The 57,671-nt window shown below is 61.4% G+C and carries 46 protein-coding genes and 5 tRNA genes (1 of these 51 running past the window's edge); 16 read left to right on the plus strand and 35 right to left on the minus strand.

The genetic code is table 11. The features are described from left to right. From tuf (E4633_RS19395) to E4633_RS19485, 19 genes are all read right to left on the minus strand, one after another. Positions 1-1,019 (minus strand): elongation factor Tu (gene tuf / locus E4633_RS19395; protein ID WP_135872865.1); only part of this gene is annotated, 1,019 nt, incomplete at its 3' end. 35 nt (positions 1,020-1,054) lie between these two features. Beyond that, positions 1,055-3,133, minus strand: a complete 2,079-nt coding sequence (fusA, locus tag E4633_RS19400; RefSeq protein ID WP_135872867.1) for an elongation factor G — start codon at positions 3,131-3,133, stop codon at positions 1,055-1,057. Positions 3,134-3,183: 50 nt separating this feature from the next. Beyond that, positions 3,184-3,654, minus strand: coding sequence for a 30S ribosomal protein S7 (rpsG, locus tag E4633_RS19405; RefSeq protein WP_129128342.1), 471 nt, complete (start codon positions 3,652-3,654; stop codon positions 3,184-3,186). A gap of 53 nt (positions 3,655-3,707) precedes the next feature. Beyond that, positions 3,708-4,079 (minus strand): 30S ribosomal protein S12, encoded by a 372-nt coding sequence (gene rpsL / locus E4633_RS19410; RefSeq protein ID WP_015719175.1) that lies wholly within the window; start codon positions 4,077-4,079, stop codon positions 3,708-3,710. A gap of 159 nt (positions 4,080-4,238) precedes the next feature. After that, positions 4,239-8,384 carry a DNA-directed RNA polymerase subunit beta' gene (gene rpoC / locus E4633_RS19415; RefSeq protein WP_135872869.1) on the minus strand — a complete coding sequence of 1,382 codons (4,146 nt, stop codon included), beginning with the start codon at positions 8,382-8,384 and terminating at the stop codon, positions 4,239-4,241. Positions 8,385-8,492: 108 nt separating this feature from the next. Then, positions 8,493-12,608, minus strand: coding sequence for a DNA-directed RNA polymerase subunit beta (gene rpoB / locus E4633_RS19420; protein ID WP_135872871.1), 4,116 nt, complete (start codon positions 12,606-12,608; stop codon positions 8,493-8,495). Between the two features lie 162 nt (positions 12,609-12,770). Continuing rightward, positions 12,771-13,151: a 50S ribosomal protein L7/L12 gene (rplL, locus tag E4633_RS19425; RefSeq protein WP_135872873.1), complete on the minus strand. Its 381-nt coding sequence runs from the start codon at positions 13,149-13,151 to the stop codon at positions 12,771-12,773. Between the two features lie 60 nt (positions 13,152-13,211). Continuing rightward, positions 13,212-13,733: a 50S ribosomal protein L10 gene (rplJ, locus tag E4633_RS19430; protein ID WP_135872874.1), complete on the minus strand. Its 522-nt coding sequence runs from the start codon at positions 13,731-13,733 to the stop codon at positions 13,212-13,214. A gap of 183 nt (positions 13,734-13,916) precedes the next feature. Beyond that, a complete protein-coding gene (gene rplA, locus E4633_RS19435; RefSeq protein ID WP_135872876.1) occupies positions 13,917-14,618 on the minus strand; it encodes a 50S ribosomal protein L1 in 702 nt (233 codons plus the stop codon). Between the two features lie 22 nt (positions 14,619-14,640). Then, the gene (gene rplK / locus E4633_RS19440) at positions 14,641-15,063 is read right to left on the minus strand and encodes a 50S ribosomal protein L11 (protein WP_129128348.1); all 423 of its coding nucleotides are present in this window, start codon (positions 15,061-15,063) and stop codon (positions 14,641-14,643) included. Positions 15,064-15,126: 63 nt separating this feature from the next. After that, positions 15,127-15,654 (minus strand): transcription termination/antitermination protein NusG, encoded by a 528-nt coding sequence (gene nusG, locus E4633_RS19445; RefSeq protein WP_135872878.1) that lies wholly within the window; start codon positions 15,652-15,654, stop codon positions 15,127-15,129. 12 nt (positions 15,655-15,666) lie between these two features. Further along, the gene (gene secE, locus E4633_RS19450) at positions 15,667-15,852 is read right to left on the minus strand and encodes a preprotein translocase subunit SecE (protein ID WP_135872880.1); all 186 of its coding nucleotides are present in this window, start codon (positions 15,850-15,852) and stop codon (positions 15,667-15,669) included. Positions 15,853-15,885: 33 nt separating this feature from the next. Further along, positions 15,886-15,962, minus strand: a tRNA-Trp gene (locus tag E4633_RS19455). Positions 15,963-16,005: 43 nt separating this feature from the next. Then, a complete protein-coding gene (gene rpmG / locus E4633_RS19460) occupies positions 16,006-16,158 on the minus strand; it encodes a 50S ribosomal protein L33 (RefSeq protein ID WP_135872882.1) in 153 nt (50 codons plus the stop codon). Positions 16,159-16,222: 64 nt separating this feature from the next. Further along, positions 16,223-17,413 (minus strand): elongation factor Tu, encoded by a 1,191-nt coding sequence (gene tuf / locus E4633_RS19465; RefSeq protein ID WP_135872884.1) that lies wholly within the window; start codon positions 17,411-17,413, stop codon positions 16,223-16,225. A 64-nt stretch (positions 17,414-17,477) separates the two neighbouring features. Continuing rightward, a tRNA-Thr gene (locus E4633_RS19470) sits at positions 17,478-17,553 on the minus strand. An 11-nt stretch (positions 17,554-17,564) separates the two neighbouring features. After that, a tRNA-Gly gene (locus E4633_RS19475) sits at positions 17,565-17,641 on the minus strand. Between the two features lie 112 nt (positions 17,642-17,753). Next, positions 17,754-17,838: transfer RNA gene (locus E4633_RS19480), tRNA-Tyr, on the minus strand. A 31-nt stretch (positions 17,839-17,869) separates the two neighbouring features. Continuing rightward, a tRNA-Thr gene (locus E4633_RS19485) sits at positions 17,870-17,945 on the minus strand. A 333-nt stretch (positions 17,946-18,278) separates the two neighbouring features. On the opposite strand from E4633_RS19485, the gene E4633_RS19490 reads away from it, so the two are divergent. Together E4633_RS19490 and E4633_RS19495 are read left to right on the plus strand one after the other, a co-directional pair. Beyond that, the gene (locus E4633_RS19490; protein ID WP_135872886.1) at positions 18,279-18,620 is read left to right on the plus strand and encodes a hypothetical protein; all 342 of its coding nucleotides are present in this window, start codon (positions 18,279-18,281) and stop codon (positions 18,618-18,620) included. Positions 18,621-18,790: 170 nt separating this feature from the next. Continuing rightward, the gene (locus E4633_RS19495; RefSeq protein WP_135872888.1) at positions 18,791-19,078 is read left to right on the plus strand and encodes a DUF2917 domain-containing protein; all 288 of its coding nucleotides are present in this window, start codon (positions 18,791-18,793) and stop codon (positions 19,076-19,078) included. 54 nt (positions 19,079-19,132) lie between these two features. Here the strand turns inward: E4633_RS19495 and E4633_RS19500 are convergent, their stop codons facing one another. From E4633_RS19500 to leuB, 10 genes are all read right to left on the minus strand, one after another. Next, positions 19,133-20,761, minus strand: coding sequence for a methyl-accepting chemotaxis protein (locus E4633_RS19500; RefSeq protein ID WP_135872890.1), 1,629 nt, complete (start codon positions 20,759-20,761; stop codon positions 19,133-19,135). Positions 20,762-20,958: 197 nt separating this feature from the next. Continuing rightward, positions 20,959-21,261: a YciI-like protein gene (locus E4633_RS19505; RefSeq protein ID WP_135872892.1), complete on the minus strand. Its 303-nt coding sequence runs from the start codon at positions 21,259-21,261 to the stop codon at positions 20,959-20,961. A gap of 2 nt (positions 21,262-21,263) precedes the next feature. After that, the gene (locus tag E4633_RS19510; protein ID WP_135872893.1) at positions 21,264-23,099 is read right to left on the minus strand and encodes a YgiQ family radical SAM protein; all 1,836 of its coding nucleotides are present in this window, start codon (positions 23,097-23,099) and stop codon (positions 21,264-21,266) included. A 58-nt stretch (positions 23,100-23,157) separates the two neighbouring features. Continuing rightward, the gene (gene argC, locus E4633_RS19515; RefSeq protein WP_135872898.1) at positions 23,158-24,198 is read right to left on the minus strand and encodes an N-acetyl-gamma-glutamyl-phosphate reductase; all 1,041 of its coding nucleotides are present in this window, start codon (positions 24,196-24,198) and stop codon (positions 23,158-23,160) included. Positions 24,199-24,362: 164 nt separating this feature from the next. After that, on the minus strand, positions 24,363-24,752 hold the full coding sequence (rpsI, locus tag E4633_RS19520) for a 30S ribosomal protein S9 (RefSeq protein ID WP_129128356.1): 390 nt from the start codon (positions 24,750-24,752) through the stop codon (positions 24,363-24,365). Positions 24,753-24,774: 22 nt separating this feature from the next. Then, on the minus strand, positions 24,775-25,203 hold the full coding sequence (gene rplM / locus E4633_RS19525) for a 50S ribosomal protein L13 (protein ID WP_135872901.1): 429 nt from the start codon (positions 25,201-25,203) through the stop codon (positions 24,775-24,777). Between the two features lie 124 nt (positions 25,204-25,327). Next, positions 25,328-26,080 (minus strand): tRNA pseudouridine(38-40) synthase TruA, encoded by a 753-nt coding sequence (gene truA / locus E4633_RS19530; RefSeq protein ID WP_135872903.1) that lies wholly within the window; start codon positions 26,078-26,080, stop codon positions 25,328-25,330. 52 nt (positions 26,081-26,132) lie between these two features. After that, on the minus strand, positions 26,133-27,152 hold the full coding sequence (locus E4633_RS19535) for an aspartate-semialdehyde dehydrogenase (protein ID WP_135872905.1): 1,020 nt from the start codon (positions 27,150-27,152) through the stop codon (positions 26,133-26,135). Between the two features lie 125 nt (positions 27,153-27,277). Further along, positions 27,278-28,375, minus strand: coding sequence for an aspartate-semialdehyde dehydrogenase (gene asd, locus E4633_RS19540; protein WP_135872907.1), 1,098 nt, complete (start codon positions 28,373-28,375; stop codon positions 27,278-27,280). 65 nt (positions 28,376-28,440) lie between these two features. Further along, positions 28,441-29,529, minus strand: a complete 1,089-nt coding sequence (leuB, locus tag E4633_RS19545) for a 3-isopropylmalate dehydrogenase (protein ID WP_135872910.1) — start codon at positions 29,527-29,529, stop codon at positions 28,441-28,443. A gap of 421 nt (positions 29,530-29,950) precedes the next feature. Between leuB and E4633_RS19550 the strand changes: the two genes are divergently transcribed. The 3 genes from E4633_RS19550 to E4633_RS19560 all read left to right on the plus strand — a co-directional run bounded on the left by E4633_RS19550 (position 29,951) and on the right by E4633_RS19560 (position 34,682). Then, positions 29,951-31,207 carry a ChaN family lipoprotein gene (locus E4633_RS19550; protein ID WP_135872911.1) on the plus strand — a complete coding sequence of 419 codons (1,257 nt, stop codon included), beginning with the start codon at positions 29,951-29,953 and terminating at the stop codon, positions 31,205-31,207. Positions 31,208-31,246: 39 nt separating this feature from the next. After that, entirely contained in the window at positions 31,247-32,482 is a 1,236-nt protein-coding gene (gene glgC / locus E4633_RS19555; RefSeq protein WP_135872914.1) for a glucose-1-phosphate adenylyltransferase, read from the plus strand. Positions 32,483-32,543: 61 nt separating this feature from the next. Further along, on the plus strand, positions 32,544-34,682 hold the full coding sequence (locus E4633_RS19560) for a hybrid sensor histidine kinase/response regulator (protein WP_135872917.1): 2,139 nt from the start codon (positions 32,544-32,546) through the stop codon (positions 34,680-34,682). A gap of 22 nt (positions 34,683-34,704) precedes the next feature. Here the strand turns inward: E4633_RS19560 and msrA are convergent, their stop codons facing one another. After that, positions 34,705-35,247, minus strand: a complete 543-nt coding sequence (msrA, locus tag E4633_RS19565) for a peptide-methionine (S)-S-oxide reductase MsrA (protein ID WP_135872918.1) — start codon at positions 35,245-35,247, stop codon at positions 34,705-34,707. Positions 35,248-35,336: 89 nt separating this feature from the next. Next, positions 35,337-37,124 carry a GspE/PulE family protein gene (locus E4633_RS19570; protein WP_135872919.1) on the minus strand — a complete coding sequence of 596 codons (1,788 nt, stop codon included), beginning with the start codon at positions 37,122-37,124 and terminating at the stop codon, positions 35,337-35,339. Positions 37,125-37,278: 154 nt separating this feature from the next. Between E4633_RS19570 and E4633_RS19575 the strand changes: the two genes are divergently transcribed. The 6 genes from E4633_RS19575 to E4633_RS19600 all read left to right on the plus strand — a co-directional run bounded on the left by E4633_RS19575 (position 37,279) and on the right by E4633_RS19600 (position 46,583). After that, positions 37,279-37,611: a phasin family protein gene (locus E4633_RS19575; RefSeq protein ID WP_135872920.1), complete on the plus strand. Its 333-nt coding sequence runs from the start codon at positions 37,279-37,281 to the stop codon at positions 37,609-37,611. Continuing rightward, complete coding sequence (locus tag E4633_RS19580) at positions 37,599-39,284, plus strand: ABC1 kinase family protein (RefSeq protein WP_135872921.1); 1,686 nt, start codon at positions 37,599-37,601, stop codon at positions 39,282-39,284. The genes E4633_RS19575 and E4633_RS19580 overlap by 13 nt, the downstream gene beginning before the upstream one ends. A 192-nt stretch (positions 39,285-39,476) precedes the next feature. Further along, positions 39,477-40,394 (plus strand): UDP-3-O-acyl-N-acetylglucosamine deacetylase, encoded by a 918-nt coding sequence (gene lpxC, locus E4633_RS19585; RefSeq protein WP_135872922.1) that lies wholly within the window; start codon positions 39,477-39,479, stop codon positions 40,392-40,394. Between the two features lie 129 nt (positions 40,395-40,523). Next, the gene (locus E4633_RS19590) at positions 40,524-42,785 is read left to right on the plus strand and encodes a sensor histidine kinase (RefSeq protein WP_135872924.1); all 2,262 of its coding nucleotides are present in this window, start codon (positions 40,524-40,526) and stop codon (positions 42,783-42,785) included. Positions 42,786-42,870: 85 nt separating this feature from the next. Next, a complete protein-coding gene (locus E4633_RS19595; protein WP_135872926.1) occupies positions 42,871-46,053 on the plus strand; it encodes a DUF3971 domain-containing protein in 3,183 nt (1,060 codons plus the stop codon). Positions 46,054-46,166: 113 nt separating this feature from the next. Then, positions 46,167-46,583, plus strand: a complete 417-nt coding sequence (locus E4633_RS19600) for a hypothetical protein (protein ID WP_129128372.1) — start codon at positions 46,167-46,169, stop codon at positions 46,581-46,583. Positions 46,584-46,635: 52 nt separating this feature from the next. Here E4633_RS19600 and E4633_RS19605 read toward each other — a convergent pair whose 3' ends face one another. The 3 genes from E4633_RS19605 to cdaA all read right to left on the minus strand — a co-directional run bounded on the left by E4633_RS19605 (position 46,636) and on the right by cdaA (position 50,714). Further along, a complete protein-coding gene (locus E4633_RS19605; RefSeq protein ID WP_135872928.1) occupies positions 46,636-48,333 on the minus strand; it encodes a B12-binding domain-containing radical SAM protein in 1,698 nt (565 codons plus the stop codon). Between the two features lie 63 nt (positions 48,334-48,396). After that, on the minus strand, positions 48,397-49,416 hold the full coding sequence (locus E4633_RS19610; RefSeq protein ID WP_135872929.1) for a C40 family peptidase: 1,020 nt from the start codon (positions 49,414-49,416) through the stop codon (positions 48,397-48,399). Positions 49,417-49,544: 128 nt separating this feature from the next. Next, complete coding sequence (gene cdaA / locus E4633_RS19615) at positions 49,545-50,714, minus strand: diadenylate cyclase CdaA (protein ID WP_135872931.1); 1,170 nt, start codon at positions 50,712-50,714, stop codon at positions 49,545-49,547. 188 nt (positions 50,715-50,902) lie between these two features. Between cdaA and ubiE the strand changes: the two genes are divergently transcribed. Then, entirely contained in the window at positions 50,903-51,610 is a 708-nt protein-coding gene (ubiE, locus tag E4633_RS19620; RefSeq protein ID WP_135872934.1) for a bifunctional demethylmenaquinone methyltransferase/2-methoxy-6-polyprenyl-1,4-benzoquinol methylase UbiE, read from the plus strand. 70 nt (positions 51,611-51,680) lie between these two features. On the opposite strand, the gene E4633_RS19625 is transcribed toward ubiE, so the two are convergent. After that, positions 51,681-52,256, minus strand: coding sequence for a class I SAM-dependent methyltransferase (locus E4633_RS19625; protein WP_135872936.1), 576 nt, complete (start codon positions 52,254-52,256; stop codon positions 51,681-51,683). 168 nt (positions 52,257-52,424) lie between these two features. Here E4633_RS19625 and E4633_RS19630 point away from each other — a divergent pair, with 168 nt between their 5' ends. The 4 genes from E4633_RS19630 to E4633_RS19645 form a co-directional block, all read left to right on the plus strand. Beyond that, entirely contained in the window at positions 52,425-52,688 is a 264-nt protein-coding gene (locus E4633_RS19630) for a hypothetical protein (protein ID WP_135872938.1), read from the plus strand. Positions 52,689-52,953: 265 nt separating this feature from the next. Next, the gene (locus E4633_RS19635) at positions 52,954-54,315 is read left to right on the plus strand and encodes an OmpP1/FadL family transporter (RefSeq protein ID WP_135872939.1); all 1,362 of its coding nucleotides are present in this window, start codon (positions 52,954-52,956) and stop codon (positions 54,313-54,315) included. A 30-nt stretch (positions 54,316-54,345) separates the two neighbouring features. Next, positions 54,346-56,835, plus strand: coding sequence for a hypothetical protein (locus E4633_RS19640; RefSeq protein ID WP_135872940.1), 2,490 nt, complete (start codon positions 54,346-54,348; stop codon positions 56,833-56,835). 292 nt (positions 56,836-57,127) lie between these two features. Continuing rightward, positions 57,128-57,671: the beginning of a fumarate hydratase gene (locus tag E4633_RS19645; protein ID WP_135872942.1), read on the plus strand. 1,082 nt of this gene lie beyond the right edge of the window; 544 of the gene's 1,626 nt are visible here — the first part of the coding sequence; it begins with the start codon at positions 57,128-57,130; its stop codon lies beyond the right edge, outside the window.

Below are 57,671 nucleotides of genomic sequence, written 5' to 3' on the forward strand. Positions count from 1 at the left end.
ACGTCGGTGGTCCTGAAGTAGAACTGCGGACGGTAGCCGTTGAAGAACGGGGTGTGACGGCCGCCCTCTTCCTTGGAGAGGATGTACGCCTCAGCCTTGAACTTGGTGTGCGGGGTGATGGAGCCCGGCTTGGCAAGAACCTGGCCGCGCTCGATGTCCTCACGCTTCACGCCGCGCAGCAGTGCGCCGATGTTGTCGCCAGCGCGACCTTCGTCGAGCAGTTTGCGGAACATCTCAACACCGGTGACGGTGGTCTTGGTGGTTGCCTTGATGCCGACGACCTCGACTTCTTCGCCAACCTTCACGATGCCGCGCTCGACACGACCGGTTGCAACGGTACCACGACCCGAGATGGAGAACACGTCCTCGACCGGCATGAGGAACGGCTTGTCGATGGCGCGCTGCGGCTCCGGGATGTAGGCGTCGACTGCGTCCATCAGCTTCATGATGGCCTGCTCGCCGAGTTCGCCCTGGTCACCCTCGAGGCCCTTAAGAGCGGAACCCTTGATGATAGGGATATCGTCGCCCGGGAAGTCGTAGGAGGAGAGGAGTTCGCGAACTTCCAGCTCAACCAGCTCGAGGAGTTCCTCGTCGTCCACCATGTCGGCCTTGTTCAGGAACACGACGATGTAGGGGACGCCGACCTGACGCGCGAGCAGGATGTGCTCACGGGTCTGCGGCATCGGGCCGTCAGCTGCGGAAACAACCAGGATCGCGCCGTCCATCTGCGCTGCACCGGTGATCATGTTCTTTACGTAGTCGGCGTGGCCCGGGCAGTCGACGTGAGCGTAGTGACGCTTGTCGGTCTCGTACTCGACGTGTGCGGTAGCGATGGTGATACCACGCTCACGCTCTTCCGGAGCGTTGTCGATCTGGTCGAACGCCTTGAACTCAGCCTGGCCCTTGCCTGCGAGCACCTTGGTGATCGCTGCGGTCAGGGTGGTCTTGCCGTGGTCGACGTGACCGATGGTACCGATGTTTACATGCGGCTTGGTTCTTTCAAATTTAGCTTTTGCCATTTCGGAATCCTCCTCAGTAGGGAAATTGAATTATCTTAGCCTTTGGCCTTCGCTACTATTTCCTCGGCAACCGATTTCGGTACCGGCTCGTAATGATCGAAGGTCATGGAGTAGGTCGCACGACCCTGGGTTGCGGAGCGCAGATCGGTGGAGTAACCGAACATCTGGGCCAGCGGCACCATCGCGGTGACGACCTGTGCGCCTGCGCGCCCTTCCATGCCCATGATGCGGCCGCGGCGGGAGTTCAGGTCGCCGATGACGTCGCCCATGTACTCTTCCGGAACCACGACCTCTACGGACATGATCGGCTCCAGGATGATCGGGGACGCCTTGGCGCAACCCTCTTTGAAGCCCATGGAACCTGCGATCTTGAAGGCCATCTCCGAGGAGTCAACCTCGTGGTAGGAACCGTCGACCAGGGTGACCTTGATGTCGACCACCGGGAAGCCGGCCATGACGCCGTTGTCCAGCGCTTCCTTGATGCCTTTGTCGACCGCCGGGATGTACTCGCGGGGAACGACGCCGCCCTTGATTGCGTCAACGAACTCGTACCCTTTACCGGCCTCCTGCGGCTCGATCTCGAGCCAGACGTGACCGAACTGACCGCGACCGCCGGACTGGCGCACGAACTTCCCTTCCGCCTTGACCTTCTTGGTGATGGTCTCGCGGTAGGCGACCTGCGGCTTGCCGACGCTTGCATCGACCTTGAACTCGCGGAAGAGACGGTCCACGATGATCTCGAGGTGCAGCTCGCCCATGCCGGAGATGATGGTCTGGCCGGTTTCCTCGTCGGTCTTGACGCGGAAGGACGGGTCCTCGGAAGCGAGCTTGCCAAGCGACAGGCCCAGCTTCTCCTGGTCGGCCTTGGTCTTCGGCTCGATGGCGATGGAGATAACCGGCTCGGGGAACTCGATGGACTCGAGGATGACGGCGTTGTTCTCGTCGCACAGGGTGTCGCCGGTGGTGGTGTATTTAAGGCCTACCGCAGCGGCGATGTCGCCGGCGTAGACTTCCTTGATTTCTTCACGCTTGTTGGCGTGCATCTTCAGGATGCGGCCGATCCTCTCGCGCTTGCCCTTGGTGGCGTTGTACACGTAGGAACCGGACTGGATCACACCCGAGTAGACGCGGAAGAAGCAGAGCTGGCCTACGAACGGGTCGGTCATGATCTTGAAGCCCAGAGCCGAGAACGGCTCGGAGTCGGATGCGTGACGCTCGATGGGTGCCTCGGTGTTGGCGTCGACGCCCTGGATAGCCGGGATGTCGGTCGGGGCCGGCATGTAGTCGAGCACGGCGTCGAGCAGGTGCTGCACGCCCTTGTTCTTGAATGCGGAACCGCAGATGACCGGGCAGATCTTGATGTCGAGGGTCGCCTGGCGGATGGCTGCCTTCAGCTCTGCGTTGGAGATCTCCTCGCCGCCCAGGTATTTCTCCATGAGGGCATCATCGTGGGAGGAAACTTCTTCGATCAGGAGCTCGCGGTACTCGTTGGCCTGGTCGACGAGGTCGGCCGGGATGTCGACTACTTCGTACACGGCACCCATGCTCTCGTCGTTGAAAACGATCCCTTTCATCTCGATGAGATCGACGAGACCTTTGTAGTTCTCCTCGCTCCCGATCGGGATCTGCAGGGCGACCGGGTTCGCCTTGAGGCGGTCCTTGATCATGGCGATACCGCGGAAGAAGTCGGCACCGATACGGTCCATCTTGTTGATGAACGCGATACGCGGTACGCGGTACTTGTCCGCCTGACGCCATACGGTCTCGGACTGCGGCTCAACACCACCGACCGAGCAGAAGACGGCAACAGCGCCGTCGAGAACACGCAGGGAACGCTCGACCTCGATGGTGAAGTCGACGTGGCCCGGGGTGTCGATGATGTTGATACGATGGTCCTTCCAGTTGCAGGTGGTTGCTGCGGAGGTGATGGTGATGCCACGCTCCTGCTCCTGCTCCATCCAGTCCATAGTAGCGGCGCCGTCATGGACCTCGCCGATCTTGTGGGAAACACCGGTGTAGTAGAGAATACGCTCCGTGGTGGTGGTCTTCCCTGCATCTATGTGAGCCATGATCCCGATGTTACGGGTCATTTCCAACGAAACCTGACGTGCCACTTACAGTTCCTCCGAGTTGCTTTCTAAGCCTTAAGGGGTGTCGCCGCGAACTACCAGCGATAATGGGCGAAGGCGCGGTTGGCCTCTGCCATCTTGTGGGTATCCTCACGCTTCTTGACCGCGGAACCGCGGTTGTTGTAAGCGTCGAGGATCTCGCCGGCAAGCTTGTCGGTAACGGTCTTCTCGCTGCGGGCATTGGAGTACTTCACCAGCCAACGCATGGCCAGGGACATGCGACGCTCCGGACGAACTTCAACCGGAACCTGGTAGGTGGAACCACCGACCCTGCGGGACTTGACTTCCAGCATCGGCTTGATGTTGTCGAGGCACTTCTTGAGAACCTTGACCGGCTCGTCGCCGGCCTTGCCGGCAGCGATTTCAAGGGCACCGTAGAGGGCTTTCTCGGCGGTGGACTTCTTGCCGTCCAGCATGATTATATTGATCAGCTTGGCAACCACCCTGTCACCGTATTTCGGGTCCGGGAGGATCACCCGCTTTGCTACTTCTCTTCTTCTTGGCATGTCTTAACCTCTCACTTAAAATCGGTTACTTGGGTCTTTTTTGCACCGTTCGGTTACTTGGGCCTTTTCGCACCGTACTTGGAACGGCTCTTCATGCGACCCTTGACGCCGACAGAGTCGAGCGTGCCGCGGACGATGTGGTAACGAACACCCGGAAGGTCCTTGACCCTGCCGCCCCTGATAAGGACAACGGAGTGCTCCTGGAGGTTGTGACCAACACCCGGAATATAGGAGGTCACCTCGACGCCGTTGGTAAGCCTTACCCTCGCTACTTTACGAAGCGCGGAGTTCGGTTTCTTCGGAGTTGTGGTGTAAACCCTGGTGCAAACGCCCCTCTTCTGCGGGCAGCTCCTGAGTGCCGGAGCAGTGGATTTTTCACCCTTTGACTCCCGACCATGACGAATAAGCTGATTAATAGTTGGCATACATTCCTCTCACGCGATTCTTAATCCGCGCACAGACAGACCCCGCGCGCGGAAGCGACGAAAATAGCAACAACGTACGTGCTTGTCAAGTTTTATTTGATAGAAGTGAGACGCCGGCCAGTGAAGCGGGGAACCCGCTCTCACTGGCCGGATACTGGACTAGGCTTCTTCTTCGTAGATCTCTTCATCTTCCGGCTCAACAGGCTCCGGAATGATTACTGGCTCCTCAGCAACCATGCGCAGGTTGCGGTAAAGAGCCAACCCCGTTCCCGCCGGGATTAAGCGGCCCATGATCACGTTTTCTTTCAGACCACGAAGACTGTCGACTTTACCTTCAATGGATGCCTGTGTCAAGACTTTTGTTGTCTCCTGGAAGGAAGCAGCAGAAATAAATGACTCAGTCGAGAGCGACGCCTTGGTTATGCCAAGGAGCAGAGACTCTGCCGTAGCAGGACGCCCGCCTTTATCCATAGCCTTCTCGTTCTCTTCCTCAAAGACCCAACGCTCGATCTGGTCATCGATCAGCAGGTTGGTATCGCCCACATCCTTGACCCTGACGCGACGCAGCATCTGACGTACGATGGTCTCGATGTGCTTGTCGTTGATCTTGACGCCCTGGAGACGGTAGACCTCCTGCACCTCGTCGACCAGGTACTTGGCCAGTTCTTTCTGGCCGAGGACGCGGAGGATGTCGTGCGGGTTGGAGGAGCCGTCCATGAGCGCCTCGCCGGCGCGGACGTGATCCCCTTCGTGGACGCTGATGTGCTTCCCTTTGGGGATGAGGTATTCCTTCGGCTCGCCGACCTCGGGGGTGACGATGACCTTGCGCTTGCCTTTGGCGTCCTTGCCGAAGGCGACCACGCCGTCGATCTCGGTGATGACCGCGAAGTCTTTCGGCTTCCTCGCCTCGAAGAGCTCGGCAACACGCGGCAGACCACCGGTGATGTCCTTGGTCTTGGTCGTCTCGCGCGGGATCTTGGCGATCACGTCACCCGCGTTCACCACGGTGTCCTCAAGGACGTTGATGTTGGAGCCGACCGGCAGGTAGTAACGCGCCATGCTCTCGCCGACCTTGGCGGTCTTGCCGGACTCGTCCTTGATGGTGATGCGCGGACGCTTGTCGGAGTCGCGGGTCTCGATGATGACCTTCCTGGAGAGGCCGGTGACTTCGTCGACCTGCTCCTCCATGGTGACGCCCTCGATGACATCCCCGAACTTGATGCGGCCGGAGATCTCGGTGAGGATCGGCATGGTGTACGGGTCCCACTCGGCGAGCGACTGCCCCTGGGTGACCTTCTCTTCGGGGCTCACCTTGATCTTCGCGCCGTAGACGATGCCGTACTTCTCGCGCTCGCGCCCGGTCTCGTCCACGATGGCCAGCTCACCGTTACGGTTCATGACGATGTGGTGACCTTCGGAGTTGGTTACGTAGTGCAGGTTGATGAACTTCGCGTAGCCCTCGTTCCTCGCATCCATGGAGGTCTGCTCGGCGCGACGGGATGCGGTACCACCGATATGGAAGGTACGCATGGTCAGCTGGGTACCCGGCTCGCCGATGGACTGTGCTGCGATGACGCCGACCGCCTCGCCGCGGTTCACCAGGTGACCGCGTGCCAGGTCGCGGCCGTAGCACTTGGCGCAGATACCGCGACGGCTCTCGCAGGTGAGCACGGAGCGGATCTTGACCTTCTCGAGACCGGCGGCCTCGATCTTCGTGACCAGGGTCTCGTCGATTTCCTGGTTCGCCGCCACCAGCACGTCGCCGGTGACCGGGTCGAGGATGTCGTCCAGGGCGACGCGGCCGAGGATACGGTCGCCGATGTGCTCGATGACCTCACCACCCTCGGTGAGGGAGGAGACGGTCAGGCCGTCGATGGTGCCGCAATCCGACTCGGTGATGATGGCGTCCTGGGCGACGTCGACCAGACGGCGGGTGAGGTAACCGGAGTTCGCCGTCTTGAGCGCGGTATCGGCCAGACCTTTACGTGCACCGTGGGTCGAGATGAAGTACTGGAGCACGGTGAGGCCTTCGCGGAAGTTCGCGGTGATCGGGGTCTCGATGATCTCGCCGGACGGCTTGGCCATGAGTCCCCTCATCCCCGCCAGCTGGCGGATCTGCTGGGCGCTACCCCTTGCACCGGAGTCGGCCATCATGTGGATCGCGTTGAAGGACGGCACCTTCACCTCGTTCCCCTGCGGGTCGATGATGGTATCGCGGGAGAGGTTGTCCAGCATCTCTTTCGCGATGTCCTCGGTCGATTTTGCCCAGATGTCGATGACCTTGTTGTAACGCTCGCCGTCGGTGATGAGACCCTCGGTGTACTGGTTCTGGATCTCCTGCACCTCTTCGGTGGCGCGGTTGATGATGGCCGGCTTCCCTTCCGGGATGACCATGTCGTTGATCGAGATGGAGATACCCGCCTTCGCCGCGTAGCGGAAGCCGATGGACTTCAGCTTGTCGGCGAGGATGACGGTTTCCTTGTTGCCGGCCAGACGGTAGCAGGTGTCGACGAGGTTGGAGAGTTCCTTCTTCGTCATGACCTTGTTGATGGCCGAGAAGGGAACCGCGTCGGGAAGGATCTCGCGCAGCAGCACGCGCCCGACCGTCGTCTCGATGATGGCCGGTTTCTCGTCGCTGACGAGGTTCTTCATCCTTACCTTGATGCGGGCCTGCAGGTGCACCTCGGTCGCGTCCCAGGCGATGGACACCTCATCCGGGGAGGCGAATATCTTCCCGTCGCCCGGCGCGAAGTGCTTCTCGCGTGTCATGTAATAGATCCCGAGAACCATGTCCTGGCTCGGCACGATGATCGGCTTGCCATGCGCCGGGGAAAGGATGTTGTTGGTCGACATCATGAGGACGCGCGCCTCCACCTGGCTCTCAACCGAGAGGGGGAGGTGGACCGCCATCTGGTCACCGTCGAAGTCGGCGTTGAAGGCGGTGCAGACGAGCGGGTGGAGCTGGATCGCCTTGCCCTCGATCAGGACCGGTTCGAAGGCCTGGATGCCGAGACGGTGCAGGGTCGGTGCGCGGTTCAAGAGGACCGGGTGCTCCTTGATGACCTCTTCGAGAACGTCCCAGACCTCCGGTTTCTCCTTCTCCACCATCTTCTTGGCGCTCTTGATGGTGGTGACGAACCCACGCTCCTCGAGCTTGTTGTAGATGAACGGCTTGAAGAGTTCGAGGGCCATCTTCTTCGGCAGACCGCACTGGTGCAGGCGAAGCTCGGGGCCGACGACGATAACGGAACGGCCGGAGTAGTCGACACGCTTACCCAAGAGGTTCTGACGGAAGCGGCCCGACTTGCCCTTCAGCATGTCGGAGAGGGACTTCAGCGGACGCTTGTTGGGGCCTGCGATGGCGCGGCCGCGGCGACCGTTGTCGAACAGCGCGTCGACCGCCTCCTGCAGCATGCGCTTCTCGTTCCTGATGATGACCTCGGGGGCCTGCAGTTCCATCAGGCGCTTCAAGCGGTTGTTGCGGTTGATGACGCGGCGGTACAGGTCGTTCAGGTCGGAGGTAGCGAAGCGGCCGCCGTCCAGGGGAACGAGCGGACGGAGCTCCGGCGGCAGTACCGGGATGCACTCGAGGATCATCCACTCCGGCTTGTTGCCCGAGTTTTTGAAGGCGTCGATGACCTTAAGGCGCTTGGCGGTCTTCTTGCGCTTAGCCTCGCTGGTCGCCTCCTGCATCTCGATGCGGAGCTGCTCGGAGAGCTGGTCGAGGTCCATCGAAGTGAGGCAGGTGCGGATCGCAGCGGCGCCCATGCCGGCCTCGAAGCCGTAGCTGTATTCCTCAAGGGCCTTCTGGTACTGGTCCTCGGAGAACACGGTGCCAAACGGCAGGCCGGTTTCCTTCGGGTCGGTCACCACGTAGGCCTCGAAGTAGAGTACCTTCTCGAGGTCCTTCAGGGTGATGTCCATCAGGTTGCCGATCCTGGACGGCAGAGACTTGAGGAACCAGATGTGCGCCACCGGGGTGGCGAGGTCGATGTGGCCCAGGCGCTCACGACGCACCTTGGACGGGATGACCTCGACGCCGCACTTCTCGCAGACGATGCCACGGTGCTTCATGCGCTTGTACTTGCCGCAGTTGCACTCGTAGTCCTTGGTCGGTCCGAAGATCTTGGCGCAGAAAAGACCGTCGCGCTCCGGCTTGAAGGTGCGGTAGTTGATGGTCTCCGGCTTCTTCACTTCCCCGAAGGAACGCTCGCGGATCTTGTCCGGCGACGAGATCGAGATCTTGATCGACGAGAAGTGGAGCGGATCTTTCGGCTTATCGAAAAAATTGAAAATATCTTCCAAAGTATTTTCCTCCTTAGCGGTAGGAGTTACGTTATCGGTTTCAGGCAGCTTGTCGGACTCTGACCGGTCGGACTAGTCAGACTAGCCGGACCGGTCAGACAGAACAACCTAGTCCTCGTCGCTTTCCAGCAGTTCCACGTCGAGACCCAGGGACTGAAGTTCCTTGATGAGGACGTTGAACGACTCCGGCAGACCCGGCTCAAGGGTGTGCTTCCCTTTGACGATCGCCTCGTACATCCTGGTGCGGCCTGCCACGTCGTCGGACTTGACGGTGAGGAACTCCTGCAGCGCGTACGCGGCGCCGTAGGCCTCCATCGCCCAGACCTCCATCTCCCCGAGTCGCTGACCGCCGAACTGCGCCTTGCCCCCCAGCGGCTGCTGGGTGACCAGCGAGTAGGGACCGATGCTCCTGGCGTGGATCTTGTCGTCGACCAGGTGGTGCAGCTTCAGGAAGTACATGATCCCGACGGTGACCTGGTGCATGAACTTGTCGCCGCTCTTTCCGTCGTAGAGGGTGACCTGACCGGTGGTGCTGAAACCGGCGTGGGTCAGCATCGACTGGATCGACTCCTCGCTCGCCCCTTCGAAGACCGGCGACGACATCGGGATGCCGCGCTTCAAGCGCCTTGCCACGTTGAGGAGTTCTTCACCCTCGAGCGTGTCGAGGAAGCGGTCCATTTCCGGGTTGTCGTACACGCCCTTCAGGAACCTCTTGATCTCGTCGTGCGGGGTGTTCTTCTCGAGGAATTCCTCGATCTTCCAGCCAAGTCCCTTGGCGCCCCAGCCGAGGTGCATCTCGAGGATCTGACCCACGTTCATACGGGACGGAACGCCCAGCGGGTTCAGCACGATCTCGACCGGACGGCCGTCTTCCATGTACGGCATATCCTCTTCCGGAAGGATCCTGGAGACGACGCCCTTGTTACCGTGGCGGCCCGCCATCTTGTCACCCACCTGGAGCTTACGCTTGATGGCGATGTAGACCTTGACCATCTTGATGACGCCCGGCGGCAGGTCGTCGCCGCGACGCAGCTTCTGCACTTTGTCGTCGAAGACGTACTTGATGATGTCGATCTGCTGGTTGAGCGTGGAAAGGGTCTGCGCCACTTTCTCGTCGATGGTGTCGTCGTCGGCGATGGAGATCTCGTCCCAGCGATCCATGGTGAAGGAGTTCAGCATCTCGTCGGTGATGGCCGCCCCTTTCGGGATGAGCACCTTGCCGTCGACGCCCTCGATCTTGACCGCCGCGGTCTTGCCCATGAGAAGCTTCTTTAGCTTGCCGCGGGCGGAGTCGCGGATGATGCGGATCTCGTCCTGCTCGTCCTTACGCAGGCGCTGTTCCTCGGCCTTCTCGATGATCTCGGTACGGGCGTCCTTGTCGGCACCCTTTCTCGAGAAGATCTTGGCGCCGATGACGGTACCCTCGACCCCCGGCGGAACCCTGAGCGAGGTGTCGCGCACGTCGCCCGCCTTCTCGCCGAAGATGGCCCTTAAGAGCTTCTCTTCAGGGGAGAGCTGGGTCTCGCCTTTCGGGGTGATCTTGCCGACCAGGATGTCGCCCGGACGAACCTCGGCGCCGATCCTGATGATGCCCGACTCGTCGAGGTCCTTGAGGGTCTCCTCGCCGAGGTTCGGGATGTCGGAGGTGATCTCCTCCTTGCCGAGCTTCGTGTCGCGGGCCACGGCCTCGAACTCCTCGATGTGGATCGAGGTGTAGCGGTCGTCCTTGACGAGACGCTCCGAGATGAGGATGGAGTCCTCGTAGTTGTAGCCGCCCCACGGCATGAACGCGATGAGCACGTTCTGGCCGAGAGCCAGCTCGCCCATGTCGGTCGAAGGACCGTCGGCGATGATGTCGCCAGCCTTCACGTGGTCGCCAATCTTCACCACCGGCCTCTGGTTGATGCAGGTGTTCTGGTTGGAACGGGCGAACTTGATCAGGTTGTAGATGTCGACACCGGTGCCGGTTGCATCGTACTGGTCCTCGTCGATCTTCACGACGATGCGGGAAGCGTCGACGCTCTCGACGATGCCGTTGTGGCGGGCTACCGAGGAAACCCCGGAGTCCCTTGCCACGACGCGCTCCATGCCGGTCCCGACGAGCGGGGAATCGGCACGCAGAAGCGGTACGGCCTGGCGCTGCATGTTGGAACCCATGAGTGCGCGGTTCGCGTCGTCGTTCTCGAGGAACGGGATCAGCGAGGCCGCGACCGACACGAGCTGCATCGGTGCAACGTCCATGAGCTCAAGCTCGTCGCGACCGACCAGCACGAACTCGCCGGACTTCCTGGCGGAGATGTAATCGGCCATGAAGCGGCCGGTCTCGTCCATCTCGGCGTTGGCCTGGGCGATGGCGTGGCCTTCCTCCTCCAGTGCGGAGAAGAAGCGGACCTCGTCGGTCACCTTGCCTTCCTTGACCACGCGGTACGGCGTCTCGACGAAGCCGTGCTCGTTGATGCGCGCGTAGGTGGACAAGGACGCGATCAGACCGATGTTCGGGCCCTCAGGGGTCTCGATCGGGCAGACGCGGCCGTAGTGAGTCGGGTGTACGTCGCGGACCTCGAAGCCCGCGCGCTCGCGGGTCAAGCCCCCCGGTCCGAGAGCCGAGAGACGACGCTTGTGCGTGACCTCGGAGAGCGGGTTCGTCTGGTCCATGAACTGGGAGAGCTGCGAAGAACCGAAGAACTCTTTCACGACGGCCGAGACCGGCTTGGAGTTGATCAGGTCGTGCGGCATGAGGTTCTCGACTTCCTGGAGACTCATGCGCTCCTTGATGGCGCGCTCCATCCTGACGAGACCGATCCTGTACTGGTTCTCGAGGAGCTCACCCACGGCGCGCACGCGGCGGTTGCCGAGGTGGTCGATGTCGTCGATGTTACCCTTGCCGTTTTTCAGCTCGATCAGGTAACGCACAACCTCGAGGATGTCCTCGCGGGTGAGCGTCATGCAGTCAAGCGGCACGTCCACGCCGAGCTTGTAGTTGAGCTTCAGGCGGCCGACGGCGGAGAGGTCGTAGCGCTCCGCGTTGAAGAACAGGTTCTCGAAGAGAACCAGCGCGCTCTTCAGGGTCGGCGGATCGCCCGGACGCAGGCGGCGGTAGATCTCGATGAGCGCCTCGTCGGTGGAGCCGATCTTGTCGATCAGGATGGTGTCGCGGAAGCTGGAGGTGACATGCAGGTTGTCGATGAAGAGCACCTGGAAAGAGGTAATCCCCTTCTGTACCATCTCCTCGAGCTTCGCCTGGGTGATCTCCTCGTTGCACTCGACCAGGATCTCGCCGGTGGCGGGATCGTAGATGTCGTGGGAAGCGACCTTGCCGACGACTTCCTCCTCGGCGATCGGGATCTCCTTGATGCCGTGCTCGGCCATCTTCCTGAGCGCAGCCTTGGTGAACTTGCGGTTCGCCTTGAGGATCACTTCGGCGGTAGCCGGGTCGACGATGTCCGCGGTCGCCTTCTGGCTGGAGAGGAGTTCCGCGTCCACGAGCTTCGTCATGGCGCCGTTCTCACCGACCTTCACTTCTTCAGACTTGTAGAAGTAGTTGATGAGCGCGTCATTGGAGTAGCCAAGGGCCTTCAGGAGCACGGTGGCCGGCATCTTGCGACGCCTGTCTATGCGAACATAAAGGATGTCTTTATGGTCAAATTCAAAGTCAAGCCACGAACCGCGGTACGGAATCACGCGGGCCGAGTAGAGCACCTTGCCGCTGGAATGCGTCTTACCCTTGTCGTGGTCGTAGAACACGCCGGGGGAGCGATGCAGCTGGCTTACGATAACGCGCTCGGTGCCGTTTATGATAAAGGTCCCGTTGTCGGTCATCAGCGGGATTTCGCCGAAATAAACCTCCTGCTCCTTGATGTCACGGATCGACCTGGTACCGGGATCCTTCGCGACGTCCCAGACAACCAGCCTTACTTTCACCTTCATGGGGGCGGCAAAGGTCATGCCCCTCTGGTGGCACTCCTCCACGTCGTACTTCGGCGCGCCGAGCGAATACGAAACGTACTCAAGCGATGCGGTGTCGCTGAAGTCCCTGATCGGGAAAACGCTGCGGAAAACGGCCTCGAGGCCTGAGTTCTTGCGTGCGTCTACGGGAGTGTCGAGCTGGAGGAATCTCTTGTAGGAGTTTTTCTGGATGTCGATGAGGTTCGGTATGTCGATGATCTTGTGGATCTTGGCGAAGTTCTTGCGCAACAGGGGGTTATTCGCGATTGAATAAGCCATATCTTCTCCTTGTGGTGAACGCCTTGGAAGACCTCCACCCCCTTGAATTTCCTGCTGTTTTGGTCGGGCGGGGCTGCGGGGTGAAGCGGCCTCAAACTAAAATAGAACAGCCAAGGCCGCAAAAAGCGACCTTGGCTTTGGTAAAGATCGGTGCGGAAATGACTACTTGACTTCCACTTCTGCGCCAGCCTCGACCAGCTGCTTCTGTGCGTCGGCAGCCTCATCCTTGGAGATCCCGGTTTTGACCGGCTGCGGTGCGCCGTCGACTAGGTCCTTAGCTTCTTTGAGGCCGAGGGAGGTAAGGCCACGGACGACCTTGATGACGGCGATCTTGTTAGCGCCAGCGCTTTTGAGGATGACGTCGAACTCGGTCTTCTCCTCAGCAGCTTCAGCCGGGCCAGCAGCCGGGCCAGCAGCAGCAACTGCAACCGGAGCGGCTGCGGAAACGCCGAACTTCTCTTCGAGCTCTTTCACGAGGCCGGCAAGTTCGAGGACGGACATGTTCTCAATGAAGCTGATTACTTCTTCTTTGGTGATAGCCATTTCTTTCTCCTCCAGAGAATATTGTTAGATGTTTAAAGCGAAAATTGTTGGAGACTGCGACTAGGCAGCCTTCTGAACCCTGATCTGTTCCAGCGCGCGGACGAAACCGCCCGGGACAGCTGCCAGAACGCGTACGAAGTTGCTTGCCGGTGCCTGCATGCTGCCCAGCATCTTGGCGAGAAGCACTTCGCGGCTCGGCAGATCAGCGAGAGCCTGAATCTCGGCCACGTTGATGGTCTTGCCGGTAAGCACGCCAGCCTTCAGAGTGAACGGGTTTGCGGCTTCCTTGTTGAAGCGCGACAGCACCTTGGCCGCTGCGACGGGATCGTCATAGCAAAGGGCAATGGCGGTCGGACCAGCGTAGTACTGGCTCAGACCTTCCTTGTCGGTCCCTTTGGAAGCGATATCGAGCAGGGTGTTCTTGACGACTTTGTACTCGGCGTTAGCCTTCCTGAGCTCGTTTCTGAGCTCGGTCGCCTGGCCGACGTTCATCCCGCGGAAATCCGCAAGGAATACCGCCTGGGCCCTCAGGAGCTTGTCGTGCATTTCGGTAACAAGTTCTTGTTTGTTTTCCTTATTCAAGCGCCTTCCTCCTTTCTTTTGGTATACGGGTACGGAACCCCGCCAAAGTCAGGAAGTTGCGGAACATGCTTTTTCGCGCAACATCTTGCAAGTCTCGGTTGGCCGCCCAAGGCGATTAAGCACCGACGATACAACTGGCGCACCCACTGTCTTTGACTTTGGCTTTACTGCTGGATACTGCCTTTATTTCAAGATCGCGCTGATGTCAGCGAGATCGATGTTCACGCCCGGGCCCATGGTGGAAGATACGGAGATCTTCTTCATGTAGGTACCCTTGGCGGCAGCCGGCTTGGCCTTCTGAAGGGCTTCCACCAGTGCCGAAACGTTCTGCTTCAGAGTCTCGGCGGTGAAGGACACCTTGCCCACCGGGGCATGGATGATACCGGCCTTCTCGACGCGGAACTCAACCTTACCGGACTTGGACTCCTTCACGGCGCGGGCCACGTCGAAGGTGACGGTGCCGACTTTCGGGTTCGGCATCAGGCCGCGGGGACCGAGGAGCTTACCGATCTTGCCGACCACACCCATCATGTCCGGGGTTGCGATGGCGGTGTCGAAATCGAACCACCCTTCCTGGATCTTGGCGACCAGGTCGTCGGCGCCCACGTAATCGGCACCGGCCTCGCGGGCCTCCTTCTCCTTCTCGCCCTTGGCGAAAACGAGGACGCGTACGTCCTTGCCCAGACCGTTCGGGAGCACTACGGCGCCGCGCACCATCTGGTCGGCGTGACGGGGATCGACGCCCAGCTTCACAACCAGGTCGACGGTTTCGTCGAACTTCGCGTAAGCCGCGCCTTTAACCAGCTCAAGACCCTCGGACAGGGGATAGGTTTTGGTCCTGTCGACCTTGGCGCGAGCCTCTTTAGCTTTCTTTGTCATAGACATTTCTGATAACCCTCTCTTTATCTTAAGCTATTTCAACGCCCATGCTGCGCGCGGTACCTTCGATGGTCCTCATGGCAGCCTCAAGGCTCGCGGCATTGAGGTCAGGCATCTTCTTGGTTGCGATCTCGCGCACCTGCTCCTTGGTCAGCTTGCCAACCTTGGTCTTGTTCGGAACGGCGGAGCCGCTCTGGAGACCGAGAGCTTTCTTGATGAGAACCGGAGCCGGCGGAGTCTTGGTGATGAAGGTGAAGGACCTGTCGGCGTAGACAGTGATGACGACCGGAGTGATGGTCCCTTCGTCTGCCTGGGTCTTCGCGTTGAAAGCCTTGCAGAACTCCATGATGTTGACGCCGTGCTGACCGAGTGCCGGACCGATCGGAGGAGACGGGTTAGCCTTCCCTGCGGGTACCTGCAGCTTTATGTAACCGGTAATTTTTTTCGCCATTTTCCTACTCCTTTATCTTTCCTTCGAACTGCCTGATTCTTCTATCGATAACAGCGGGTAACCCTACTGCTTTTCTACCTGCATGAACTCGAGCTCGACCGGGGTGGCGCGCCCGAAGATGCTTACCATGACCTTGAGTTTCCCCTTGTCCGGCTTCACGTCCTCGACAACACCGGAGAAGTTGAGGAACGGACCGTCGATGACCCTGACCGTCTCGCCCACTTCGAAGAGAACCTTCGGACGGGGCTTCTCGGCCCCCTCTTCCATCCTCTTGGTGATCTTGCCGACTTCTTCGTCCGGGATCGGGAAGGGGTTGTTGCCGCCGACGAAACCGGTGACCTTCGCGGTCTCCTTGACCACGTGCCAGGTGTCGTCGTTCAGCTCCATGTTGACCAGGATGTATCCGGGGAAGAACTTCCTGGACGAAGTCTTCTTCTCCCCCTTCTTCAGCTCGACGACGGTTTCGCACGGGATCAGGATCTCGCCGAAGAACTCCTCCATGCCGAGGTTCTTGATGCGCTCAGCAAGGGTGAGTCGCACCTTGTTCTCGAAGCCGGAGTAAGTATGTACGCCGTACCATTTGTGTGCCATTTAATCAGTCCTCTAGCGGAGTATCGACCTGATGAGCTTAGTAAGGACCACGTCGCAGGCGCCAAGGTAAAGTGAGATGAGCACGATGATGACTACAACTACCTGAGCGGTAGAAAAGGTCTCCTTGCGGGTGGGCCAAGTTACCTTGGCGAGTTCCGCCTGAACATCCTCAAAAAAAGACTTGGCTTTCGCGATCACTTGTCACTCCTCACTCAGTGAAGATAAAAAAAATGGCAGGCCAGGAGGGATTCGAACCCCCAACACCCGGTTTTGGAGACCGGTGCTCTAGCCGTTAGAGCTACTGGCCTGCGGCGGAGGTTCCCGGGCGATTCCCGGGAACCCCAAATCAAACTATTTGGTTTCCTTGTGCGGCGTGTGCTTCTGGCAGAAGCGGCAGTACTTGTTGAACTCCAGCTTCTGCGGCGTATTTTTCTTGTTCTTGGTAGTCGTATAGTTACGCTGTTTGCACTCGGTGCAGCCAAGGGTGATGATGTCTCTAGCCATTGTCTTTCGTCCTTTTCAAGCTATTTTCTCATCCCGAACTTCCGGGACTCAGAGTCCGTCGCTGTTACTCGATGATGGAGGCGACCACGCCGGCGCCGACGGTACGGCCGCCTTCGCGGATAGCGAAGCGCAGACCTTCGTCCATGGCGATCGGGGTGATCAGGTTGACGGTGACCGAGACGTTGTCGCCCGGCATAACCATCTCAACACCGGCTTCGAGGTCAACCACGCCGGTGACGTCGGTGGTCCTGAAGTAGAACTGCGGACGGTAGCCGTTGAAGAACGGGGTGTGACGGCCGCCCTCTTCCTTGGAGAGGATGTACGCCTCAGCCTTGAACTTGGTGTGCGGGGTGATGGAGCCCGGCTTGGCAAGAACCTGGCCGCGCTCGATGTCCTCACGCTTCACGCCGCGCAGCAGTGCGCCGATGTTGTCGCCAGCGCGACCTTCGTCGAGCAGTTTGCGGAACATCTCAACACCGGTGACGGTGGTCTTGGTGGTTGCCTTGATGCCGACGACCTCGACTTCTTCGCCAACCTTCACGATGCCGCGCTCGACACGACCGGTTGCAACGGTACCACGACCCGAGATGGAGAACACGTCCTCGACCGGCATGAGGAACGGCTTGTCGATGGCGCGCTGCGGCTCCGGGATGTAGGCGTCGACTGCGTCCATCAGCTTCATGATGGCCTGCTCGCCGAGTTCGCCCTGGTCACCCTCGAGGCCCTTAAGAGCGGAACCCTTGATGATAGGGATATCGTCGCCCGGGAAGTCGTAGGAGGAGAGGAGTTCGCGAACTTCCAGCTCAACCAGCTCGAGGAGTTCCTCGTCGTCCACCATGTCGGCCTTGTTCAGGAACACGACGATGTAGGGGACGCCGACCTGACGCGCGAGCAGGATGTGCTCACGGGTCTGCGGCATCGGGCCGTCAGCTGCGGAAACAACCAGGATCGCGCCGTCCATCTGCGCTGCACCGGTGATCATGTTCTTTACGTAGTCGGCGTGGCCCGGGCAGTCGACGTGAGCGTAGTGACGCTTGTCGGTCTCGTACTCGACGTGTGCGGTGGCGATGGTGATACCACGCTCACGCTCTTCCGGTGCGTTGTCGATCTGGTCGAACGCCTTGAACTCGGCCTGGCCCTTGCCTGCGAGCACCTTGGTGATGGCTGCGGTCAGGGTGGTCTTGCCGTGGTCGACGTGACCGATGGTCCCTATGTTTACATGCGGTTTAGTTCTTTCGAATTTAGCTTTAGCCATGAGGAATCCTCCCTGATGTATCTACTACAGCCTTAAAGTTGGATGCTTTTTTTCTAGAAGGGGATGGAGCCCACAACCGGATTCGAACCGGTGACCTCTTCCTTACCAAGGAAGTGCTCTACCTACTGAGCTATGTGGGCGTATTCTGTTTTGGAGCGGGAAACGGGACTCGAACCCGCGACCCTCAGCTTGGAAGGCTGACGCTCTAGCCAACTGAGCTATTCCCGCCAATTCCCTGCTTTGAAGTTTTTTGACTCGACTCACACCCCACTCAACCAGTACCAACGATCCGCCAGGATCTCCTGATTTGAGCAGAAGCTCATCTCGTCTGAAGTTTGTATGGTGGAGGGAGGAGGATTCGAACCTCCGAAGTCGATGACGACAGATTTACAGTCTGTTCCCTTTGGCCGCTCGGGAATCCCTCCAGACAGAAGTGATGCTATTCTTTTTTCAATCTGGAGCTGACGATGGGACTCGAACCCGCAACCTGCTGATTACAAGTCAGCTGCTCTACCAATTGAGCTACGCCAGCCTGATTCGCCATCATCTGCTACCTTTTTTGCCTCAGCGCCTTGCGTTGCGAAGCGAATCCCTGTTCTAAAGCAAAAGGGTCTCAGTGTCAATATCTTTTTTCTCGGCATTCGAAATATTTTTCGCTGCCTGTCGTATACAACTTAACGCCAACGACGCCACCACTCCGTATGCGTCGAGAGAAACGTCGCAGTATCGCTGCGTTGCCCAGCCAGGGCCTTGCCGCATCCGGAACCGGCAAAGGGACAGGCCCCGCCCCCCATCACACGCTTTTCGTTATTACGACCGCATTCTTCGTCATCGCGACCGCATTCTTCGTCATCGCGACCGCACGTTGCGTTATCGCGACCGCACGTTGTGTTATCGCGACCGCGCGTTGCGCTATCACGACCGCACGTTGCGTCATCACGACCGCGCGTTGCGATATCGTGACCGCGCGTTGCGTTATCGCTACCGCGCGTTGTGTTATCGTGACCGCGCGTTGTGTTATCGCGACCGCACGTTGCGTTATCACGACCGCACGTTGCGTTATCGTGACCGCGCGTTGCGTTATCGTGACCGCACGTTGTGTTATCGCGACCGCGCGTTGCGCTATCGTGACCGCACGTTGTGTTATCGCGACCGCGCGTTGCGCTATCACGACCGCGCGTTGCGTTATCGTGACCGCGCACGGTAGAGGGATTGCCCGCCCCCCCCAATGCTCGTCACGGGTACAGTTCCCCCATTTCACGGCAGGAACAGCAACAGAACCGAGCAACTGTCAGGGAAGGTAATCAACATTCCTGTGTCTGTACTCATTTCCAGCGTAGAGCTATAGTCGCATCATAACGCTGAAAGGAGGCGATTATGGACTGTTCGCTTGAAAAAGGGGAGGTGTTGCGGCTTGGTGGTGGGCCTGGTTTGCGGCTGCACTGCAGGCAAGGAGCCATCTGGATCACCACCGGTGACGGGCGGGACTACGTGATCCGTGCGGGTTCCTGCTTCGAGCTCGAGAAGGGGTGTACCGCCTTAACTGAAGCGCTCGCATCGGCAAAACTCTGCGTCGACATCGAGCATGCGACCGACAGCACCGCGATTTCCTTGAGGACCTGCCGACATGCCTCTCACAGCGGCTCTCTTGCCGCGAGCGCCTGAAGAAACGGCAAGCGGTGACGGCGGCCTCCATGAGAAGCCGCCGCCCAGCCGCAGCTAGAGCTTGAACCCATCGACCACGTGCCGCAGCCTCTCGGCAAGCTCCGAGAGCTGCCCCGCGGCCTGAGCCGACTGCTGGGCCCCTTGGGCCGTCTGGTGCACCACCGCGGTAATCTGGTGGATGTTGCCGCTGATCTCGCCGGTGGTTGCGGTCTGCTCCTCCGCGGCCACCGCAATCTGGCTTACCTGCTGCGTCACGTTGTCGATCTGGCTGATGATGTCCTGCAGCGCTTCGCCCGACCGGGCGGCTTCTTGCGTTCCCTTTTCGACTTCCTTGACGCCGCTGTCCATGGCGCTCACGGCGCTGCGGGTCTCGGCCTGAATAGACTTGATCATATTGCCGATCTCGCCGGTTGCCCTCGTGGTCCGCTCGGCAAGCGCCCTGACCTCGTCGGCAACGACGGCAAAGCCTCGTCCCTGTTCGCCTGCGCGGGCCGCCTCGATCGCCGCATTCAGCGCGAGAAGGTTGGTCTGATCCGCGATTTCCTCGATGGTCCCTACGATTTCACCGATCTGGTCGGACCGCGTCCCCAGGCTCTCCACTGTCTGCGCCGACGTCCTCACCCGCTCCGCGATCCTTCCCATCCCTTGCACAGTCTCCTGTACCACGGCGGCACCGGTTACCGCAGCATCGCTGGCCCGACGAGCACCTTCTGCCGCGATGGTGCAGTTGCGGGCGATGTCACTGGAGGTCGTCGTCATCTCTTCTCCGGCCGAAGCGACGGTCACCGCCTGAGAGGCCACCTCCTCGGTTCCGCTCGCCATCTGCTCTGCCGTGGAATTAAGTTCCGCCGCCGCGGCCGATACCTGGTGCGTCGTCTCCGCGACCGTAGCGATGAGGCCATGCATCTTGTCCAGGAAGAGGTTGAAATCATGGGCGAGATGTCCCAATTCATCACGCGAGGTAATCTCGAGGCGCCTGGTGAGGTCACCATCCCCCATCGCGATATCATCCATCACCACGCTCATCTTGCGGATAGTTCGTTTCAGTTCCACGGCCACCAGGAGAAGGAGCAGTAATGTGCAGAAGATGGCGAAAACGCCCAGGCATAGGGATAAGATGAGAGCCCTGTCGGAGGTGGCCACGACACTCGCCTTGGTCCCCTCCATCTCTTTCTGACTTGCGCCGCTCAGCTTGAAGAGCTTGTCCTTCACCTCGCGCCACTTCGGCGTCTCGTCCTTCACCAGCAACGTCAACGCCTCATCCTTTTTCCCTTCTTTCGCAAGTGACTGCACCTGTCCCCGCAGCGCTGCCGCTTCCTTCCAGACCGCCATCACCTGCTCTACATCCCCCTTCACCTTGGGAAGGTCCTTGCTTTTAGCGAGGACGACACGGTAGGCCTTCTCAAAATCATCCATGGCCTGGGTGTAGTTCTTGGCCGCCTTCTCATCGGCCGGGTTCAGGAGGATGTTGCGGGTCGCCTGCTCGGTCTGCAGCCCTTGCGCGTACATGTCTTTAAGAGCAAGTGCAATGGTCTGATCCTTTTCGACGAAACTGGTGAACCCGCTGGACATCTTCTTTATGCCGACCACTGAAGCCGCCAGCGACAAGCACAGCAATACAGCACTGATGCCGCCGACCAGTCCGAATTTTTGTGCCAGTTTTACATCCTGAAGGACACTCATAGCCGTTGCTCCTTTGATGACTTTCGCTTTTCCAGACCAAAATTTAATTGGCAAGAACTTGTTACAGTCAGTATCGGCGCGGCTAACTAAATCTTGAGAGAGAGAACGGCGGGAAAGGAGACTGAATAAAGCGAGGAATGGAGAGTGGCAGGTGGGGGCTTGCGCCCCCTGGATGTAAAGCGACGACAGTAAACCGGTCAGGAAGGATGCACCGGAGCGTGGGCCTGCGGGCCGGCCACGGTATGCCAGCCGCGGACGGTCCACTTCCGCACCAGCCCGTTCAGTACGTAAGGATCGGCCTTGGCGAAAGCGGCAGGAACGTCGGGCGAATCGGCGGCGAAAAGGAGAACGGCACCGTCGGCCGGATCGGTGAGGGCACCGCCGAGGAGCAACTCGCCACGCGCCGCCGCTTCCCATGCAAGAGCAAGGTGCTCATCGCGGAACTCGCCGCGGCGCTCCAGGTAATCGGGTGCCACTTCGTACAGCAACAGATAATGCATTTCTACCTCCTGTTGTTGCCGCCGAACAATTCGGCAGCGGCGTCCTCGCGGCCGCATTCCCTAAGCGCCGCCAGGCAGTTCTTCCGTTCTTCCGGCACGTGGTACAGAAGCAGGGCCTTCTGCAGCCCCTTCTCCCTGTCCGATCGCGCAACGTACACCTTCTCACCGGTGAAGGGATCGATCCCGGTGTGATAGATGCAAGTGGAGAGCGTTCCGGGCGTCGGGGTGAAGTCCTGGACCTGCTCGACACGCATTCCCCATCTTTTCAGCATGAGCGCCAGATCGACCATGTCGGACAAAGTGCATCCGGGATGCCCGGAGATGAAGTAGGGGACTATGTACTGTCTTTTCCCGGCTTTGGCGCTCTCCTTCTGGAAGGCATCCCTGAAGCGTTCAAAGCAGTCGTGCCCCGGCTTGCGCATCACCGAGGTGACCCGGTCGGTGAGGTGCTCCGGCGCCACCTTCAAAAGTCCGCTCACGTGCTGCGAGACCAGTTCGCGCAGGTAGCGCGGTTGGCGCTCCATCAGGTCGTAGCGGACCCCGGAGGAAACGGCGACGTGCTTGACGCCTGAGACGCGGCGAGCTTTGGCGAGAAGCCTCGAACTGGCGGCGTCATCGGTGACGAGGTTCTTGCAGATCTTCGGAAAGAGGCAGCTGTCCCGGCGGCACTTGTCCCCCGCCTCCTTGTCGCCGCAGGAAAGGCCGAACATGTTGGCGGTTGGTCCCCCGAGATCGCTCACACTGCCCCGGAACCAGGGAAGCGACGCGAGTTGCTCCAGTTCGTTCAGGACACCTTGCTCGCTTCTCGATTGTATGGTCTTTCCCTGGTGATGCGTGATGGCGCAGAAGGCGCACCCGCCGAAGCAGCCGCGGTGCGTCGTGATGGAATTGCGGATCTGTTCGTAGGCGGGAATCGCCTCTTTGTAACTCGGGTGCGGCGCCTTCACGAAGGGAAGCGCGTATATCGCATCGAGATCGGCACCGGAAAGCGGCCAGGCCGGCGGGTTGCAAACCAGGTAGCGCGTGGCGTGCTGCTGGATCACGACTTTGGCGCAGCCGGGGTTCTGCTCGCGCGAAAGCAGACGGAAGGATTCACCGTAAGCCGCCTTGTCCGCGGTCACCTTCTCATACGAGGGCAACTCAACCACCTCGCCGGCCGTCTCAGGAATCGCGGACGCGGCGCATGCGGTACCGCGGATGTCGCGGATCGAGGCGAAGGGCTCACCTTTTTGCAGCCGCTCGACGAGCTCGAGAAGCGGGTTTTCCCCCATCCCATAAATCAGGAGATCGGCCTTCGCGTCGAAGAGTGCGGAGCGGCGCACCTTGTCTTCCCAAAAGTCATAGTGGGCGAAGCGCCTTAGACTCGCCTCGATCCCTCCGATCACCACGGGGGTGTCGCGGTAGGCCTCTTTGAGCCTCGAGGTGTAGATGATGGTGGCTCGATTCGGGCGGGCGCCGTGCCGGTTGCCGGGGGTGTAGGCGTCGTCGCGGCGCAGCTTTCTTGCCGGGGTGTAGTGCGCAACCATGGAGTCCATGGCACCGGCCGCCACCGCGAAAAAAAGGCGCGGGCGCCCAAGGGCCATGAAGGGCTCCTTGCTGCGCCAGTCCGGCTGCGGGATGATGCCGACCCGCAGGCCCCTGGCTTCCAACAGGCGTGCGAGAAGCGGCACACCGAACGAAGGGTGGTCCACGTAGGCGTCGCCTGAGACGAAGATGACGTCGAGCTCGTTCCAACCGCGAGCTCTTGCTTCGGCGGAGGTGATGGGAAGAAACTGCGCGGGAGACTTTTTGGAAGGGTGCTGCGGTGACTGCTTCTTTGCGGGTCGTGCCTGTTTCATAAAAACCTTGTGACGTCATCCCCTCTCCGAGCAGGAGAGGGGATGTCTGAGCGTCCCGTTACGGGAAGATCCCGAGGAAATCGAGGCCGAGGGTCTCGGGGAGACCGCACATCAGGTTCATGTTCTGCACCGCCTGACCGGAAGCCCCCTTCACCAGGTTGTCGATCGCCGAAACCACGATGATCCTGCCGGTCCTGTCATCCACGACGACACCGATGTCGCAGAAGTTGGAACCTCTCACGTGCGCCGTGGACGGGAGGACACCCTCCGGGAGCACCCGCACGAACGGCTCACCCTCGTAGAAGGTCTCGTACAGCGTGATGAGTTCGGAGGCGCTCACCTTGCCGGTCGGCACGCTGTAGATGGTGGAGAGGATGCCGCGGTCCATCGGGACCAGGTGTGGCGTGAAGGATATGGCGAGCGGGCTCCCGGCGAGAAGGGAAAGCTCCTGCTCGATCTCCGGTATGTGACGGTGCACACCGCCGACGGCGTAGGCCTTGAAACCCTCGTTCACCTCGCAGTAGAGGTTGTCGACCTTGGCGCCGCGCCCCGCACCCGAGGTGCCGGATTTGGCGTCGACGATGATGCTCTTCGGATCGATCACCTTTCCCTTCAGAAGCGGCGCGAGCCCGAGGATAACGCTCGTCGGATAGCAGCCGGGGTTCGCGATGAGGGATGCCTCCTTGATCTTGTCACGGCGCAGCTCGGGGATGCCGTACACCGCCTGGGGGAGGAGCTCGGGGGTGAGGTGCTTTTCGTACCACTTCCCGTAGACGTCGGCGTCGTGCAGGCGGTAATCGGCGGAGAGGTCGACGACGTCCTTGCCCATCTTGAGGAAGGTGGGTACCACCGCCATGGCAGCCTTGTGCGGGAGCGCGGTGAAAACCACGTCAACCTGCTCGGCGATCCCTGCGGGCTCCAGGGGCTCGAGGATGAGATCGCACCTGCCGCGCAGGGTCGGGAACACGTCGCTCACCGGGCGCCCGGCGCTCTGTTCGGAAGTAACACAGGTAACGGCCACCTCGGGGTGGGCGTGCAGAATACGGATCAGTTCGACGCCGGTGTAACCGCTGGCACCGACTATGGCAACCTTGATCATAAAGGCCTCCCTTGCTCACAACGGAAAGAAATAGAAGTTGGATGTTAGCACAGCTGTGGCACAGTTGACACGCACAAACCTTGAAGCAGTTTTGAAACAGCAAAAGGAGGAACCCTGACGGATTCCTCCTTTGCAATGAGACAGCAATTGTTCCCAGCGAAGAATTAACGCTTGGAGAACTGGAAGCTTGCGCGAGCAGCCTTCTTGCCGTACTTCTTTCTTTCCTTGATGCGCGAGTCGCGGGTAATGAACCCGGCCTTCTTCAGGGTACCGCGCAGGTCGGCATCGGCCTCGATGAGAGCCTTGGTGATGCCGTGCTTGATGGCGCCGGCCTGGCCGGAGTCACCACCGCCCTTCACGGTGCAGAAGATGTCGAACTTGCCGACGTTCTCGGTCAGCTCAAGGGGCTGCATGACGACCATCTTGGAGGTCTCGCGGCCGAAGTAGCTGTCAAGAGTCTTGGTATTTACAATGATCTCGCCGTTGCCGGGCTTGAGCCAAACCCTGGCGATGGAAGACTTCCTTTTCCCAGTTGCGTAAAAACTCACTGCCATTTTCTATCTCCTGATGAACGAATTAAATGTTCAGATTCTTAGGATTCTGAGCAGCATGCGGATGAGCGCCGCCACTGTAGATCTTCAGCTTCTTGAGCATGTGACGGGCGAGCTTGTTTTTCGGAAGCATGCCCTTCACTGCTTTCTTGATCAGCTCTTCCGGCTTCTTGTCGATGAGCTTGCCGGCAGTGATCTCTTTCAGGCCACCCGGGAAGGAGGAGTGGCTGTAGTAGGTCTTGTCGGAAAACTTCTTGCCGGTCAGGGCGATCTTCTCTGCGTTCACGACGATGACAAAGTCGCCGGTGTCCACACTCGGGGTAAAGGTCGGCTTGTTCTTGCCGCGCAGCACGTTGGCGATTTCAGTCGCGACACGGCCGAGCACCTTACTATCCACATCAACCAGGTACCAATCCCTGGTCACTTCTTCTTTTTTGGCGACTTGCGTCTTCATCGAAAACCTCACAGCTATCTGGAATTAGCACATTAACTTACAGAAGATTGAGAATTTAATCGAATCGCCCGCCCATGTCAAGACAAAAAACCGGGCAGGAGATTAAAGGACTGTTAAAAGCCTGTCATTCACCGTCCTGTTGGGGGTAAAAAACCTGCATAAGACAGAGCCCCTGGGGCGGAACCGTCATCCCTGCCTTTTGACGATCTCCCCCATTGAGAAGCCGCGTCACGTCCGCCACGGAGAGTCTTCCCTGCCCGACATCTATGAGCGTACCGGTGATGATGCGGACCATGTTTTTGAGAAAGCCGCTGCCGTTGATGTCCAGGTGAAGCAGGCGCCCATCCTGCACAAGCTCCATGCTGTAGATGCGGCGCACCGTGGTCTTAGCGGCGCAGTTCGAGCCCCGGAAGGCGGCGAAGTCGTGCTCGCCCACGAAGACCTTGCACGCCGCACGCATCGCCTCGATGTCGAGTTTTCCCTTCACGCGCCAGGCGGTGTGGCGGGCAAGCGGCGAACGGAGGTCGTCCAGGAGCATGGTGTAGCGGTAGTGCTTCGCCTGCGCATCGAAGCGCGGGTGGAAGTCGAGCGGCACCTCGGCGGCGGCGCGTACCGCGATGTCGCTCGGGAGGATCGTGTTCAGCCCCTCACGGAAGGCGCGCAGCGGTATGGTGCGTTCGGTCTTGAAGCAGGCGACCATGCCGCGGGCGTGCACGCCGGCGTCGGTGCGGCCGGAGGCGTGCAGGAGGGTTCGCTCGCCGAGCATCTGCGCGAGCGCCTTCTCCACGACCTCCTGGATGGTGAGCGCGTTGGGCTGCACCTGCCAGCCGGCATAGGCGGTGCCGTCGTATTCTATTATCAGCTTGATGTTGCGCATAGTGTTCCGGGGTTCAGCGGTCGGACCAGTCGGACCAGTCTGACTTCAAAGGCTACTTCAGATAGTCCTCGATCATCAGCTCGGCGATTTGCACGGCGTTGGTGGCGGCACCTTTTCTCAGGTTGTCGGCAACGACCCAGAGGTTCAGGCCGTTCTTGATGGTAGCGTCCTCGCGGATGCGGCCTACCAGGGTGAGGTCCTCCCCGGCCACGTCCATCGCCATCGGGTACTCGCCGTTGCCCGGGTTGTCCACCAGCTCCACGCCGGGCGCATCCTCCAGAAGCTCGCGCGCCTTGGCGACGGTGATCTTCTTCTCCGTCTCGATGTTCACCGACTCGGAATGCCCGTAGAAAACCGGCACCCTGACGCAGGTGGCGGTGGTGGCGATGTCCGCCTCCATGATCTTCCGGGTCTCGTTCACCATCTTCATCTCTTCCTTCGTGTAACCGTTGTCACAGAAGGAATCGATCTGCGGCAGACAGTTGAAGGCGATGCGGTGCGGGTAGATCTCGACCTTCGGGGGACGGCCGTTCAGCAGTTCGCCGGTCTGGACGCGCAGCTCGTCGATCGCCTTGTTCCCGGTCCCGGAAACGGCCTGGTAGGTGGAGACGACGATCCTCTTGATGGTGCCGAAGTCGTGCAACGGCTTCAATGCCACCACCATCTGGATGGTGGAGCAGTTCGGGTTCGCGATGATCCCCTTTTTCTTGTAGCCGGCGATGGCGTGCGGGTTCACCTCGGGCACCACGAGCGGCACGTCGGGGTTCATGCGCCAAGCGCTGGAATTATCGATGCAGACGGCGCCGGCCTTCACGGCGGAGGGGCAAAACTCCTCGGAGCGGGCCCCGCCCGCCGAGAAGAGGGCGATGTCGATCCCATCGAAGGAATCGTGGGTCAGTTCCTCAACGGTCACCGGCTTGCCGTCATATTCGAGCACCTGTCCGGCACTTCTCGAGCTCGCCAGGAACTTGACCTTCCCTACCGGGAAGTTCCTCTCCACGAGACACTCGATCATCTGGGTTCCCACAGCGCCGGTCGCGCCCACCACTGCTACGTTCCACGTTTTCTTCATACTTGTTACATCTCCTCAAGACAAAAACGGGAGCGCGCCACCCAAAAAGAAAGGGGCGACGCGCTCCGTTGTAGTTCGACCAGTCGGACAATCGTCAATTGTCCATCGTCAATTGTCCGCTGTTCCTAGCGCTCCTTCAGGATCTGCAGCATGCGGCGCAGCGGCTCGGCGGCACCCCACAGGAGCTGATCGCCACAGGTGAAGGCGGAGAGGTACTGCGGCCCCATCTTCATCTTGCGCACGCGGCCCACCGGTACGGTGAGCGAGCCGGAAACGGCTGCCGGGGTAAGCCCCGCCAGGGAGTCGGCCTTGTTGTTGGGGATGAACTTCACCCACTGGTTGTCATTCTTGATCATGTCCTCGATCTCACCGATCGGGATGTCCTTGGTGAGCTTCATGGTGATCGCCTGGCTGTGGCAGCGCATGGCCCCCACGCGGACGCAGAGGCCGTCCACCGGGATCGGGTTCGTCGCACCGAGGATCTTGTTGGTCTCTGCGTATCCCTTCCACTCCTCGCGGCTCTGGCCGTCTTCGACCTCGCGGTCGATCCACGGGAGCACGCTGCCGGCCAGCGGGAAGCCGAATTCCTTGGTCGGCATCTCGGCGCTTCTCAAGGTGGCGGTAACCTTCCTGTCGATTTCGAGGATCGCGGAGCCCGGGGTGGCGAGCTGATCGGCAACGGCGCCGTGCAGCACGCCCATCTGGGAGAGGAGCTCGCGCATGTTCGGAGCGCCGGCGCCGGAGGCCGCCTGGTAGGTCATCGAGGAGAGCCACTCCACAACGCCCGCCTTGAAGAGGCCACCCAGGCCCATGAGCATGAGGCTCACGGTGCAGTTGCCGCCGATGTAGTCCTTGACCCCTTTGGAAAGCGCCGCGTCGATGACGTTGCGGTTGATTGGATCGAGGATGATGACCGCGTCGTCCTCCATGCGCAGGGTGCTTGCCGCGTCGATCCAGTAACCGTTCCAGCCGGCCTTCTTCAGCTCGGGACGGACCGCCTTGGTGTAGTCACCCCCCTGGCAGGTGATGATCACGTCCAGTTTCTTCAGCTCGTTGATGTCCGAGGCGTCCTTGAGCGTCCCCGCGTTCATGGGGGCTGCCTGACCTACCTGCGAAGTTGTGAAGAATACCGGCTCGATTCCAGCAAAATCGTTCTCTTCCTGCATGCGCTGCATGAGAACGGAGCCAACCATGCCACGCCAACCGACCATACCGACTTTCATAGGCGATCTTCCTTTCTGTTGAATTGTTTTATAGACACCGGCAGGCGTACCTGCCTCCATTGTGATTAAAGGTTCGCGATGATGGCGTCGCCGATCTCCTTCGTATTGACCAGCTTCTCGCCCGCCTTCTCCTGGTAGATGTCGCGGGTGCGGTACCCTTCGTCGAGCACGCGGGCGACGGCGTTGTCAATGGCGTCGGCCGCCTCGACCATGCCGAAGGAGTAACGCAGCATCATCCCCGCGGAAAGGATCTGGGCGATCGGGTTCGCGATTCCCTGGCCGGCAATGTCCGGGGCGCTGCCGCCGGAGGGCTCGTACATGCCGAAGGTCCCTTCGGCAAGCGAGGCGGAGGGGAGCATCCCGAGCGAGCCGGTGAGCATGGCAGCCTCGTCGGAGAGGATGTCGCCGAACATGTTCTCGCAGAGGATGACGTCAAATTGCTTCGGCCACCTTACCAGCTGCATGGCGGCGTTGTCCACATACATGTGGGAGAGCTCGACGTCCGGGTATTCCTTGGCGATGTTGATCACGATCTCGCGCCAGAGCACCGAGGTGGAAAGGACGTTCGCCTTGTCGATGGAGCAGACCTTCTTGCCGCGCTTTCTCGCTGCCTGGAAGGCGACGTGAGCGATGCGCTCGATCTCCGGCACGCTGTAGCGCATGGTGTCGACGCCGACGCGCTCGCGCCCTTCCCCGTCGATCCCCTTGGGCTGGGAGAAGTAGATGCCGCCGGTCAATTCGCGGATCACCAGGATATCGAAGCCGCCTGCGATCACCTCTTCCTTAAGGGAGGAGGCGCTCGTGAGCGACGGGAAGATGATGGCGGGACGCAGGTTCGCGTAGAGTCCGAAGATCTTTCTGAGCGGCAAAAGGGCGCCACGCTCCGGCTGCTCGTCCGGCGGCAGGGTTTCCCACTTGGGCCCGCCCACGGAACCAAAGAGAATGGCGTCGGAAGCCTTGCATATATTTACGGTGGTCTCAGGAAGGGCGCGCCCCTCGAGATCGATGCCTGCGCCGCCCACGTTGGCGTGCGTCCGCTCGAATTTCACGTCGTAGCGTTTTTCGATCGCATCGAGTACCTTCAGTGCCTCTGCCATTACCTCCGGACCGATGCCGTCACCCGGCAGTACCGCTACCTTAAAAAGCTGTCCCATTGCACAACCTCCGATATGTATTAAATAGGCGATTCTATTTGCGGGACTGTCATATTGTCAACATAAAAAAGGCCGTCAAACATACGTTTAGCGTCCCAAACCTTGACGAGAGTTAAAACGGCAACGCCTCATCCAGTCGACGCATGAAAAAGAACACTGCGACAACCGTTTTATTAGAGAACGGTAAAACATTCAGTTTATCTCAATGAAGTGTTGTGGTACATTCTCCGCACCGTTTCAGTAAAGCCGTACTTGCTATGCGGTGCAGCCTCACCCCCTCTTCGCCCCCTCTCATGACGAGGGGCTGCTGGACAAGTTCATTAGAGAAGGTATCATTACCTGCGCAACCGAACAGCCTTTTCCGGAGCCGTGACATCATGCCGGCAAAACCGAAACGACTACATCTGATTCAGGAGACGCAATGCCATTCGCAGCCCGCTTGGGGCGGCTCGCCGCCGTCCTCTCCCTTCTTGCCATGACCGCCTGTTCCACGACCTCCGCCGGAAGCCACGTGCTCGGCAACCCTGAGAACCCATACCCGCTCTCCGCCCCTCCAAAGGTCGGCGACATCATCCATCTCCCGACCGGGATACTGGTGACACCGCAGCAGATGAACGCCGTGGTGACCGACGCCCGGGTCGTCTATGTCGGGGAGACCCACGACAACCCGGCGGCGCACCGCCTGGAGCTGGACGTCCTGAAGGCGATGGAGGAGCGCAAACCGGGGAAGGTCGCGCTCGGGATGGAGATGTTCACGCGCTCCCAGCAACCGGTGCTGGACCGCTGGGTGGCGGGTGAATTGGACGAGAAGTCCTTCATCAAGCAGTCGCGCTGGTTCGACACCTGGAGGATGGACTTCGGCTACTACCGCGATCTGCTCCTTTTCTGCAGAGACAAGCACATCCCGGTGATCGCCCTGAACGCCGAGAAGGAAATCGTGCAGGCGGTGCGCAGCGGCGATCTTTCCGCACTCACCGCCGAGCAGAAGGCCCAGCTTCCGGAGATGGACCTCACCGACCGGTACCAGCACGCCCAGACCGAAAGCATCTTCGCCGACCACAGCCACGGCAAGATGGCCGTCGAGGGGTTCCTGCGGGTCCAGACCCTGTGGGACGAGACCATGGCCGAGACGGCGGCGCGCTACCTTGCGAGCCCCGCCGGCAAGGAGCGCAGCCTCGTCATCATCGCGGGAGGAAACCACATAGGCTACGGCTTCGGCATCCCGCGCCGGGTGTTTCGCCGCGTCCCCACCTCCTACGTCACCATCGGCGGCCGTGAGGTGGTGGTTACCAGAAAGGAAGAGCCGGTGACCATGAACGTCGATCTGCCGGACTTTCCCGCGCCGCCGTACGACTTCCTGGTGCACTACGCCTACGAGGGGCTCCCGCAGCCCGAGGTCCAGCTAGGCGTCATGTTCGAGCCGACCGGCAAGGGCTCCGGTCTTACCGTGAAAATGGTCCTCCCGGATTCCAACGCCTCGCGCGCCGGGCTCCAGGAGGGAGACGTGATCCAGGAGATGGACGGAGAGCCGCTGAAGGAATCGTTCGATCTCGTGTGGGCCATCAAGCAGAAGCACCCGGGGGACAAATCCAAACTGAAGGTTGAACGCAAGGGGGAGACGCTCTCCCTAGATGTACTCTACAAGGAAGGCAAACAGCATCAGCACGGCAAGCCGTGACCCGGCATGTAATCGCAAAAGCATCCAGGAGGATATGTCATGTACGCCATGAGTAATGTCGGGAACACCATCGCCATGGTGCTTGCCGGAGGCAAGGGGGAAAGGCTGAGCCCCCTCACCATCAGAAGGGCCAAGCCGAGCGTCATGTTCGGCGGCAAATATAAGATCATCGACTTCGTGCTGAGCAACCTCTTCAACTCGGGGATCAAGAAGGTCTACATCCTGACCCAGTACCGCGCCTATTCGCTCAACAAGCACATTCGCGAATCGTGGGGCAAATGGACCGGCCTCGGGGAGTTTTTCGTGGCCATATCGCCCGAGACCAGCACGGAAAATGAGGAGTGGTTCAAGGGAACCGCCGACGCGATCCTGCAGTACCTGCGCTTCGTCGAATCCTCCGACGCCGACTACGTCGCCATCTTCGGCGGGGATCACATCTACAAGATGGACGTAAGCCAGATGATCGACTACCACCGCAGGAACCGGGCCGACCTCACCGTTGCGGCACTCGAGGTGCCGGTGCAGGAGGCTAGCCGGTTCGGCGTTTTCTCCGTGGACGAGGACTACAAGATCACCGACTTCAAGGAAAAGCCGAAAAAGCCCGAGAGCATTCCCGGCCGGGACACCTGCTTCGCTTCCATGGGGAACTACATCTTCTCCACCAAGAAGCTGATCGAGGTACTGCTGGAAGGGAAGAAGAGGCACGAGGATCTCGATTTCGGCAAGCACGTCATCCCGATGATGCTGGAAAACCGTGACAAAGTCTTCGCCTACAACTTCAACGACAACATCATCCCGGGGATGAAGGCGGAGGAGAAGGGGTACTGGAAGGACGTAGGGACCATCGAGTCTTATTACGAGGCGAACATGGACCTGATCCACGTCTCGCCGCAGCTGAACCTTTACAACTACAAGTGGCCGATCCTGACCAACCAGGGGAACCTGCCGCCCGCAAAGACCGTCTTCGACGAGGAAGGAAGGCGCGGCGTCAACATCGACTCCTACGTCTGCGCCGGGTGCATCACAAGCGGCGCCACGGTGACCCGCACCATACTGGGCCCGCGCTGCAAGGTGAACAGCTACAGCACCGTGGAGGATTCCATCCTCTTCGAGAACGTGACGGTGGGGCGACACGTGAAGATCAAGCGGGCCATCATCGACAAGAACGTCGTAATACCGGACGGGACGGAGATCGGCTACGATCACGAGAAGGACCAGGCCAAAGGGTATCGGGTGACTGAATCGGGGATAGTCGTCGTCTCGCTGGCTTCGTAGCAGTTAAACAACAGAGATAACCCCGGCCACCGCAGCCAGACGCCTTCCGGCGGGAGCACGCATGCGGCGAGCAATCAAGAAGAGCCAGCAACGCGAGATCCACGAGATCGTGGGGGTCTATGCCCTTTTCGGCAGCGCCTGGATCTACCTTTCCGGGTATGCCCTGATCTGGCTGGTCACCGACCGCCACATCGCCGACAAGATCGAGGTCTACAAGGGGCTACTCTTCATCCTGGTCACCTCGTTCCTGCTCTACCAGTTGATCGGGCGCTTCACCGGACGCCTTGCCGAATCGATGACACAACTGGAGCAGAGCGAGGCGCGCTTCCAGGCGATCTACCACAACGTCAACGACGCCCTCTTCATACATGACGCCGCGACCGGTGCCCTCGTCGACGTGAACCGGACCATGTGCGACATGTTCGGCTATACACAAGAGGAGGCCATAAACATCACGCTGCAGCAGCTGAGCCTCGGCGAGTCCCCCTACTCCGAGGAGGAGGCGCAGCGCCTGTTGAAGCTGGCGGCCCAGGGGACGGCGCAGACCTTCGAGTGGCGCAGCAGGAAAAAGGACGGCTCCCTGTTCTGGTCAGAGGTGAGCCTGCGCCGCGCCGAGATCGGCGGCATCGACCGGATCATCGTGCTGGTACGCGACATCACCGCGCGCAAAGAGATCGAGGAGGCGCTCAGACAGAACGAGGAGACCCTCAAGGTGCTCATGGAGGAGATGCCGGCGGGGGTCGCGTGGGCCAACGAGGCGGGCGTCATCGAGTACGTGAACGGTTACGTGAGCGACTGGCTCGGCTTCGTCTCCGCCGACCGCCCCACCCTTGAGGAGCTCATGCAGCGGGCCCTTCCAGATCCCTCCTACCGCGACGAGATCCTCGGGTCCTGGCGCGCCGGGATCGGCGAGACCCTGGAGAGCGGGGTCATCGCCCCCATCGAAGCGAAGATCACCTGCATCGACGGCACCTTGCGGCACGTCATCCTCAACACCCGCCTGGTTTACCACCGCATCCTTTTCACCTTCACCGACATCACCAAGTGGGAAGCGATGCAAAGCGAGATCCTGAAGGCCCAGAAGCTCGAGTCACTGGGGGTCCTGGCAGGCGGCATCGCACACGACTTCAACAACATCCTCACCGGGATCCTCGGCAACCTCTCCTTCGCGGAACTGATGCTTGAGGGAAACCACCCTGCCCTGGCTCCGGTCAAAAACGCCGAGAAGGCGTCGCAGCGCGCCGCCGAGCTCGCGCACCAGCTCCTCACTTTTTCCAAGGGGGGACAGCCGATCAAGAAGGTGGTATCGGTCGCGAAACTGGTGCAGGAATCTCTCTCCCTCGCGCTGCACGGCACCAAGGTGCAGACCAAAGTGGACCTTCCCGCCGACCTGCACGCCATCGAGGCGGACGAGGGGCAGATAAACCAGGCCTTAAGCAACGTGATCATCAACGCCTGCCAGGCCATGCCCGGAGGGGGCGTCCTTTCGGTGCAGGCGGAAAATATCCCGCTACCCGAAGAGAACCCCATGATGCTGCCGGCGGGGGAGTACGTGAAGGTATCCTTCACCGATGAGGGGTGCGGCATCCCTTACCAGGAGCAGAAGCAGATCTTCGATCCCTACTACAGCACGAAGCCAGGTGGGAGCGGTCTCGGGCTCGCCTCGGTCCACTCCATCGTCAGCAGGCACGGCGGCAAGGTGGAGGTCGATTCCGCACCGGGCGAGGGGACCACGCTCACCTTCTACCTCCCCTCGGCGGGGGAAGCCGCGCCGGAGCAGGAAGCGCAGGCGGAGCCCGCATCGCCTCGCGGCGGGAGCGGGGGAAGCGTACTGGTGATGGACGACGAAGAGCCGATAAGGACCCTGGCGCAGGAGATGCTGCAGTACCTCGGTTATCGCGTGACGACCTGCGGCACGGGCGAAGAAGCGGTGCGGCTCTATCGGGAAGCGTTCGAGGGGGGAGAGGTGTTCGCGGCGGCCATCATGGACCTGACCATACCTGCGGGGATGGGGGGAAAAGAGGCGGCGCAGCGGATTCTGGAACTCGACCCGAAAGCGAAATTGATCGTATCGAGCGGCTACTCGAACGACCCGGTCATGGCGAGTTACACCGAGTATGGCTTCTGCGCCGCGGTAGTGAAACCGTACCGCTGCAGTGACCTGCAGCAGACGCTTGAAAAGGTGGCCTGCCGCCGGTAGCGCACCGGGAGCGGTTACCCGCCTATCCCTTCTTTTCGCCCCACAATTCCTTCAGGCGCCAGTTGCGGCCGCATCCATCATGGTAGCGCTGGTAGTGGTACGGGTTCTTCTTGTAGTACTGCCGGTGGTACTCCTCGGCCGGGTAGAACTCCGACGCCGGACGTATCTCCGTCACCACCGACGCCCCCAAAAGGTTCATCCGCTGCGCCTCGTCGCGCGATTCCTCGGCTTCCCGGCGCTGTTCCTCGTTTAGGTAAAAGACCGCGGTCTGGTACTGGGAGCCGTAGTCGCAGAACTGCCTGTTTTTCGTGGTGGGGTCTATGTTGCGCCAGAAGACCAGCAGCAGTTCCCGGTAACTCACCAGCGAGGGGTCGAAGATGATCTCCACCGCCTCGAGGTGCCCCGTTTCACCCTCGCAGACCTGCTGGTAGCTGGGGTCGGGCAGAAAGCCGCCGCTGTAGCCGGGCATCACCGAGAGGACGCCGGGGATGCTGTCGAAGACCGGCTCCATGCACCAGAAGCAGCCGCCGGCAAAGATGGCGGTTTGGGTGAGGCTGTTGTTCATGGTTTCTCCTTTGGCGCCAACTGCACCGCGTCCGACTGGCCCGACTGGTCCAACTGGTCCGACGCGGCCAGCCTGGTCAGTGGTCGGCCCTACCCTGTCACCGCGATTACCTCTTCGTAGGTGGTGATCCCCTCCAGCATCTTCCTCACGGCAAGCTCCCGCAGGGTCACCAGGCCGTCTTTGTGGGCGGCCCCCTGCAGCTCGCCCAGGTCCATCCGCTCGGTGATCACAGCCTTGATCGACTCGTTCACGTCGAGCACCTCGAAGATCCCGGTCCTTCCCTTGTAGCCGGTGCCGCGGCACTCAGGACACCCCTCGCCCGCCCAGACCGCGGGGGTGCGCTTGAGCCCCAGGTACTCGGCCTCCTCCGCGCTCAGGTGACGCTCCTTCCTGCAGGCGGGGCAGATCTTCCGCAAAAGCCGCTGCGCGATGATGCCCACCACGGTGGAGGAGATCAAAAAGGAGGGAACGCCGAGATCCAAAAGGCGCGTCACCGAAGACGCGGCGTCGTTCGTGTGCAGCGTGGAGAGCACCAGGTGCCCGGTGAGCGCGGCCTGCACCGCGTTCTCCGCCGTCTCCTTGTCCCTTATCTCGCCGATCATGATGATGTCCGGGTCCTGCCTCAGCACGTTTCTCAGCACCTTGTCGAAGGTCACCCCGATCCCGGACTGCACGCCTACCTGGTTGAACTCCTCCATCACCATCTCGATCGGGTCCTCGACGGTCACGATGTTCACCTCCGGCGAGGAGAGCGTCCTAAGCGACGAGTAGAGCGTCGTTGTCTTGCCGCTGCCGGTGGGACCGGTGACGAGGATGATGCCGTTTGGTCGGCGCAAAAAAGAGCTGTAGAGCTGGTACTCCCTCGGGTAGAAGCCGATGGTGTCCAGTTCCTGCATCAGGACGTCGGGGTCGAATATCCTGATCACCACCTTCTCCCCGAAGGCGACCGGAAGCGTCGAGACGCGCAGTTCGACCTCGCGGCCGTCATGGCTCGTCTTGATCCTGCCGTCCTGCGGGCGCCTCTTCTCGGCCAGGTCCATGCGGGAGAGCATCTTGATCCGGGAGACGATCGGGGGATGCAACTGCTTCGGGACCACGTGCACGTTGTGCAGCACCCCGTCCACCCGCAGGCGCACCAGGGACTTCTCCCGCTTGGGCTCGATATGGATGTCGCTCGCCCTCTGGTCGAAGGCGTACTGCAGCAGGAAATCGACCGCCGAGATGATGTTGCGGTCCGTCCCCTCGATCTCGTGCCCGCTTTTAAGGCGCACGAACTGCTCGAGGTTGCCTAGATCTACGGAGGCGGCGACCTCGCTCTCGGCGGCCTGCACCGACGCCCTGAAACCGAAGAACTCCCGCAGGATCTTCAGGATGTCGTTACGCGAGGCGAGCACGCGGCGAAACTCCAGCCGCTTAATGCTCCTAAGCTCCTCGATCACCTCGTCGTTGAAGGGGTCCGCGACGGCGAGGGTAACCACACCGTCGGCACTCCCCACCGGGACGATCATGTGCCGCAAGGCGAAGGGGCGCGAGATGTGCGCGGTCACGACGTCCAGGTCGAGCTTCATCGGGTTGATCTTCATGTACGGCATCCCTACCGCGGCGGCCAGCACCTCGGTGATGGCGTCCTCGGTGAGAAGCCTGCCGCCGGAGCCGGGGATCTCCAGGTTGAGCGACGCGATGACCTCGGCGGGAGACGGCTTCTCCGGCCCCTGCTGCAGCCTGCGCGAATACCCCGCCTGCTGCGCCCCGGCCAGCCGGTGCCCCTGTGCCTCACCCTTCTGCATGAGCTCCTCGAACTGCTCGTGGCTGATCAGCTCCCGCTGCATGAGGATAAGGGCTACGTTCTTTATGGTCACCGCCTTCTTTTTCTGCATGGCTCCACCTTCTAATGGGACTAAGCCTGCGAGTATCCGCGAGAAACATAGTGATGTCAAGGACGTGCAAGTTTGACAATGGAGGCCCCGCCGGTATCATTAATTGGCGCCTATGAGTAAGGCGATCCACTACAGATGCCAGAGGAGGGGTACCATGTTCGAACTGTTCGAGAAGGCAGTGCTGACGGCTCTCGGTGCGGCGGCGATCACCCAGAAAAAGGGCGAGGAGATGATCCAGGAGATGAAGTCGCGCTACAAGATCAGCGAGGAGGAAGGGCGGGCGTTCCTTGAGCGGATCCAGGAGATGGCGCGCACCGGGCAACAAAAGAGCGCCGAGATGGCCGAGACCGAAGTGAAGAAGGCGCTGGACCGGATGGGTATGGTGTCGCGGGAGGAGTTCGAAAAGCTGGAACGGCGCGTGAAGACGCTCGAGGCGCTGCAGGCCGAGGGCGTCTCCTCGCAGCCGGAGGATGAGTGTTTAGGATAGTAAACATAAACCGCAACGTCAGGAGCATCAGGCGCTACCGCCAGATCATCACCGTCATCGGGGGTTACGGGCTCGGGCACCTGCTCGAGTACCTGAACCTCGGGCAGGTGGTGGATTTCTCACGCCGGGTCCTCAGGCGGCGCCCCCCGAAGGCCGCCCACCTGTCGGCGCCGGAGCGCCTGCGTCTGGCCCTCGAGGAGCTCGGCACCACGTTCATCAAGTTGGGGCAACTCCTCTCCACCCGCGCCGACATCATCCCGGCCTCCTTCGTCCAGGAGCTCACCCACCTGCAGGACAAGATCCCGTGCATCCCCTTCGAGGAGATCAAAGAGCAGATCGAGCACGAGCTTGGTGTCCCGCTCGAGCAGCGTTTCCTGTACGTGGAGCCGGAGGCGATCGCGGGGGCCTCCATCGCGCAGGTGCACCGCGCCACGCTCGTCACCGGCGAGGACGTGGTGGTGAAGGTACGGCGCCCGGGCGTGGTCGAGGCGGTGGAAACCGACATCGACATCCTCATGGGGGTGGCCCTTCTTTTGGAGCGCCACATGGCCCGCAGCGACATCTACGACCCGGTCGGGGTGGTGCGCGAGTTTTCCTACACCATCAGGCGCGAGATGGACCTCACCCGCGAGGGGCACGCCATCGAGAAGATCCGGGACAACTTCAAGGGGGACGCGACCCTCTACTTCCCGAAGGTCTACTGGGAGGCGACTTCGAAAGGGGTGCTCACCACCGAGTACGTGGAAGGGATCAAGGTGAGCGACACCCTGGCCATCGAGGAGGCGGGACTCGACCACCGCGAGATCGCCGCACGCGGCGCCAGGGTCTTCCTGAAGATGGTGCTCGAGCACGGCTTCTTCCACGGCGATCCCCATCCCGGCAACGTCCTCATCCTGAAGGACAACGTGATCTGCCTCCTCGATTTCGGGATGGTGGGAAGGCTCGACCCCGCCGTGAAACGCTACCTGACCGACGTCCTAGTGGCGGTGATCAACCGCGACGTCGAGGGGCTTGCCTACGTCATCGTGGAGGCGGGCGACGCCGCGGAGACGGTCAACATGCAGGCGCTCAAGAAGGCGCTCGCCGAATTCATCGACAGCTATTTCGAGATCCCGCTCAAGGAGATCGAGGTCGGGCGCATGCTCATGGAGTTCATCGACCTGATCTCCACGCACCGCATCAAGGTGCACCCGGACCTCACCATGCTGGTGAAGGTGCTGGTGGTGGTCGAGGGGATGGGGCGCCGGCTCGACCCGGACTTCGACATGGTGGGGCACCTGCGTCCCTTCCTGGAGCGCGAGTTCCGCCGGCAGCGCTCCCCGGGGCGTCTCTTCCACGAGATGGAGCAGGGGATCGAGGGGTACCTCACCCTCGCCCGCAACCTGCCGCGCGACGTGAGGGAGATCCTCAACAAGGTAAACCGCAACAAGTTCCGCATCGACCTGGAGCACCGCGGCCTGGACCGCTTCTCCAAGGAGCTGGACCGCTCGGCAAACCGGCTCTGCCTCTCCCTCATCATCGCCGCCCTGCTGATCGGCTCGTCCATCGCCATGCAGGGAAACCGCGGCCCCATGCTCTGGGGGCTCCCCGCCTTCGCATTCTTCGGCTACACCTGCGCCGGCCTGGTCGGCATCTGGTGGATGATCGCCATCCTCCGCTCCGGCAGACTGTAGCAAAAAAGCCACACCGCTCGTTGCGCTGACACCACAGGCGCATTTTTACCACACCCGTTTTCCCTCCCCCTCCTCGAAACGATCCCGTCTACAAGAGCGTAGCAGCGTGCTTTTTTCCAATGAGAAGCGCGGCGGCCGATTTGGCGCACAACTTGCTTGATGGTAAGCATACTGATTATCAGGAGCAAGCAGATGATATTCCAACAGACTTTGGGGAACAAGGTAACCTTCAGCGGCATCGGCCTGCACACCGGCAAGACGATCACCATCACGCTGCGTCCGGCAGATCCCGGCACCGGCGTCGTCTTCCACAGGGTTGACCTCACCCCGGCAGTTTCCATAGAAGCACACGCGATGAACGTCGTGAACACGAAGCTGAACACCACCATCGGCAACGGCGAGACGACCGTCTCCACCATCGAGCACCTCATGGCGGCTCTCTACGGCTGCGGCATCGACAACGCCCACATCGACATCAACGGCCCGGAGGTTCCCATCATGGACGGCTCCGCCGCCCCCTTCGTGGCCGCCATCGCCAAGGCCGGCATCAAGGAGTCGAAGAAGGCACGCAAGTACCTGGTGGTCAAGAAGCCGGTTTCCATCACCGAGGGGGACAAGAAGGCGTCCATCATCCCTTCGCGCCATTACAAGATCTCCTTCGACCTGCACTTCCCGCACCCGGCGGTAAAGAGCCAGGCCCGTTCGCTTGAGTTCACCCAGAGCAACTTCGCCGACGAGTTCGCCTCCGCGCGCACCTTCTGCTTCCTGGCCGAAGTCGAGATGATGAAGGCACACGGCCTGGCGCTCGGCGGTTCGCTGGACAACGCCATCGTCATCGGCGACCAGGGGGTGCTGAACCCCGAGGGGCTCAGGTTCCAGGACGAGTTCGTGCGCCACAAGATCCTCGATTCCGTAGGCGACATGTCGCTCGCCGGTCACCGCCTGATCGGTCACGTGAAGGCGTCCAAGTCCGGACACGACCTGAACCACAAGCTGGTCATGGAGCTTTTGAAGCGTCCGGACTGCTACACCCTGATCGAGTTCACCCCGCAGGCCTTCAACGCCCCCTTCAACATCGCCCTGCCGGAGCTTTCCTGGCTGGAGGCTTAGAGGCTGACCGAGGGTCGGATAGAGATCGAGATAAAAAAGAAAGCAGCTCCTTACGGGGGCTGCTTTTCTCGTTTCCAGTGTCGCGTCGAAGTACTTGAAATCCCTAGCCCGTTCGTATAGAGTGGCCTGATGCCGATGTCTGCCCAACAAGGAGGGCTTCCCCCGCACAGCCAGGGAAGCGATCTTTCCCCCAGCGAGATCAGAAAGAGAAAGCGCGAGGCGGTCATCGTCGTCGTTTCGCTCATCTCTATCGTCCTGCTCACCTACTTCGAGATCCACCTGTCGCGCCTCTCCTCCGAGGTGCCGATGGTAAGTAACATCGTCATCTTCGGCATCATCAACGTCATCATCCTCCTTATCATCCTCCTCGTTTATCTCGTGTTCAGGAACATCACGAAGCTGTTCCTCGAGCGACGCAAGAACACCCCCGGTGCCAAGCTGCGTACGAAACTCGTGCTCGCCTTCGTCACCCTGTCGCTCGTGCCGACCATGCTCCTTTTCTTCGTGTCGGCCGGTTTCATCACCAACAGCATCCAGAACTGGTTCAACAAACAGGTGGAGACCTCGCTGAACGAGTCGATGGAGGTGGCACAGGTCTACTACAAGACCTCCGCGGCCAACTCCCTCTACTACGGCCAGCAGATCAGCGACACCATCAAGGAGAGAAAGCTCCTAAACGACGAGAACCTGCCCCAGTTGAAGGCCCTGGTACGCCAGAAACAGGAGGAATACAACCTGGGCGTCGTCGAGGTCTTCTCGGCGCAGCGCGAGGAGCTCTTCCGTGCCGCGAACCCGAAGCTCCCCTTGAGCGAGTTCACCAACCCCTCCTCCGAGGACATCAACGTGGGGCTCGCCGGGCAGAAGCTCACCCGGGTGAACGCGATCGGCAAGGCGGACCTGATCCGCGGCATCGTGCCGATCCGGAGCAATTTCAACGACAAGGACGTCGTCGGCGTCATCGTCGTAAACTACTACGTCCCCTACTCCCTCGTCTCGAAGATGCGTGAGATCTCCGCCTCGTACCACGAGTTCCGTCAGCTGAAGATCCTCAAGCACCCGATCGCCACCGGCTACATCCTCACCCTTTTCCTCATCACCATGGTGATCGTGTTCCTCGCGGTCTGGTTCGGGGTGTACCTCGCCCGCAGCCTCACCATCCCGATCCAGGAACTGGCCGAGGCGACCCGGCAGGTGGCGGAGGGGAACCTGGATGTGCACCTCGGGGAGGGAAGCGGCGACGAGATCGGCATGCTCATCGCTTCCTTCAACCGGATGACCGAGGACCTGCGCGCGAACCAGCTCGCCCTGCAGCACACCAACGAGGAGCTGCAAAAGAGCAACACGGAGCTGGAGCAGCGGCGGCGCTACATGGAGGCGGTCCTCGCCAACGTGACCGCCGGCATCATCTCGGTGGACAAGGACGGGCTCCTCACCACGGTGAACAAGTCGGCCGAGAAGCTCCTGCTCATCAACACCGACAAGGTGAACGGCAAGAACTTCCGCGAGGTGCTGCAGCCGGATCACCTGGACATCGTCAAGGGGCTTTTGCGCGACATGGTGCTCCAAAAGCACGACTCCATCGTGCGCCAGGTGACCATCCCGATGCGCGACGGCGAGCTCACCCTGCTCACCAACCTGACCGTCCTGAAGGACGAGAACGACGCATTCATGGGGATGGTGGTGGTGCTCGACGACCTCACTTCCCTGATCAAGGCACAGAGGATGGCGGCCTGGCGCGAGGTGGCAAGAAGGATCGCCCACGAGATCAAGAACCCGCTCACCCCGATCCAGCTCTCGGCGCAGCGGCTCAGAAAGCGCTACCTGTCACGCTTCGAGGGTGAGGAGGAGGTCTTCGACCAGTGCACCGCCATGATCATCAAGTCGGTGGACGAGTTGAAGGGGCTGGTGAACGAGTTCTCCAACTTCGCCCGGATGCCCGCATCGGTGCCGAAGCCAAACGACCTGAACGGCATCCTGAAGGAGGCGCTCACCCTCTACGAGGAGGGGCACCGCCACGTACGCTTCTCGCTCAACGCCGACGAGAAGATGCCGCCGATCATGCTGGACCGTGACCAGATCAAGCGCGTGGTGATCAACCTCCTGGACAACGCGGTCGCCGCCATCGAGGGAGAGGGAGAGGTCGAACTCGCCACCTGCTACGACAGCACGCTCAAGATGGCCACCTTCACCGTCTCCGACACCGGCCACGGCATCCCCGCCGAGGACCGGCCGCGCCTGTTCGAGCCGTACTTCTCGAGGAAGAAGAGCGGCACCGGCCTCGGGCTTGCCATCGTGAACACCATCATCTCCGACCATCACGGTTTCATCCGTGCCAAGGAGAACTACCCGAAGGGAAGCCGCTTCATCATCGAGCTGCCTGCCGACGCTTAGCGGCAGCCCATCAAGTCAGCCACCACCATCTGGACCCGAGGACGGTGCGGGGATTGCCGCCGCTTCCCGTCACGGAGATATCGATATGACGTTTAAACGTGTGCGCGCGTGGCTCCTGCCGCTCATCGCTACGATACTCACCATCGCGGTACTTGCGGCGAGCCTTCTTCCCCGGCTGCTGGATCTCGACACCTACAAGGCCGACATCCTGGCACAGGTAAAGAGCGCCCTGAAACGTGACCTGCAGTACCAGTCCGGCGCCTTCACCGTCCGCCTCACCCCGGCCTTCACCTTCACCGGCGTCACCATCAAGGAGAAGGACGGCAGCTCCGACTTCGCGAGCGCCGACCGGCTCACCGTGCGCATCGCCATCCTGCCGCTTTTAAGCGGCAAGCTCGTGCTCTCCCGCATCCAGTTGGAACGCCCCGTCGTCCATCTCTGGCGCGACCGCCAGGGGGTTTTCAACATCTCCGACATGCTCACACCAAGCGGCGGCGAAGCCCCGGGCATCCGGCGCGTCGAGCTCAAAAAGGCGAAGATCCGTTTCGCCGACTACGCATTTTCCGACCAGCCGGTGGTGACCGAACTCTCCGACACCGACCTGCAGCTAAGCCGCATCATCCGCGGCAAGGACTGCGACTTCAAGCTCTCCGGGCAGCTCGCCTCCGGTAGATCGATGGTCCCCATCGAGCTTTCCGGGGTTGCTGAGATCCCCGCAGCCGGCGCCTCCCTCGCGGCGATGCCGATCCACGGCAAGATCAAGACCGGCCCGGTCGACGTCGGGCACTTCTGGCCTTATTACAGCCGCTTCGTGCCGTTCAAGAGCCTGGCCGGCGAACTGGCGCTCGAGGCGAGCATAAAGGGGCGCTTGAACGCCTTCACCGCGAAAACGGAATACCGCTTCACCAGGCTGAACCTCGACTACCCGCAGGTGTTCCACGCCCGGCTCACCCCGAAACTCTTCAAAGGCTCCTGCTCCCTCGAGTTGACCAACCGCGATCTCGCCATCGAACACGTCAAGGTCGACCTGGACGGCTTCAAGGTGAACGGCAAGGTGAAGCTCTCCGACCTTCGTTCGGGCGATATCCGCATCACCGCCGAAGCCACCACGAACAGCTTCAACCTGCGCAACTATAGGCAGTACATCCCCTACGGGATCATCGTCGACGACACCTCGCATTTCATCGAGCAGAAGATCACCGGCGGCGTCTATCGACTGGACCAGGGACGCCTGGACGGCCGGGTGAGCCAGATCCTGCACATGGAGCGGGGACAGAACTACAACGTCCTCTACATCAAGGCGCACGTCGAGGACGGGGTGGTGAACTACGGCTCGGGGATCCCGGTTTTCACCGGCATCAAGGGGCAGTTGGAGCTCTCCGGCAAGGACTTCCTCCTGAAGGGGATGACCGGCCGCTTCGGCACATCCCCGATGTCGCTCGAAGGACGCATCACCGATTACCCACTCGACCACCCCTGCCAGTACCCGTTCACAGCCAAGGTGCAGCCCAGACAGCCCGAGGTGGTGTGGCTCCTCGGGAAAGGGATCGCCTCGTTCACCACGAACGGCATGGTGAACCTCAAGGGGGAAGGGACCACCGCGCTGTACCGGCTCTCGGGTGACAGCGATCTCACCACCGCCTCCTACGCCTTCAAGGACCTGGTCGCCAAACCGGCGGGACGCCCGAACAGCATCTCCTTCAGCATGGACTTCGACAAGGAGAAGTTCCGCATAAACGCCCTCAACTACCAGCTCTACCCCGCCGCCCTCTCCGCCACCGCGGTGAGCCGCTACGACGGCCCGGTGAGCTTCGACATCCGGACCAACCAGTTCCAAAGCAACGAGGTGGGGCAGCTCGTCCCCATGGTGAAGAAGTACCACCCGACCGGCCAGGTACAGCTTGCCTTGCACGCCAACGGCCCCGACATGGATCGGCTCTTCTGGACCGGCAACGTAGGTCTCGCCGGGGTGACCCTGAAGCCCTGGGACAAGGGGAAGCTTTTGACCGGGGTGAACGGGACGGTGAGGATCAACGGCGAGAGCTTCGAGACCTCCCAACTCCAGGTGCGGCTCGGCAACACGCTCTTTTCCGGGCGCGGCGTCGTTACCGGGATGCAGAACCCGATCTGGCAGATCACCTTCAGCTCCCCGTCGGTCGACCCGGCCGATCTCGGTTACGCCGGCAGCGCTCCGGCTCTCCGCGTAGAGCGGGTGCACGGCAGCATCACCTACCACAACGACAGCCTGCAGATCGCCTCGCTTTCCGCCATACTGGGCAAAAGTTCGCTGCAGTTGAAGGGGGGCGTGAAGGACCTGCAGCACCCGGCAATTGAGCTCCAGGTGAACGCCGGGTATCTAGACCCGAACGACCTGCTGCCGCTTTTCGGCGGCAACCAGGGGGGTGACAGCCGCGTGACGGTTCGTGCCCATGTCGCCGCCACGGAAGGCGTCCTGAACGACTTCCCTTTCCAGCACCTGCGCACCAGCGTCTTCTACGAAAACCGTGTGCTGCAGCTGCTCCCCTTCGAGTTTGCCTCCTTCGAGGGAGAGATGACCGGCAGGCTGCGTACTGAGTTCACCGGCGGGCAACCCCGTCACACCCTGTCTTGCAGCGCGCAGAAGGTCTCCGCAGACCGGTTGCTGCACGCCCTTGGAGTGAAGAAACAACAGGTGACTGGATCGCTGTCGCTGCAGGCCGAGCTGACCGCACGCGGCGAGACGGGTGCGGAACTGAAAAGAAGCATCCAGGGGAGTGCGAAGGTCCGCATCGAGCGCGGCACGATCCGTAAGTTCTCTACGCTCTCCAAGGTCTTCTCGATCCTGAACGTGTCGCAGCTCTTCAAGGGGGAGCTCCCGGACATGGTATCGGGGGGGATGCCCTTCAACAGGATCACCGGCGACATCACCTTCAACAACGGCATCGCCTCGACGCAGAACCTGTTTCTGGACAGCAACGCGATGAACATATCGGCAGTAGGCAAGATGGACCTGGTGAAAAACGAGGTGGACCTGAACATAGGGGTCCAGCCGCTGCAGACCGTGGACAAGGTGGTGAGCAAGATCCCCATCGTCGGCTGGATCCTCACCGGCAAGGACAAGAGCCTCATCACCACCTATTTCGAGGCGAAAGGGCGTATCGACGACCCCCAGGTCACCGCGGTCCCGGTGAAGTCACTGGCTAAGGGGGTATTCAATATCTTCAAGCGGGTGTTCGAGCTTCCCGCGCGCCTCATCACGGACACGGGAGAGGTTGTCATCGGGCGCTAGCCGGGGAATGAGGGGCGGTATATCAGACTTTTTTTAGTTGTAAAGTCCGAGACGGTTATGCTATTTTTTGCAGCGCTGTCCATTTCTTAAATCCATCCAACTTGGAGGAAACTGTGAAGAAGACTTTGGTCGTAATGTTGGCAATTGTTGCTGTGGCAGCTGCCGGCTGCAAGAAAAAAGAAGAGGCGCCGCAGGCCCCTGCACAGGCACCGGCTGCAGCTCCCGCAACCCAGATGCCCGCAGTAGCTCCGGGCACCGACCCGCATGCCGGGCTCAAACCTCAGGAAGTCAAACCGGGCGCAGGCCACAAGGGCAAAGTCCTTGAGACCATGGACTCCGGCGGGTACACCTACGCACAGATCGAAGAGAAAGGCGAGAAAATCTGGGTTGCTTCCATGCAGACCCCGGTGAAAGTCGGCGACACCATCGAGTTCCAGGATTCCCCGCCGATGATCAACTTCCAGAGCAAGACTCTGAAGCGCACCTTCGACAAGATCATCTTCGCTCCGGGCCTTGCCGTCAACAAGTAGGCCTCCCGGCACAGCAGATTAAAAAAGGCGCCCCCGCAAGGAGGCGCCTTTTTTATTGTTTCCGTTTCCCGCGTTTTCCGCCGCGCCCTCGGGCCGCAAGCGCCGCGCCCTCCAGCGCGGCCTCGTCCTCCGGTGCAAGCTCCAGGGCTTTTGCGTAGTGTTTGGACGCAGCCTCCCTGTCGCCAGCCGCGAGCGCCAGCTCCCCAAGTGCGAGCCAGGCGGGCAGATGCCGGGGGACCAGTTGCGCGAGCGTTCCGTAACAGCGCAGCGCGCCCGCAAGATCCCCTTCCCTTCCCTGCAGGGCACCCATTTGCAGCCATCCCCACGGGTTGTCCGGCTCCTTGCGCACCATGCCGCGGTAGACCCTTTTCGCCCCGTCCCAGTCCCCCTCCTGCTCCAGCGCCTCGGCCTCCAGCATCTCGGTGACGAAGGAGTACCCGACCACCTTGCGCTGCGCCGCGAACTCCGCACTGGTAAAGGAGGCCTTTTCCCCGGCCTTTTCCAGCGCCTTCAGCATCGCCTGCCTGGAGCGTTCCACGAAGGGGTCCCGGCGCACCAGGAAGCCTTCCCCTTCCCGCTCCTCGAAGAGGTGCTCGGAGACCTCGCGCTGCCGCACGGCGCGCATGAGAAGCTCGGTCCCGGGGTAGTAGACGAGCGGGGAGACCTGCCCGTCCTGGGGCTTGATCCGCTCGATGAGCCGCACGGTCTCCTTCAGGTCGGCGTCCCCCTCGCCCGGTATCCCGGTGATGAGGTAGACCGAGAGGTTGATCCCCGCCCTGCGCACCGCCGCCGCGGCTCGCTCCACGTCGGCCGGCAGGATCCTTTTCCCGAGCGCCTTAAGCATCTCAGGGGAACCGGATTCCACGCCGAACTGGATGCATTCGCACCCGGCGCGCTTCATGGCGACGAGCATCTCCTCGTCCACCGCGTTTACCCGCGACTGGCAGTTCCAGAGGATGTGCAGGCGCTCCTCCTCGATGAGCCGGCAGATCTCCATGACGCGCGAACGGTTGGCAGTGAAGGTGTCGTCACGGAAGGAGAAGTAGATGAGGCCGTAACGCTCTTTGACCATGCGCAGCTCGCGTACCACCGACTCGGGGGAGCGAAAGCGCACGCCGCGCCCCCAGAAAAGCGGGGAGGAACAGAACAGGCAGCTCGCCGGACAGCCGCGTGAGGTGATGATGAACTCGAGCTGGCGCCTTAGGTCTACGCCGACGGTTTCGCCCAGCTCGCCTGCGGTGAGAGGGAGCGCGTCCAGGTCGGTGATCGCCCCGCGCGGCGCGGTCCGGACCGGCTTGCCCGCTTCGCGCCAGGCGAGGCCGGGCACCGAGGCAAGACTTCTTCCGGCCCCGCGGGCCTCCACGAGCTCGAGCAGGGTCTCCTCCCCCTCCCCGAGTACGATGGCGTCGATCTCAGGGTACCGCTCCAGCTGTTCCTGCCACGCATGCGTCGCATGCGGTCCGCCGAGCAGGGTGAAACACCTGGGCTCGATCTCCTTCACCAGCCGCGCAAGCGCCACCGACTCGCTCCTGTTGTGGGTGAACTGGGAGATACCGACCATCTCCGGGGCGAGCCTGCGGATCAACGCGCGGATCGCTTCGGCGGAGAAGGAGGAGAGGTTGGCCAGGGTAACCTGGTGGCCGGCGCGCTTCAAGACGGCGCTCAGGGAGAGAAGCCCCACCGGCAGAAGCGAGGTGTACGGGTCGGCAGCCCCTTCGGGATGGCATTTATAGGCGAGGAGTATCTTCATGCTGCGTCCATAAAAAAATCCGGCCCGAGGGCCGGATTCGTTGAATGATTGTCAGGGACGGGGCTAGTTGCTGGAGAGGCCGTCCTCTTCCATGGCGTTGTCGGAGTTGTCCTCTTCGACACCGAGGATCAGGTCGTCGAGCCTGAAGACTTCCGGGTTCACCTTGGCGATGCGCTTGGCCCCCAGGAAACGGGAGCGGTAGTAGGAGGTATTGAGGGAGGAGATCACCACCTTGCGGTCGCGCGAGGAGGCATGGATCATCTTGTTGTTGCCGAGGTAGATACCGACATGGGAGGGATACGAAGCGTAGGTGGCGAAGAAGATCAGGTCCCCCCTCTGCAGGTCCCCCGGCGCTACGGCGTTGCCGACCTCGAACTGCTCGCGCGCGGTGCGCGGCAAAGAGACTTCCAGTTCCTTGAAGACATGCTGTACGAAGCTGGAACAGTCGATGCCGGAGCGGGAGCTGCCGCCGAAGCGGTAGCGGGTGCCGAGGAAGCCATATGCCGACTTCTTCAGCTCCTTCAGGCTGTCCACCTTCAACTCGGCGTTCTTGGCAAGGTCGACCTGCTGCTCGGGTTCGAGCGAGGCCAACTCCTGCAGGCTCTGCTCGTAATCCTTCTCGTTGAAGAGGTCCGGATGACGCAGTTGGAGCTTCTTTGCTACCTTGACCTTCGGCTCTTCCGCAGGCGCACTTTCCCTGAGTACCAGCATCTTCCCCGGCTTTACCCTCACGCTGCTGAGGCCGTTGAGCCTCTTCAGTTCGGCAACGGAAACCCCCGTCTTTTTGGCAATGCGGGTAAGGGTCTCGCCTTTTTTCACCTTGTACGTCTTGGTATCGCCGGCGGATGCGCTCTTGCCTTCAGAGACGGAGCGCGGCGGGATGACCAGGAGCACGCGCGGCTTGACGCTGTTGCCCACCAGGTTGTTGGCGGCCTTCAGTTCTTCCACGGTGACGTTGTATTTCTTGGCGAGCGAATATAGGGTTTCGTGCTTTTTTACGCGATGGGTCTTTGCGGCGAAGGCGAGCGAAGGGAGGGAGAGCATGATGATGCACACGGTCAAGAGCTTCAGGCTTCTTATCATGAGTCCTCCTTCATTGTTTTAGAAAAAACAGCGGGTGCGTCAATTTATATAACAAACGATGTGCCCTGTCAACTTTTATGACAACCCTTTAGCTCCATATCGGGCAAACGGCAACAACTTTTAGGGAGTTACCGCTTGCGTCCCGACGCTTTCGGCTGTTTCTTTTCGGCCGTCACACGCACCAGCGAGCGGTCGAGGTTCACCACCACTACGCCCGGCGGAAGCTTTATCTGGTCCTTGCTGACCTGCACCGTGTTGGCCCCCTCGTGCACCTTGCCCAGGTCCAGATCGACCACGATATCGAGATTCTTCGGAGAGCCGACGAGGTTGGAGAAGGTCTTCAGTTGCAGGTCGATCTCATCGGGATAGCTGCGAGTGAGGGTCAGGTTCTCCGGGAGGTTGTGGAAGGTTACCGGCGCGGTGACGCTCAGGATCTCTCCCTGGCGGTAGGTGATCAAAAGCCAGCTCGCCACCACGAAGCAGAAGATGGCGACCTTGGGCCAGAAGTTGGCAAAGAGCCGCCGCATGATCCCCACCCGCTCCGCCTCGCGCGACAACGGCTGCAACAGCGAGGTGAGCCGTTCGTGCAGCTGCGCCTGCGTGTGTATCGCCTCGAGCTTCCCGTCCACGGCAAGAGACACCGCCCCGCGCTCCTCGGAAACCACCACTACCGCCGCATCCGAGCGCTCCGACAGCCCCAGAGCGGCGCGGTGCCGCGTCCCCAGGTGCTGCGGCACTTCCGCGCTCACCGAAAGCGGCAGATGGCACGAGGCGAGTGCCACCCTGCCGTCTTTGACGAGGACCGCCCCGTCGTGCAGCGGCGCTCCGGGGATGAAGATACTTGCGACGAGGGAGCCGCTCACCAGGGAGTCCATGGGGACGCCGTGCAGGATGAGATCGTCTAAGAGTTCCTCACGCTGGAAAACGACCAGGGCGCCGGTGCGCTGCGAGGCGAGCGAGAAGATGGTGGCGGAGAATTCCAGCAGGTCCAGGCGGACCGTGCTCTCCTGGTGTTCGAACAGGTTGCGCAAAAGGCTCAGGCGGTAAAGGGCCTGCCGGATCTCAGCCTGAAAAACGACGATCAGCAGGACGAGGAGCACGGTCCCCAACTCCTGCAGGATCCAGCTGGTCATAAAGAGGCCGAGGCTCTTGGTGACGAAGTAGATCACACCGAGAAACATGAGCCCCATCACGACCTGAAGCGCTTTCGAGTTTTTGAACCAGCTGTAGAGCTGATAGACCAGGAAGGTCATGATCAGAATGTCAGCGATGTCCTGGGGCCTGATTTGCGGGAACAACAGGTGCCTCCTTGGGCGGCGCGGACGGATGGGCGTGCGGCGGCGGGGCGCGGGTGGTGAGGCGATAGCGGCCGCTTTTTGCTGGCATGCCGGTGCGCTTTGTGTTAAGAATCAAGCCTTGTGCTGGGCTCCCCCACAGGGAAGAGGCTAGATTTTATAGCATTTCACGGACGAAAAAGGTAGGGAAAATGTACGCATTGTCGGAGAAGGGTGAACGAATTCGCGCCATGTTCGGGAGCATCGCCCCGCGCTACGATCTGTTGAACAGACTGCTGTCGCTTGGGATCGACCGGCGCTGGCGTCGCTTCGCAGTGGGCAAGATCGGTGTGAAGGGACCGGGCAAGGTTCTCGACGTCGCCACCGGCACCGGTGACGTCGCCCTGGAGATCGCCTCGCAGACCCCCGCCTCCGTCGAAATCGTCGGCATCGACTTCACCCCTGAGATGATCGAGCTTGGGCGCGTCAAGGTGCAGCAGTCGCGTCACGCGCAGCGCATCCAACTCCAGGTCGCCCCCTGCGAGGACATCCCGTACGAGGACGGCACCTTCGACGCCGCCACCATCTCTTTCGGCATCCGCAACGTAGTGGACCGCATCAAGGGGCTCACCGAGATGCGCCGCGCCCTCAAGGTGGGGGGCAAGATAGTCATCCTCGAGTTCTCCACGCCGACCCTGCCCGTTTTCAAGGATCTGTACCACTTCTACTTCCTTAAGGTGCTCCCGAAGATCGGCGGCGCCTTTTCCCGCTTCAGCGCCTACCAGTACCTCCCTGACTCCGTGCTGGAGTTCCCCTCCCGCGACGAGTTCAAGGGGATGATGCAACAGGTCGGATTCAAGGACGTGCACCACTTCGACCTGACCGGCGGCATTGCCACGGTCTACGTCGGGACGAAATAAGTTATAACGGAACCGGGATCAAGGTTGCCGCAGTGGGCGCTGAGCCCTTAGCTCAACCTTGATCGCCGCCTTAACCTTCCTTCTGGAACATCACCCGCGCCACCGGCATCTCCGGGGCGTCCACATCCTCCTCAAGCAGCAGCACCTTCCCCGGATAGCCCCCGAAGATCCGCCCGAGTTCTCCCGGCTGCAACAAGAAATCCTTCCGGTGCTCTCCCGGCATCCCGGGTGCGTCGAGGATGGTCTCCATCAAAAGCACGCCCCCCGGGGCCAGCGCGGCAATCAGGCTCGGGATCAGTTCCCGCATCAGAAAGTTGAAGTTGAGGATCAGGTCGTAGTTCTCGCTTGGGCGCCACAGGTCAAGGTCCGCCTCGACAAACTCCACCGTGACCCCGACCTCGGCCGCGCGGCGTACACCCCGCTCCAGCCCCTTGGGAGAGATATCAACGCCGCAGGCCCGGAAACCGTGCTGGGCAAGGAAAATGGCGTTACGCCCCTCTCCGCAGGCGAGGTCGAGGGCGCGCCTCCCCGGCACCAGGGCAAGGATCTGCTCCAGGCTCTTCGCCAGAAGCCGCGACGGACTGAAAGAAAAGAAATGCTCCTTCCCGCTGTAACGCTCGTCCCACTTGATACGGTCTGACTCCATCGCGCCCCCCTGTCCCCAAGATGGCCCAATGTGGCATTTCCCGCCGGATTGTCAAGCTTTTCGACGCCACGCCCACGCCGCTTTCCCCTCCCTTACAACCGCACTCCACCAGCTGCGACATATTTTGTCGCACACCCGTGGTTTCCTGTACAAAACAGGAGGTGCACCATGATCTATCTGACCAATGACGCGCTGGACCAGGTCGTGTATTTCGAAATGCGGAGCAAGGAAGCCCTCAGAAGCGGCAGCAGCATCCAGCAGGTCTACCACGGGCTGCTCGGCAACGGCGTGCACGAGGTGGATGTCACCATGAAAAAGAGAAGAGGCTCCGTCGAGATCGCCTTCGGCTCCAGTGCGCTTTTCTGCTTCGTAGAGGAGGATGCCCTGCGCCGCATGCTGGAAGGGATGGTGCGGAAAAAGACGGTGCACTGAGCGTTCCCATCGACAGTCCGCGCAGCGCACCGGAGTCCCCCCTTGGGCTCGCGCTGCGGCACGGCAGATCCTGGCCGCCTCCCCTTGACTTCCCCCTGACCGGCGATATTGTTAGCACTCGCTAATTATTTCCGGCCACACGGGGTTCACATGGGACGGCGCTGCCGTCAAAGCCAGATCCCCTTCGGCCGTAAAAGGCCGCCTGACGCGCCGCTGCAGCTTTGCAGTCGGGCGCGGCAGACGACCGCCGCCAAGGGGGGATCACATGAGAAAACGGCTTCTGTGTGCTCTGCTGCTCTGTACCGGTTTGTCTCATGGCAGGTTGTGCCAAGGCGCGGGGTTCAAGGTGAGCGAGCAGGGGGCCAGGGCCATGGGGATGGCGAACGCCTTCGCCGCCCAGGCGAGCGACCCGAGCGCCCTCTACTTCAACCCGGCGGGGATCGCCTTCCTGCCGGGAATACAGGTGAACCTCGGCGCCCTGGGGATCATCGTCCCACAGACCGAGTTCAACGGGACCACGCCGCTCTCCGGCACCCCGCCCCTCGACACCGGCACCACTTCCGTCACCGAGCGCTCCCGGCGCGACATCTTCATCGCCCCGACCGTCTACGCCACCTACTCCCCCGACAACCTCCCCGTCTCCTTCGGCATCGCCGTCAACTCCATGTACCCGCTTTCGAAGACCTGGGATGACTCGAGCGTCTTCCGTAACCAGGTGCAGATCGCATCGATCAAGCCGATCAACATACAGCCGACCGCGGCGTACCGCTTCGACGACCTGAACCTCGCCGTGGCGGCGGGACTCGACGTCACCTACGCCGTCGTTTCGCTGCAAAAGGCGCTCTACAGCCCGGTGATCGACCCGTCCGCGCCGGCGCCCCCCATCGGGGCGTACGAGCTCGGCTCCATGGGGGTCGACGGCACGGCGACTGATCTCGGCTACAACCTGGGCGTTCTCTGGAAGCCGCGCTCCGAGGTGAGCCTTGGGATCGCCTACCGCAGCAAGATCACCCTCCATATCGACGGCGAGGCGAACTACCTCGCCACCACGCCGACGGGCCTCGGCGCCATCGGCCTTGGCGACACCGCCCTCTTCCCCTATACGCGTGCCAGGGCAAGCAGCAGCGCCTCCACAACGATCACCCTCCCCGACACCCTCGACCTAGCCGTCGCCTGGCGCCCCACCGAAAAAGTCACCCTCGAGTTCGACGCGACCCGCACCGGCTGGAGCAGTTTCGACAAGCTCCTCATCGATTTTCACTCCGCAGAGTTCGCCGCCTTCAACGACCAGCCCGATCCCAGGAACTGGCGCGACGTTTGGAGCTACAAGTTCGGCGGCGAGTACCGGGTCACCCCGCGCTTCGCCCTGCGCGCCGGCTACAGCTTCGACAACACCCCGGTCCCCGGCGCGACCGTCGACCCGCTGCTCCCCGACGCGGACCGGCACAGCTTCTCCGTCGGCACCGGCATCGGCAACGCGCTCGCCACCCTCGACCTCGCCTACATGTGGGTGCACTTCGTCGACCGCAAGGTGCAAAACCAGGACATGGCCAACCTGAGGGGGGCTAACGGCACGTTCAAGAGCGACGCCTACCTCCTCGCTGCGAACCTGAACCTTACCTTCTAGGACGGCCCCTCCGGCCGCGAAGGAGAGCACATGAGAGAGCAACTGCTACGCCTTATCTGCGTCATCTGCCTGCTGTTCACCCTGGCCGGCTGCGGCTCGGACTCCGGCGTCCACCAGGAGGAGAGCCCCAACACCGCCCTATTCGACCCGAGCGCCGGGGTCGTCCCGCTCCCGAACGTGCTCGCTACGGCAGCGGCGCCCGACCCCATCACCCAGTACACCGACCCGGCAACGGGAGTGGTGGGGCTGCGCCCCGCGAACCGCCAGATGCAACCTCTGGAGGCGCTTGCCTACGTGAACCGGTACGAGGTCGGGGGGACCGGCGCCGTGGCCGGGGTGAACGCCCCTATCTATATCCGTTTCGCGCGGCCGCTGCGCCCGGATACGGTGAACGGAAGCAACATCAGGGTGTTCCAGGTCGGCGCCGACAGCGCCCTCCCCGACGCCACCGAGAACGCGCCCCTTCGCTTCACCGACGTGACCGCCGGCTTCACCTTCAGCTACCGTCCCGGCGCCGGCGACGTCTCGCTCTTCCCTAAGTTCCCGCTCCTCCCTGCGACCCGGTACCTCTACCTGGTCACAAACCGTGTGAAGGACGCGGCCACCGGCGGCTCGGTGGGAAGTTCCGTCTACTTCTCGGCGCTCAAATCCACCGCGGCACTGGGAGGGCCCTTCTCCCCCCTGGAGCGCATCCGGCAGAATACGACCGACGCCGACGGCAAGGTCCTCTTTTCGGGCTACGCAAAGGTCATGAACGACCTGATCGCGGCTCCTACCCAGAGTACGGTGACGAGCCGCAGCCAGATCGCGCTCCTCGGGCGTTTCATCACCACCGCGGCAGGCTTCATTACCGTCGACCCCGCCGATCCGCTCGGAAGCATCCTCCCCGTGGAAACCGCCCTGAGGGCATTCGCCGCCGGGAGCGACCTCCCCGGCGGGCTTTCGGGCAAGAGCTGGCTCGGCGCCGGACTCAACGCCGCGACGGTCACCGCCACCCTCGCACCCGCCGTCTACTGGGGCGCGGTCCTCGCTGGGACCGGTCTCCCGGTCGTCGTACCGCCGGCGGTCGGCTCCGTCGTCACCGGGAGCTTCACCAGCGCCGACGTCTCGACGAACCCGGTGGTCGCACGCGGCAACCCCGCCATGAACCAGAACCTCGCCTTCGGCAGCTACAGCGCGGCGAGCGCGGTGCTCCAGCCGTACCGAGAGCCGGGGACCGGACGGCTCACCGGCTTCTACTACACCGAACGACAGGTCCCCTTCGTCTACTTCGCGCCCGCCGGCACGCCCCCCGCTGGCGGGTGGCCGCTCGTCATCTTCCAGCACGGCATCAACGGCAGGAAGGAGCAGGCCATCGCCGTGGCGGGTGCGCTCAACGGGGCAGGCTACGCCGTGGTCGCCATCGATCTCCCGCTGCACGGCGAGCTCGCCCTGCCCGGACACGTGACCGGAACGAAATGGGGCGAGGACTTCATCGCCCTGGGCGCGCCACTCGCCGCACGGACCAACATCCAGCAGGCCGCGTTCACCCTGGACCGGCTGGAACTGGTCCTCGCCACCCCGACCTTCGGCGCGCCCTTCGCGGCACAAGGGTTCGCCCCCCTGGGAACACACGCGCCCAATCCGGCGATCAAACCGAAGTACGTAGCTCTCAGTTTGGGCTCCATCGTCGGCGCCTACTACCTTGCCGGCAACACCACCCTGTCCGGCGGCACCGGCGCACCTCCCTACACGCAGGCGAGCCTGGACTCCGACATGAAGGGGCTCTTCAGCGTCCCCGGCGGGCGCATCGCCTACCTGCTGCGCGACAGCGCCGACTTCGGCCCGAGCCTGAACGCGGGGCTCGCCGCGCAAGGGGTGATGTCGGGAACCCCGACCTACGAGCAGTTCTTCCAGCTTACCCAGTCCGTACTCGACCCGGTCGATCCGGCGACGATGACGACGCCCCTCCCCAACCTCGCTACGGCAGCCCTCCTCCCCTCGCGCCTTTCCGGACGCCTCCTGATGCAGGAGGCGACCACCACGAGCTTCGCCGACGGCCGGCCGCTGAACGGCGACCTGGTGATCCCGAACTCGGCGACCCGCTACCTGGGTGATGCCCTCGGCGGACGCGGCGTGCTCGGCGCTCCCGCGGCGCTCGCCGTGGCGCCCGGCTTCGACCAGTTGAGCTACCTCTCCGGCCGCGTACCGGAGCCGTTCATGATGACTCTTGCCGACGGCGTACCGGTCTTCAAGATAGCTACCGCGGCGGGGGACGCCGCCGCGACCACCCCGCGTGAAGGATACTTCCAGTTCGACCGGCAGGATGCGACACACGGCATGCTGATCGACCAGGCAAGCTCCCCGGTCACCTTCCAGCTCGCCCAGCGCCAGATGGTGTACTTCGTCCGCAACGGCATCGTCATCGACCCGACGGTCACCTCTGCGGCACTGCAGCGCGCGGCAGCCGTCGCCGGGACGACGCTCCCTTACCGGGCGCTCCCGCCGCGCGTGATGAGGCTCTTCACGCCGCGCGACTAACGCCCCCTCCGCCCATCACTCCCTTGCGCCTCTCCCCTCCCAGCCTCCCCCCTCCGGGGGGAGATGCTAGGCGCCCTCGCCGACGATAGGCGATTCAACCGCTTCCACGGCCCGTCCGGCATTTCAGGACGGGCCTTTCTTTTTGGGCTTCATTCGGGCCAACTTACCTCTCGACAAAGTAAGACATTTGCAATATATTCCGGCAGTACTGTATACAATTTTCTGCCGCACTCCCGGCAGGCACCGATACCAGCCGATCACCATCAATCCCACGCAAAGGAGAACAGAACCGATGGCAACTCCAGAGTTCAAGTACCAGGAAGCTTTCCCGCTCGGGCCGGACACCACCAAGTACCGCCTCATCCCGGACTCCAAGCAGTACGTTTCGGTCGCCAACTTCGATGGCCAGGAGGTCCTCAAGGTCGCACCCGAGGCTCTCACCGTGGTGGCCAACGCCGCCATGAAGGACCTCTCCTTCCTGCTCCGCCCCGAACACAACGAGATGGTAGCGAAGATCCTGGCCGATCCGGAAGCTTCCCAGAACGACAAGGGTGTCGCCCTCGCCTTCCTGAGAAACGCCGAGGTTGCCGCCAACTTCGAACTCCCGATCTGCCAGGACACCGGCACCGCCATCGTCATGGGCAAGAAGGGTCAGCAGGTCTGGACCGGCGCCAACGACGAAGAGTACCTCTCCAAGGGGGTCTACAAGACCTACACCGAGGAGAACCTGCGCTACTCGCAGACCGTCGCGCTCGACATGTACAAGGAGATCAACACCGGCACGAACCTCCCGGCCCAGATCGACCTCTACGCCACCAAAGGGGCCGAGTACAAAT

The sequence above is a fragment of the Geomonas terrae genome, assembly GCF_004791675.1.
GTDB lineage: Bacteria > Desulfobacterota > Desulfuromonadia > Geobacterales > Geobacteraceae > Geomonas > Geomonas edaphica.

Bases quoted from the DNA above. Each gene is read 5' to 3' on its own strand.
- E4633_RS19510 (WP_135872893.1), bottom strand. From the start codon at position 23,099: ATGAAACAGGCACGACCCGCAAAGAAGCAGTCACCGCAGCACCCTTCC.
- glgC (WP_135872914.1), top strand. From the start codon at position 31,247: ATGTACGCCATGAGTAATGTCGGGAACACCATCGCCATGGTGCTTGCC.
- rplK (WP_129128348.1), bottom strand. From the start codon at position 15,063: ATGGCGAAAAAAATTACCGGTTACATAAAGCTGCAGGTACCCGCAGGG.
- asd (WP_135872907.1), bottom strand. From the start codon at position 28,375: ATGAAAGTCGGTATGGTCGGTTGGCGTGGCATGGTTGGCTCCGTTCTC.
- rplM (WP_135872901.1), bottom strand. From the start codon at position 25,203: ATGAAGACGCAAGTCGCCAAAAAAGAAGAAGTGACCAGGGATTGGTAC.
- rpmG (WP_135872882.1), bottom strand. From the start codon at position 16,158: ATGGCTAGAGACATCATCACCCTTGGCTGCACCGAGTGCAAACAGCGT.
- truA (WP_135872903.1), bottom strand. From the start codon at position 26,080: ATGCGCAACATCAAGCTGATAATAGAATACGACGGCACCGCCTATGCC.
- E4633_RS19575 (WP_135872920.1), top strand. From the start codon at position 37,279: ATGTTCGAACTGTTCGAGAAGGCAGTGCTGACGGCTCTCGGTGCGGCG.
- E4633_RS19590 (WP_135872924.1), top strand. From the start codon at position 40,524: ATGCCGATGTCTGCCCAACAAGGAGGGCTTCCCCCGCACAGCCAGGGA.
- leuB (WP_135872910.1), bottom strand. From the start codon at position 29,529: ATGGGACAGCTTTTTAAGGTAGCGGTACTGCCGGGTGACGGCATCGGT.
- E4633_RS19595 (WP_135872926.1), top strand. From the start codon at position 42,871: ATGACGTTTAAACGTGTGCGCGCGTGGCTCCTGCCGCTCATCGCTACG.
- E4633_RS19630 (WP_135872938.1), top strand. From the start codon at position 52,425: ATGATCTATCTGACCAATGACGCGCTGGACCAGGTCGTGTATTTCGAA.
- E4633_RS19610 (WP_135872929.1), bottom strand. From the start codon at position 49,416: ATGATAAGAAGCCTGAAGCTCTTGACCGTGTGCATCATCATGCTCTCC.
- E4633_RS19495 (WP_135872888.1), top strand. From the start codon at position 18,791: ATGGACTGTTCGCTTGAAAAAGGGGAGGTGTTGCGGCTTGGTGGTGGG.
- rpoB (WP_135872871.1), bottom strand. From the start codon at position 12,608: ATGGCTTATTCAATCGCGAATAACCCCCTGTTGCGCAAGAACTTCGCC.
- E4633_RS19500 (WP_135872890.1), bottom strand. From the start codon at position 20,761: ATGAGTGTCCTTCAGGATGTAAAACTGGCACAAAAATTCGGACTGGTC.
- rplA (WP_135872876.1), bottom strand. From the start codon at position 14,618: ATGTCTATGACAAAGAAAGCTAAAGAGGCTCGCGCCAAGGTCGACAGG.
- ubiE (WP_135872934.1), top strand. From the start codon at position 50,903: ATGTACGCATTGTCGGAGAAGGGTGAACGAATTCGCGCCATGTTCGGG.
- msrA (WP_135872918.1), bottom strand. From the start codon at position 35,247: ATGAACAACAGCCTCACCCAAACCGCCATCTTTGCCGGCGGCTGCTTC.
- rpsG (WP_129128342.1), bottom strand. From the start codon at position 3,654: ATGCCAAGAAGAAGAGAAGTAGCAAAGCGGGTGATCCTCCCGGACCCG.
- rplL (WP_135872873.1), bottom strand. From the start codon at position 13,151: ATGGCTATCACCAAAGAAGAAGTAATCAGCTTCATTGAGAACATGTCC.
- nusG (WP_135872878.1), bottom strand. From the start codon at position 15,654: ATGGCACACAAATGGTACGGCGTACATACTTACTCCGGCTTCGAGAAC.
- E4633_RS19505 (WP_135872892.1), bottom strand. From the start codon at position 21,261: ATGCATTATCTGTTGCTGTACGAAGTGGCACCCGATTACCTGGAGCGC.
- E4633_RS19640 (WP_135872940.1), top strand. From the start codon at position 54,346: ATGAGAGAGCAACTGCTACGCCTTATCTGCGTCATCTGCCTGCTGTTC.
- E4633_RS19535 (WP_135872905.1), bottom strand. From the start codon at position 27,152: ATGAAGAAAACGTGGAACGTAGCAGTGGTGGGCGCGACCGGCGCTGTG.
- E4633_RS19570 (WP_135872919.1), bottom strand. From the start codon at position 37,124: ATGCAGAAAAAGAAGGCGGTGACCATAAAGAACGTAGCCCTTATCCTC.
- rpsL (WP_015719175.1), bottom strand. From the start codon at position 4,079: ATGCCAACTATTAATCAGCTTATTCGTCATGGTCGGGAGTCAAAGGGT.
- lpxC (WP_135872922.1), top strand. From the start codon at position 39,477: ATGATATTCCAACAGACTTTGGGGAACAAGGTAACCTTCAGCGGCATC.
- E4633_RS19605 (WP_135872928.1), bottom strand. From the start codon at position 48,333: ATGAAGATACTCCTCGCCTATAAATGCCATCCCGAAGGGGCTGCCGAC.
- rpsI (WP_129128356.1), bottom strand. From the start codon at position 24,752: ATGGCAGTGAGTTTTTACGCAACTGGGAAAAGGAAGTCTTCCATCGCC.
- E4633_RS19635 (WP_135872939.1), top strand. From the start codon at position 52,954: ATGAGAAAACGGCTTCTGTGTGCTCTGCTGCTCTGTACCGGTTTGTCT.
- E4633_RS19625 (WP_135872936.1), bottom strand. From the start codon at position 52,256: ATGGAGTCAGACCGTATCAAGTGGGACGAGCGTTACAGCGGGAAGGAG.
- E4633_RS19560 (WP_135872917.1), top strand. From the start codon at position 32,544: ATGCGGCGAGCAATCAAGAAGAGCCAGCAACGCGAGATCCACGAGATC.
- tuf (WP_135872884.1), bottom strand. From the start codon at position 17,413: ATGGCTAAAGCTAAATTCGAAAGAACTAAACCGCATGTAAACATAGGG.
- E4633_RS19550 (WP_135872911.1), top strand. From the start codon at position 29,951: ATGCCATTCGCAGCCCGCTTGGGGCGGCTCGCCGCCGTCCTCTCCCTT.
- argC (WP_135872898.1), bottom strand. From the start codon at position 24,198: ATGATCAAGGTTGCCATAGTCGGTGCCAGCGGTTACACCGGCGTCGAA.